Below are 56,348 nucleotides of genomic sequence, written 5' to 3'. Positions count from 1 at the left end.
GCTGCACGGCATGAATGGAGGCAGGCCGTAATCTGCCAGCTTCGAGCCTGAGATGGCGTGAGGTAGACAATCTGTGTCATCTGCGCGAGCGCGAGCGATTTGGAAGGCAGATAACTTAAGTGAACCAAGACCGCCGTCTCGGCGTTCTCGATTCATTCATCGCCCCTCGTAAGGTCATCGCATGCCAGTTTATCGTTCGTACAATCAGGAAGCACTCGATCATCAATACAACGTGCGTGCCGGTATCCCCGATCATCTGGATATCTTCGCTCGGTGGTCTAGAACGAGCGCTGAATTCCGAAAATACAATGATGTTCGAGAAAGTCTCGCCTATGGAACTGAAGATAAACAGTCATTGGATTTTTTTCCCGCGAAATCGGGTTCCGGAGCAGTGCTGGTCTTTATTCACGGCGGCTACTGGCAGTCCCTCGATAAGTCAGATTTCAGCACCGTCGCTGAAGCGTATCTCGCCGAAGGTATCAGTGTCGCAGTGGTCAACTATCGCCTTGCCCCATCGGTGCGAATGGGCGAAATCATCCATGATAATATGAGCGCCATCGCCTATCTGTATAAAAATTCGGAAGAACTTGGTATCGATGGGAATGCTATCTACCTCAGCGGTAGCTCCGCGGGCGGCCACCTTACGGCCATGCTGGCGGGCGGGGATTGGACGGGATTCGGTGTGCCACAAGACATCGTTGCGGGCGCCTGCGCAATCAGCGGCCTGTATGATCTTGAACCTATCCGCCTCTGCTATCTGAATAAAGTGGTACAACTTGATCAGGAAGAGGTCAGGGAGTACAGCCCAACGCTGCACCTGCCCTCCAAACTGATCCCGTTCATTCTCAGCGTCGGCGGCGATGAGACGGATGAGTTTCACCGGCTTCAAGCGGAATATCAGACACTTTTGAATGCCAAGGGCTTCGATGTTCAAGTTGTTCGTCAACGCGACGGCCACCACTTTGACGCGGTTGATCGACTGGGGAAACCCGGTGAGGACCTTTCGCGCGCCGTGATTGACATGATCAAACGCTAACTCCCGCAATGGGTGACCCGCATAAAGTTATAATCCTGACATCGAACTTTCACCTATTGTTACCTCGCGTATAGAGTGTCTGCGCACTACATTCGTTGTGGTTGTTTTAGCGCTGACTGGAGCTTGAAATGAAATCAAAACCAACGTTAGAACTCAAGGATGTAGAAGCTATCATGCGTGCCTCAGTTGCTGAGGCGACAAAGAATAGTTTTCCGGTAACGATAGCGATATGTGATGACGGTGGGCATCTGCTTGCGTTATTGCGCCTGGACGGCAGCTCGTCGATCAGCGTAGACATCGCTGTCGGCAAGGCACTCACCGCAGCGCTGGGGCGGCGCGAATCTCGACTCTACGAAGAGATGGTGAATGAGGGCAGAACGGCATTCACGACGGCACGGTCAGTCACTGCCCTGGAGGGAGGGGTTCCCGTCGTTGTCAGTGGGCACGTCGTTGGGGCAGTAGGGGTTTCAGGTGCGAAATCTCATGAGGATGCTCAAGTCGCAAAAGCGGGAGCGCTTGCTATCTCGTAACGGAGATCATTGCAAGGATCTGTAAGCGTGAATTGGAAATGTATTGAGATAAATTGCCGATATGATTTTTAGCCTCGCAACCCTGCTGATCTTGCAATGTGTCGGAGAGGGGGTGACTCGTGCCTTTAATTTACCGATTCCTGGACCCATCATGGGAATGATGCTGTTGCTGTTGATTTCGCTGTTTCGGCCTGCCCTGGCAGACCCGGTTGAACTAACAGCTACAGCGCTTCTACGTAATATGTCGATATTTTTTGTTCCTGCCGGGGTGGGCATCGTCGAGTCCTTCGATAAGTTACAGGGTGGGCTGGTAGCAATTTTCGCTGCTATTTCGCTTAGCACGGCTTTGGCTATCGGGGTGACCGCGCTAGTGGCACGTGCATTGCTCAGGTTTCAGAATAAAAGAAAACGCGTAAAGGGGGCGGCCGGCAATGGTTCTTTTTGAGCATTGGGAGGCATGGGGCTATCTCAAGAATACATCGGCACTCGGGTTAGCGCTTACGCTGGTCGCGTATCTTATCGCGCAGCAGATCCATACAAGGCTGAGGCGTAATCCGTTGGCCAACCCTGTATTGATTTCCGTGGCACTTTTGCTGTGTTTCTTGGAAGCTACACAGATAAGCTATACGGCGTATTTGCAAAGCGTTCAATCAATCAGTATTTTACTTGGAATGGTGACTGTTGCACTCGCGTTGCCAGTTTATCGACAATTGTCCAGGCTGGGCCACCTCACTGTGCCATTGCTAGGTGGATTAGTGGCTGGCTCTTTAACAGCACTCTTCTCGGTCACAATGATAGCAAAGCTGCTTGGCGCTTCGCCTTTGATGGTGCTGTCATTGGTGCCCAAATCCGCGACCGCCCCCATCGCTATGGAAGTATCGGCGAAAATCGGCGGCCTGCCCACGCTCACCGCGATCTTCACGATATCCGCCGGAATTCTTGGCGCTGTATGCTCGAGCACGGTATTTAGGCTGCTGAAGATAAAAGAACCCGAAATACAGGGCTTCTCGCTTGGAATAGCGTCCCATGGAATCGGTGCAGCGAGAGCGTTTCAGCTGAGCGAGGAAGCCGGCGCATTCGCGGGAATGGGTATGAGCCTGAACGGCATTTTTACCGCTTTTGTAGTCCCAATCCTGCTCCCGTATGCCTCCGCCTGGCTCCTATACTGAACCCAGCGCATAAGGTTCCGGGCACATAAACCGCTGCTTTCGCTGCGCTGCTTCGTCATCCGGTCGCAGGCGCAACAAGATATGAGTGACCGCGCGTAGGCGGTAACTGTACTGAGGAGGCACAATGTTCGGCAAAAGCGAAGATCGTGAGGACTACCAGCGAATCGATAGGCCCGTTGGTGGCATGGCGCGGGATTTGCCGGATCATTTTTTCATCGACACGCATTGCCATCGGCGGGGCCAGCTTATTTACGCTTATGCGGGTTCGATCAGGGTGACCACAAGTACGGGTTCCTGGGTCGTGCCTCCGCAACGGGCAGTCTGGGTGGCCGCTGGGGTATTGCACAGTATGCTCGCATTGGGCCCGACAGAGTTGCGCACCCTGTACTTCGAACCCGAGCGCTGCCCCCTCTCGTCTACCGAGTGTTGCGTCATATCCGTGACTCCGCTTCTGCGCGAGCTGATACTCGCAGTGGTCATGATGCCCGTGGAATACGACAAGCACGGACGCGACGGTAACGTCGTGGAGCTTCTGTATCTCGAGATTAAGCCTATGAGGTCGGTGCCCCTCCATCTGCCGATGCCGACCGAGCCTCGATTGGCGCGTATCTGTCGATGGATTCTGGCAAACCCAGCGGATGAAAGGTCAATATTGTGCTGGAGCCAAATTGTGGGTGCTAGTGAACGAACCATTGTCAGGCTATTCATCGCGAAGACTGGCATGACCTTCACGCGTTGGCGGCAGCAGGCTCGCCTGATGCTGGCAGTCGAATTACTCTCGCGTGATCGGCCAATAACTGAGATAGCGATCACGCTTGGCTATGACAGCCCTAGTGCTTTTAGCGCAATGTTCAGAAAGGCTTTAGGCAGCAGCCCCACCGATTATTTTCGTGATTCGAAACCGAGTTGATGTTCATCATGTGTGGCGTCTTCTCGATAGCGTACGACACCTACACAGCAGCTTGGCAGTAAATCCTTAGGCATAGTGACCTTGCTGGTAACGGTAAGTTAAACCTGAAATGTGGGGGCACTATGACGATTGCAAACCGGATCCGCGAAAGCGGTGTTATTGTTCCAACGCTGGACGTCGTGCCAGGGGCTTTTGCACCTTTTACTGTCCACAACAATATTGTCGTCGTATCTGGGCAATTGCCGGTACGAAACGGCAAATCGGTTTTTACCGGTAAGGTTCCAGACGATGTCTCGCTCGCCGATGCTCAGGCGGCAGCCCGGTTGTGCGTAGCGAATATTCTAGGATGGCTTAACGTAGCCACCCATGGAAACCTCGAGAAAGTATCCCAGGTGCTACGGCTGGGTGGGTTCGTTTCCACTTCACAAGGCTTCTCCGACGCGCCGGCTGTCATTAATGCTGCGTCGCACATGATAAATCAGATTTTCGCGGAAAAGGGTACTCATGCCCGGATCGCTATTGGGGTTGCCAGTCTTCCCTTCAATGCGCCCGTTGAAGTAGAGGCGACTTTCGTGCTGGAACCCGGAGATGAATAAGCCATCTGCAGGATTCGCGGATGTATTAGTGGGCCTGCAATATGGGGATGAGGGTAAAGCCAAAATTGTCGATTTGCTGGCACATGACTACGACATTATAGCCCGTTTTAATGGAGGCGCTAACGCCGGCCATACCGTGATCACACCTCATGGAGAAGCCAAGCTGAAGCAGATTCCATCGGCAGTGTTCCATGCAAACAAAGTGCTATACATCGGGTCTGGCTGTGTCGTTAATATGGTAAAACTGGCGGCCGAGATCAAAACCCTGGCTGACTTGGGTATTTCCTTGAAGCAAAGACTTTTTATCAGCCACCGTTGCTCTGTCGTACAGCCGCACCATATTGCGCTGGATCTGGAATATGGCTCGGTAATAGGTACCACTGGAAACGGAATCGGGCCTTGCTACGCTGATCACTCGATTCGAATGAAAGGCCACGACCGATCCGGGATACAACTGAAGGACTTGTGCAGCGACCCGAGCACTGCTTTCACGATTGTCCAGAAAAATTTGTCCAAGGAAATCCAGCCGCCGCTCTCTGCCTCCCAAATTTCTAGCGCATTGGCTGAAATCGAAGCGGCATGGGAGCTTGTAGCAGAATATGTCGTGGAAGATGACCTGTTTCTGACTAAAAGAGTCTCGTCCGGTGCGCGCGTTTTATTCGAGGGGGCACAATCTGTTCTATTGGACACTACGTTTGGTGAACAACCCTATGTGACCTCCAGTCGCACGGGTCCTTCCTATGCGTACACAGGGGGCGACCTATCGTGCAGGTTTCACAGAAAATCCATAGGCATAGTCAAAGCGATAATGTCACGGGTAGGCGCAGGATCATTCCCGTCCGAATTCGGCGGCTCGGCGTCCGCTGAGTATTGCAATACTGCCGCGTCGCGATGGATCGGCCGCGAAGAAGAATCCCGGCTGGACTACCTGGCGCTGCTGCGCAGCGCCTCGCCGCTGGATATCGGTAAAGGCATCAGAATTCAGGCCGGTGAGTACGGCACTGGCAGCGGGCGGCCGCGCAGAATTGGCGCACTTGATTTGGTCAACCTGAAGGAGACGGTAGCGTTCCATGGAATTGATGAAGTTTTTATCAATCGGTGCGACAGTCTCTCTTTATTCAAATTGACCCGCAATGGGAAGATACCCACCGTTGTCGAGTATGGGAAAAGCCATCCTGATGTAGAGGTAAAAACAATGGAGTTCGAAGGTTTTGACTTGGCCGAGCTTGATACTGCCCAGGGAAAGGCAATTCCGCCGCAGCTTGAACAACTGATCGACTTCATAGAGCGCTACGTTGACTGTGACGTCGTTGGAGTGGGCGTCGGGCCCAAGCGGAGCGATAACATTTCACGAACCGCAAAAGGTCGAAAATAATGCCTCCTCCTTACTTTCGGTCGGAAATGCGGCGTAAAGATCTGGCCTGGAACGACTGGCCCTCTATAGTGGCCTTCCTTAAGGATGAGCTCATCTGCAGGGTCGCCGTACATGATCTTCCATATCCTTACATAGTTGCGCAAAGCTACACCTTCAGGGATGACTCGTTTCTGATTCATTGTTCCCGCTTTGGTAGATTTGCACAAAAGTTGGCTGAGAATAACTGTATCACCATCGAGGTAGACAGGCCCGTCGCGCTGCTCAAGGCGCCCAAGGGCCAAAATACCAGTCTTGAATACTACAGTGTGATAGCGAGATGTGTAGCAGACTTACAGTTTGCGACCGGCGATGTGATTACTCACCAGAATCAAGCGTTGGAAAAATTCCGCCCGGAAAAAGGATACATTCCAATCGAGAATGGCGCGGCCGACCAGATTGTGGCCATCCGTTGCGAAATCAAGGAGTTGAGCGCAAAGAAGAGAATACTTGCGGATGGCCAATATTCTCCACCGGGGCAACCTCAAGCGCCATACGTCAGGTTCACGTTTCCCCAAGGTGCGTGTATCAGCGGTCTTTCCGAGGATGCCTTTAAGAAAGGACGATTCAACAACTAGTTTCACTGTTTTGCAGGCCAGAAGGCTGTAACTCCGCCCATCTCCGGGTGGGTACTGAGAGACCCATAACTATTCAGCATTCAGGAATTGAAGTGTTTCTGCCGCCCTAAAATAAAATATTTAGTTGTTTTGCTTATCTCTGCCGATTTTTACCAATATAAATTGGCGCTTCTGCCAATAATTTCGAATAATCGTTGGAGGGAAGCATGACTCGATTGTCCGTCGGCATAATACCGTTATCAGCAGACCGATTAGAGCGGTTACCTATTTGCGGATTTCATCGCTGGCTCTTTGCAATAATTGCACTGGCGTTTTTCTTCGATAATATCGACCTTGCCACCATGGGGTTTTTGCTAGGTTCTATAAAGACGGAGTTTGGACTGACGTCCGCCCAGGCGGGGCTGCTCGCCAGCGCCAGTTTTGTAGGGATGGCGGCGGGTGCATTGATGTCCGGTGCATTGGCGGATCGTTTCGGGAGGAAATGGGTCTTTCAAACAAGCATGATTATCTGGGGGGCGGCCAGCTATCTGTGTTCGATCGCTCCGGATGCGACGTGGTTAGCTATATTCCGTGCGCTCCTCGGTGTCGGGATGGGCATGGAGACACCGCTTGCGCAGACTCTTTTGTCCGAGTTTGTTCCGGCGAAAAGCAGAGGTAAGTACCTTGCCTTGATGGAAGGGAATTGGCCTATTGCTTTTATCTGTGCGGGGGTACTGTCGCACTGTGTATTGTGGAACTATGATTGGCGGACTGTTTTTTTTCTCGAAGCCATTCCGGCATTCTTCGTTCTTTGCATTCGGTGGGTCGTGCCAGAGTCTCCTCGCTGGCTGGACGCTCGGGGGCGTCATGCAGAGGCAGCAGCGATCATGGATCGTATAGAAAAAATTATCATGCGCAGGCTGAAAGTCAGTGTACTTCCCACCGTTGCGACTACAGCGAGCCCAGCAGCTCAAGCTGCAAAAGGTCATGGGGGCTTACGCGCGCTTATTTCACCCGCCTATCGCAAGCGGACGGTGATGATCGGTGGGTTGTGGTTCTTTGCTTTGCTGGGCTTTTATGGTTTGAATACCTGGCTCGGCGCATTGTTGCAACAGTATTTCCTTGGGCGGCATACCGGGTTTTCTCAGCGCAGCCTGGGCGATCGAGCGTTGGGGCAGGAAAGTTACATGCCTGGTGACATTAGTTGGGGCAACAGTAGGTGTTTACGTTTTCGGGCAGACCTTGAGTATGTCGCTAGGGGGAAATATCAGCTTAGCCGCAGGGGCAATGATGCAGTTCTTCGTTTTCGGAATATGGTGCATTCTGTATGCCTACACCCCTGAACTGTATCCCTCGAGAGCCAGGGCATCCGCATGTGGATTCGCCTCATTTTGCGGTCGTATCGGCGCGCTGCTGGGGCCGACCATAATTGGCATTATCATTCCAATGTCCAATAGCATGGGGCCGTTTATATTCGGCGCTGTCTGTTTCACCCTGGCGGCGTTCGTGGTGTTCCTGTATGGCGTCGAGACGAAGAGCTCGTCACTCGAGGAAATATCCACCTAAGGTGTTAGCGCATGGGGCGGCTTACAGGTTTAACCACAACAATCAGCAACCGCTCCATGCTGACCTTCCATTGCGCCACATCGAGCGTCGCAAACGGCCTGCCCTGGCGGTCGCTACGCGGTTCAAGGACAGGGCCGGACACACCGCCCACATCGATGAGTTGTATGAGTGCTTGGCACAAACGGTCGCCCGCAAGACCACATTCGCCTGACTGATTGCCATCAACCCGTGTGCTCGCGCAGCGTTGGGGTGTCGCTCGCGGTACGCTAGAGTTCGAGCGTTTGCAGCTCGGAGGCTACGTCATCCGCTAGGTCGGTTCCGGCAGCCGTGTCCAGCACAGTCATTGCTGCCCCTTACCTGAAGGCCCGCGCCGATGGTTGTGCGATCCCGCCAGGCCCATCAGGCGGAGCCGAAGAGCCGGCTGTGCGACGCCGCGCGGAGCAGATCACCACCGACATCCGCCATGGCCTCAATATGATTGCTCGCTGTGTACTGAGGCCCGGCGACCACGCGCGTGTCAAAGATCCAGCATACGCTGCGGTTCACCGCATCTTCAAAGCGTCAGGTGCGCGGCTAATGCATGCGCCTATTGATGATGAATGGCCCGATCTGGACAGCTTGTAGGGTGGCCGTGGGGGGCTCAACGACTGCTTCTGGCCGTAAACCGGCGGTATGGCGCGAACAACTCGCCCCGGCGTGTGGTTTAGTCAGCGCCGATAAAACCCCAACCACCTGGCAAATCTGCCAGTAACGCTTTCAATTGAACCCTACTGAAATAGGCCGTCAAAACGGAGGGTGCCTTATGTATAGGCTGGTTTGCGCTGACCGCTCTAACACGCCATTGGGTTCGATCTCGCCCAGTTTCTCAGCCTTGTCCGTTGCGCCTTATGGCTATTACGGTGAAGGTAATGCTGGCGGCCCAGCCTGCGTGTTCAACGGGCAACTGCTGGAGAGCTCAATCAATGGATACCTACCGGGTAACGGATATCGGCTTTACACACCGGCGCTGATGCGCTTTGCAAGGCCTGATCATTGGGCACCTTTCTCGCGGGGCGGTATCAATGCGTATGCCTATTGTGCTGCCGAGCCGATCAATGCCTCGGACCCATCAGGCCGCTTTTGGATCTTGACGCCTGGGCGGTTGTTTCGCTTCAAACTAGCACCCAAAATCAAGGGCAGTGTTGAAGCCAACGCGTTCGAGCAAGTCTACGCTTCTTTCGAAAACGTGAACTGGCGGCAACAGCTGGTCACCCGAAAGACCCGCTCGGCAAAGGCGCTGGACAATTACATTAAATTGGACGCGCAGAAACAGGAACTGCTCACTGAAGTAGGGGTGTTCGGCGCCAATCGCCAGCGTATGTTCGAACAGCAAAGCTTCGAATGGCGGCAGGTTGAAGCGCGTAGAGAGTCTGCCAGCGCATTGCGCAAAAAGAGGCTGAAGCAACGCGCTGCGCCTAGGGGCTTGCCGACCCTGGAGGACGCAAACGAACGGTGGCAACGCCGGCGGCTATTCATGCATTTACCTGGCGCGGATAGCTTCGATTAGTGCCAGCGTGGGTAGGCTGGCGGTTCAATCATTCGCCAATGGCGCAACTCACACAGGGCCGTTCGGCCCCGTGCTGTGCTGTTCGATCACACGACGTAACTGAGCGCCATGATCAAAATGATCCCTACCACTGACAGGATGGTTTCCATCATCGACCAGGTCTTGAACGTTTCGGCCACGGTCATGTTGAAGTACTGCTTCACCAGCCAGAAGCCTGCGTCGTTGACGTGAGAGAGAATAACCGAGCCAGCACCGGTGGCCAGCACCAGCAATTCTCGGTTCACGTCTGGTACCAAGGTGACCACCGGGGCGACGATGCCGGCGCCGGTGATGGTCGCCACAGTGGCTGACCCAGTGGCGACCCGAATCACCGCGGCCACCAGCCAGGCCAGCAGGATGGGCGAAATCTGCGCCTGCACCGCCAGATGGCCGATTACATCACCCACGCCACTGTCGACCAGCATTTGCTTGAAGCCGCCGCCAGCACCGACGATGATCACGATGGCGGCGGTGGGCGCCAGGCTTTGGTCGAGCAGCTTGGCCACCTGCTTGCGGTCGAAGCCGCGCGCGGCGCCGAAGGTGTACAGCGCCAACAGCAACGCCGCGAGCAGGGCGGTGATCGGGTGGCCGATCAAGTCCATCCAGGTACGCACTACATGGTCGGCGGGCAAGGCGACGTCCGCGGCGGTTTTGAGCAGCATCAAGAACACCGGCAGCAGCACGGTGACCAAGGTGACGCCGAAACTGGGCAGGTTGGTGCCGTCGGCTTCCTTGGCGATCTGGTCCATCAGCTCCTTGTTGGGGTTGCCGGGTACGTACTTGGCGATGATGTTACCGAAAATTGGCCCGGCGATGATGGCGGTGGGCAGCCCCACCAGCAAGCCATAGAAGATGGTTTTGCCGATGTCAGCGCCAAATACGCCAATGGCCAGCAGTGGCCCCGGGTGCGGCGGCACCAAACCGTGCACCACGGAAAGGCCGGCCAACAACGGAATGCCAATTTTCACCAGTGGTAAGCCGGTACGCCGGGCCACCACGAACACCAACGGGATCAGCAAAATGAAGCCAATCTCGAAAAACAGCGGGATGCCCACCAAAAAGGCGGAAACCATCATCGCCCAATGCACCTTCTGCACGCCGAACCAGCGCACCAAGGTTTGCGCGATTTGGTCGGCACCGCCGGAGTCGGCCATCAACTTGCCGAGCATGGTCCCCAGCGCCAGCACGATGCCGACGAAGCCCAGCACGCCGCCGAAGCCGTTCTGATAAGACTGCATTACCTTGGCCACCGGCATACCGGAGGTCAGCCCGAGAAAGCCTGAAGCCAAGGTCAGAGCCACAAAGGGGTGAAGCTTCAACTGGGTGATCAGCAGGATCAACCCGATGATGGTCACGGCTGCATCGAGCAGCAAAAAGGTGTTGTTCGATAGCCCTAACATGGATGCCAACATCACATGTGCCTCATTTTGTGGTTATAGGTAGCGGGGTAGTGCGGTTCGCAGCAGGTTGTTTCAGGTTTTGCGCACCGCATTCACGCAGCCAGTTATCGACCCGTTGCGCCAGCTCCGGCACGGGCGCGGTGGCATCCAGGGGCAGGGTGTTGGGCTCGCCAACGGGCGACTCGAGCGCAGCGAACTGGCTTTGCACCAAACTTGCCGGCATGTAATGGCCAGGGCGGTGGGAGACTCGGTAGGCCGACTCTTCCGGCGACAGTTCGAGGAACACGAAGCCTAGCTCGGGCACGGCGGCGCGCAGGGTATCGCGGTAACGGCGCTTGAGTGCCGAGCAGGTCAACACCGGGCGTTCGCCGCGGGCCACCACGGCCGCCAATTCATCGCCCAAGCGGGCCAGCCAGCCGGCGCGGTCATCGTCGGTCAGGGCAATGCCCGCACGCATTTTTTCGATGTTGGCAGGGGGGTGAAAGGCATCGCCTTCGATCAAGCGGCCGCCGCTTCGTTCGACAATGGCCGCGCCCACGGTGCTTTTACCGCAACCGGTGACACCCATGACGACCAGCGCGCAAAGGGGGGAAAGCATCGACTACCTCCAGCGGGGTAGCGCTGTCTCGGGGCCATGAAACGGCCTCTGTGCTGGCGCCACACCCTTGCTTTTGTTTATTTTGTCCAAGCGGTTCGCAGCCTTCGACCGCAGGGCAATGGGAAAATTCGTAAATGCCCCGCGTTGAGACAGCGCTACCTTAGCCAATTCAGAGCAATTGGCAAGTACAATTTAGCCCTCACTCCTGGTGCCAGTTCTGCCATGCCCCGAATAGGAACCCGTACTACCGGCCGCCCCACGCTCAATGAAGTGGCGGGGCTTGCTGGTGTATCGCCGATCACCGCATCACGTGCGTTGCGCGGGGTCGCCAGTGTCGACCCGGCGCTGGCCGAACGGGTACGCCACGCCGCCCTGCAGCTAGGCTACGTGGCCAACCCGGCGGCCAGGGCCTTGGCCTCGGCGCGCAGTTCGTCGATCGTGGTGCTGATCCCGTCGCTGTCGAACCAGTTGTTCATCGATACCCTGGAAGCCATCCATGGGGTGATGCGCCCACGGGGTATCGAAGTGTTGATCGGCAACTTCCACTACGACCCGGGCGAGGAGGAGAAGCTGATCCGCAATTACCTGGCCTACCAGCCCGAGGGCATATTGCTCACCGGGTTCGAGCGCAGCGAGGCCGCGCGGCGGATGCTCGCCGCCAGTGGTGTACCCTGCGTGCACATGATGGAACTGGCCGACGACCCAGCGTTCAGTTGCGTGGGGTTTTCCCAACAACGGGCCGGCGAGGTTGCCGCACGCCATTTGCTGGACCGCGGGCGCCGGCGCCTGGCCTATGTGGCGGCGCAACTCGACCCGCGGGTAATGTACCGCGCCGAGGGGTTTCGCCACGCGCTGCGCGCAGCCGGGGTGTACGACGCCAGCCTTGAAGTGTTGTGCCCACAGCCGTCGTCCATTGAGTTAGGCGGTGATTTGTTTCGGCGACTGATGGCCGCCCACCCCAGCGTGGATGGTGCATTTTTTTGCAACGATGACCTTGCCCACGGGGCAATCTACGAAGCCCAGCGCCAGGGCATCGCCGTGCCGGGGCGGGTGGCGATGGTCGGCTTCAATGACTTGCCGGCGTCGGCGCATGTGGTGCCGCGCTTGACCTCGATCCGCACCCCGCGCGCGGAAATCGGCCGCTGCGCGGCGCTCAAGTTACTCGATCGGCTCGATGGCAAGGCCGAGCGCGAACCGATGCTCGACCTCGGCTTTGAGTTGGTGGTACGGGAAAGCTGAAGCGCTACCCCCGCCAAGCCTGGGGGTTGACCAAGTCTTTCGGCCGCTCGGCCCGTAGTGCCGCCAGCAGGTTCTCCACTGCACAGGCGGCCATGGCTTCGCGGGTTTCCTGGGTGGCAGAGCCGATGTGCGGGGTGGGTACCACGTTATCCAAGCGCAGCAGGGGTGAGTCCGTGGCCACCGGTTCTTGGCTGAATACATCGAGGCCGGCCCCGCGCAGGCGGCCGTTCTGCAACGCATCGATCAATGCGGCTTCATCCACCACCGGGCCACGGGCGATGTTCACCAAAATGGCGCTGGGCTTCATCAGGCTTAACTCGTGGGCGCCAATCAAGCCTTTGGTTTCGGCGGTCAGCGGCACTGTCAAGCAGACAAAATCGGCGTCGCGAAGCAGGGCATGCAAGGCGCAGTGGCGTGCACCGAAGCGTTCATCCACCGAAGGTTTGGCCCGGTGGCTGTGGTACAGCACCGGCATGCCGAAACCGAAATGGCCGCGCTGGGCCAATGCTTGGCCGATGCGGCCCATGCCCACGATGCCGAGGGTTTTGCCATGCACGTCGGTGCCAAATTGCGCCGGGCCGATGCTGCCATGCCATTGGCCATGGCGCACCAGGCCCGCCAACTCCACCACCCGCCTTGCCGTGGCCATCAACAAGGCAAAGCCGGTGTCGGCGGTGGTTTCGGTCAGCACGTCTGGGGTGTTGGTCAGCAATACGCCATGGCGGTCGAACGCGGCCACGTCGTATTTATCTACGCCCACCGACACGCTGGCTACCACTTGCAACTGTGGCGCCAAGGCCAACAACGGCTCATCGATACGCAGGCTGGCGCCGAGCAAACCGTGAGCGTGGGGCAGGGCATCGCGCAGGCGGGCCAGGCCCTCGGCGCTGGTGGGGTCCGGTATCGAGGTTACGTCGGTTTCGGCCGCCAGCTTCGCCATCAAGGGGGCAGACAACGCCTTGTACAGCACTACGTTTTTTTTCATGGTGGTTATCCTTGGGCGTGGGCGGCGCGCGCGCGACGCTGGGGAACTTCAGCCGGCCGGCTGCGGCGCAGGCACACGATCAGCACGGCCGACACCAGCAAGGCGGCGCTCATCAGCAGGTACGAGGCCCCCGCGTTGCCCGTGGTGCCGTTGAGGTAGCCGACCAGGTAAGCGCCTGCGAACGAACCCAGCGCGCCCATGCTGTTGATCAGCGCCATGGCACCGCCCGCCACGTTGGCCGGGAGGATTTCCGGCACGATGGCGAAGAACGGGCCGTAGGGTGCATACATGCAGGCCCCGGCCAGCACCAGCAGGGCGTATGACCACCAAAAATGGCTGGTGCCCAGCGCGTAGGAGGCATAAAAAGCCAGCGCTGCCAGCAACAGCGGCGGCCATACGAAAGCCTTGCGCGCCTGCAGTTTGTCCGAGCCCCAGGAGCACGCCACCATGCCCACCACGGCGGCAAGGTACGGCAGCGATGACAGCCAACCGGCTTCGACCATGTTCATTTGCTGGCCGTGCTTGAGGATCGACGGCAACCAAATCACGAAGCCATAGACCCCGATGCTCCAGCAAAAGTACTGCACCGAGAGCAGTATCACCTTGGCAGAACGGAAGGCCTCGGCGTAGTTCTTCATTGGCTGGATGCCTTTTTGCTCATCGGCCAAGGCTTGGGCAAGGTCGTGCTTTTGTGCCGGCGACAACCAGCCGGCTTGCGCCGGGCGGTCGTCGGCCAAGCGCCACCATACAAATGCCCAAATAATGGCCGGCAGGCCCTCAAGGATAAACATCCAACGCCAACTGAAGTGATACACCAGGTACCCAGACACCACCGACATCCACAGCATGGTGGCCGGGTTGCCAAGGATCAGCACGGTATTGGCGCGGGAGCGCTCGGCCTTGGTGAACCAATGGCACAAGTACACCAGCATCGCCGGCATCACCACGGCCTCGACCACCCCGAGGAAAAAACGAATGGCGATCAACCCATTGGCGCTGCTGATCACCCCGGTAAGGCTGGCCAGCACGCCCCAGGCGATCAGGCTTGCGAAAATCAGCTTCTTCACGCTCTGGCGCTCGGCATACACCGCGCCGGGCACTTGGAAAAAGAAATAGCCGAGAAAGAACAGAGCACCAAGTAGCGAACTGATACCCGGTGTGATGTGCAGGTCTTCGGCCATGCCCGAGGCGGCGGCAAAACCGTAGTTGGCGCGGTCCAGGTAGGCCAGGCTGTAGGTGATGAACACCACTGGCATCAGAAACCACCAGCGTTTGGTGGCAAGTTTGGCTGTATCCATGGCGTTGACCTCGCAACATTGTGTTTTTGTAGTGCTTGGTTGACGGCGCGCTGCTCAGGCAGTTCGCGCCCATTGGGCAGTTTCCAACGCTGCGCGGTCGGGTAGGCCCTCGCTGTCGCCGGGGCTTTGCACCGCTAAGCTGCCGACCCAATTGCCACGGCGCACGGCCTGTTCAAACCCCTGGCCTTCGAGCAAGGCGCTGATCACGCCTACCGCGAAGCCGTCGCCGGCACCTACCGTATCGACCACCTCCGCCACTGCAAAACCCGGCACCGTGCCCTCGGCCTGGGCAGTGCGAAAATACGCGCCCTGCGCGCCAAGCTTGATGGCCACCGCCTCTACACCTTTGTCCAGGTAAAAGGCGGCGATGTCGGCCGGTTCGTGCTGGCCAGTCAGCAGGCGGCCTTCGGCCAAGCCTGGGAGCACCCAATGGGCCTTGGCGGCTAACGCATTGACGCTGTCGATCATCACCTGTTCGCTGGGCCATAGGCTGGGGCGCAGGTTGGGGTCGAACGACACGCTGCGCCCGCGCTGGCGCATGCTTGCCATCACCTCGGTGGCCAAGCCATGGGCGCTGGCCGAGAGTGCTGGAGGTATGCCGGTGGCGTGCAGGTGGCGCGCCTGCAACAGTGGGGCTGCCAGGTCTGCCACGCTTAAATGGCTGGCCGCGGAACCACGGCGAAAGTATTCCACGGCCGGGTCACGGCCGTCGCTTTCGCGCGACTTAAGCTGGAAACCCGTGGGGTGTGCGTGGTCTACCGTGACGTGGCTGCAGTCCAGCCCCTCGCGGCGCAGGGTGTCGATCACGAAGCGGCCGAACGAATCGTTGCCGACCCGGCTCAGCCAAGCCACCTTGAAGCCCAGCCGTGATAGGCCGATCGCGACATTGCTGTCGGCCCCGGCGATGCGTTTGTGAAAGGTACCGACATCGGCCAGGTCTCCGCTTTCGTTCGCGACGAACATGGCCATGGTTTCACCGAACGACAACACATCGAACGTATTCATGCGCGGGCCCCCTGTACAGCGGCAGCGTGGCTGCCGAGCCTGGCCAGGCGCGCCACTTCCTGGCGCGTTACCGCCAACAGGTCTTCGCCCTGTAGCGGGTACTCGATGGCCAGCACGCGGGCCTGGGGCATGGATTGCAGCAGGCGCGGCCATTGGTCGATCTCATGCAGCCCAGGCGGCACGGCAACCCACTTGCCGGCACTGGAAACCCGCACACCTTTGCAGTGCACGTACAGCACATGCTGGCCCAGTTGCGCGGCGGCGCCGAGCACCGATTGCGCTTGCCACTGCCAGTTGCCGATGTCGAAGGTCATGGCCACCGGCACTTGGCGCACCCGTGCGGCAGTGAAGAATTGAACCAAGGGTTCGATCCGCCCGCCGTGGGCGGTTTGGTCGTTCTCTACCAGCAATTGCAAAGGCTTGCCGGCCAACAGCGCGGCCAAGGCCTTGAGGTCGGCGTTCGGGGTAAAGTGCCCAAGCGACACTTTAAGCCAGCGCGCGCCGCAGGCTTGAGCACGTTCGAGGGTATGCGCCAGCGCCGCGGCCGGTGCATTGCTGCCCACTTGCCACAGTTCAAGCGGCGAGGAGTACACACACAGCAACCCTTGGGTGGCGATGGCCGCGCCCAAAGCAGGCAAATCGGGTGTGGCTGTGAAGAGTTCTTCACGCAGTTCCAGGTACTGCGCGCCGGCGCTGGCCACCAACGCGACGAATGCCTGTTGGCCTTGCTGGCGAACCGCGTCTGCGCCGAAGCTGGACACGCTCACGGAAACGGAATGAAGCGACATTGTTGTTATTCCTTTGAAACCGGTTTCATTGAATGTTAGTACGTTCGTGGGGGCGGGCAGTTCCCCAAGTGTGGCTATGTTCTGTCGGGTGTCGAGCCGCGGATGATCAACTGAGCTTCGAGGCTGAGGTCACGCGGTGGGCATCGCTCACCTTGCAGGCGCTGCAGCAGGCATTGGAAGGCCTGTTCGCCAATCGCCTGGGTCGGTTGTGCCAGGGCGGTGATGCCAGTGCCGACCAACGGGTACCATTGCAGGTCATCTAGGGCCACCAAACCTATGTCGTCGAACAGCCTGACGCCCAATTCACGCAAGGCCAAAGTCGCCGCCAGGGCGGCCAGGCCATTGGCGCAGAATACCGCCCCCGGGCCCATGGCTGCGGCGTGCCAGGCACCCAGGCGGTGGCCGAGGTCGGCACCGGTTTCCATCAGTTGGCCACGTATGTTTGCATGCCCCGCCAGCCACTGCTCGAAGGCCTGAGCGCGTTCACGGCGCGAGCTGGTGCCCAAAATCGGTTCGCTCACCAGTACAAGGTCGCGGTAGCCACGTTCGGCCAGGTGGTCGAGGGCCTGGCCCACGGCATGCGCGTTGGCCAGGCCGACCAGGTCGCTGCCCAGCCCCTCGACCTTGCGGTCTACCAGCACGATCGGCAGTTCGTGCTGCAACTGCCGAAGTTGCTCCACATGCTGGCCCAGGGTGTTCACGATCAACCCCTCGACGTTGTATGAGCGCAGCGCTGCCAGCTGCCGACGCTCTTGCTCTGGGTCGCGGTCGGTGTTGCTCACCACCAGGCTATAGCCATGCTGCCGGCAGGCGGTTTCCACCCCATGCATCACTGCGATCGAGTAAGGGTTACGGATGTCTGCCACCAACATGCCCAGCAGCCGCGTGCGCCCGCGCTTGAGCGCGCGGGCCATTTGGTTGGGCCGGTAGCCCAGGGCGCCGATAGCGTTTTCGATACGTTCGGCGATGGCTTCGGTCAGTAACCCGCGGCCTTCGCCGATAAAGCGCGACACGCTGGCTTTGGACACGCCGGCATGGCGGGCTACGTCCTCCATGGTCACGCGATGGGTGCGGTATACGGGGGTGCTCATGCTGTGCCTGTACCTATTGTGGGCGTTGTATGCCAGGCGGCGACTGAAAACGGTTTCAGCAAACCTCAAAGCCCCATAGCGCGTCAAGCGGATTGTCGGCACGCCATTTCGTCGGATATTGGCCTTTTAACATCAATGAAACACCGAACAGTGCGGTCACAGCATTTTCGCAGCGGACTTAAAAATAAATAAGAGGGGAGCAGCGTATGACTGAAGTGTTCGACGTCAGAAACTATGGCGCCAAGGGGGACGGTGTAACGGACGACACTTTGGCGATCCAGAAGGCGATCAACGCCGCCAGTGCCGCCGGCGGTGGGCAGGTGATCATACCTGAGGGCACGTTCGTCGTTTCCGACAGCGATGGTAACGGCAGTGCGCTGATATTGAAAAACGGCGTTGAACTCAGCGGCAGCGGCGACGCCGGCAGTACCCTGGCCTTAGCCAATGGTGCCACGGGCACCCTGGCGATGTTGGCCGTGACCTCCGCGGCTAGTCACGACGTGGGGGTAAGCAACCTGAACCTGGATGCCAACCGCAGTGGCGGTAGCGCCACTGTCACCGGAGTGCGGCTGCAGGGCAGCGACGTGACCATCGATGGCGTCAACGTACGTAACGCCAGCGGCATCGGGTTTGACGCCAGCAGCGGCGCAGAAGCCTTGGTGATTCGCAACAGCGTGGCACAAAACAATGGTCTGGATGGCTTCAAGCTGGCGGACTTGGTGAACAGTACCGTTCAGGATAACCGGGCACTGGACAACGGCCGTAATGGCATTAACGTGACAGTCGGTAGCGACGCCCTGACCTTGGCCGACAACGACGCCTCCGGCAACGCTGCCAATGGCCTTTACCTGCACAGTGACAGCAGCGCCGGCAATGGCTTCGTCAACGTGATTGGCGGTGACGTTACCGATAACGGCTTGGCCGGCATACGCCTGCGTGGCATTGAGTACGGCGGCGTGAACCGCGTGACCGCGCACGGCAACCAGGACTCGGCCGTTGAGCTGCAAGGCAGCAGCCATGTGAACGTCGCATCCAATACCCTCTATGACAACGCCCAGGGCGGCGCCGCGGCCGAAGTCACGATTCGCGCCTATGATGACCAAGCGGCTGTGCAGAACCTGGTCTATGACAACGTGATCAGCGGCGGTGCGCAGTCCACCTATGGCATCGCCGAAGTGGGCAGCCTGGTGTCCGGCACTTTGGTCTTCGGCAACGTGATCAACTACACCAGCAGCGGCGACCTGCAGGTGAGCAGCCCAGGCAGCCAGGTCAGCAATAACCCAGACGGCCTGATCGTGCAGGGCACCGCGGCCGGCGACAGCATCCAGGGTGAGCGTTGGAATGAACTGCTTATGGGTGGCGCCGGTAATGATACCCTGCACGGCAACGGCGGCGACGACGTGCTGGTGGGCGGTGCGGGCATCGACACCCTCACCGGTGGCACCGGCAGTGATGTGTTCCGGTTCGACCGCATCAGTGACAGTGCCGTGAGCGCCAGCGGTGCGCGCAGCGACCTGATCACCGACTTCGACGTTGCCCACGACACCCTCGACATCGCCAGCCTGGGTTATAGCCAGTTGGGCGACGGCCACGATGGCAGCCTGCTGCTACGCTATGACGCTGGCAGCGACCTCACCTACCTCGAAAGCCTGGATGCGGCCGCCAACGGCAACCGCTTTCAAGTGCGCCTGGCGGGTGACCTCACCAGCACCTTCACCGATGCCAACTTGCAGCCGCTGATCAGCGGTACGTCCCACAACAACAGCCTGGTCGGCACCGACGCCGACGAAACCATCAAGGCCGGTGCCGGCCGTGACACGGTGGATGCCGGTGCCGGCGGCGACCGCCTGATCGGTGGCGCGGGTGGCGATACCCTCACCGGCGGGGCTGGGGCAGACACCTTCGTTTATACGACACGCACTGACAGCGTGCGCAACGACAACAGCGATAGCTACGCCGGGCGCGACCTGATTACCGATTTCAACGGCAATGCCCACGATAAGATCGACGTTTCGGCGTTGGGCTTTACCGGCCTTGGCAACGGCTACGATGGCACGTTGAAAGTGGTACTCAACCAGGCCGGCGACATGACGGCCTTGAAGTCGCTGGAGCCCGACGCCAACGGCAACCGATTCGAGATCTTGCTGGCCGGTGACCACACCAATGAACTCACGGCCACCAGCGTGCTGTTCGCGCCCGCTACCGATGCCCAGCAGGTCACGTCATCGCAGCCGATCACCAGCGTCAATGCGGTCGGCACCGACGCGGCGAATACGCTTTATGGCGATTGGGGTAACGACGTGCTCGACGGCGCCGGCGGTAACGACCAGCTCGGGGGCAATGCCGGCGACGACGTGCTGATCGGCGGTGCGGGTGCCGACACGCTCACGGGCGGTTCAGGCAGTGACCGCTTCGTGTTCCAGGCAGCCACTGACAGCTACGCCGGCAGTAGCGACCTGATCCAGGATTTCACCGTGGGTGTCGACCGCATCGACGTGTCGGCATTGGGCTTCACCGGTCTGGGCGACGGCGATGCCCACAGCTTGAGCCTGGCCTACAACGCCAACACTGACCGCACGTATATTCGGGGCGCTGAGACCGGCGACGACAACCAGCGTTTCCAGCTTACGCTGGCCGGTGATTACAGCCAAACGTTGGCCGGCGGTGATTTCGTATTCGCCGCCGCCGACACTACCGTAGCGGTGATAGGGCAGGGCGTTGCGCACAGCGAACACAGTTGAGGGGCTTTGTTTCAAAACCAATACGGCAGGTTGAACGTTCGGTTACACGAAGCGGCACCACAATTGCAGACCATTGCGATGCTCGCGGGCAGATGACGGGAGCTTGACGCGCAGCACGTCGGCGGGGCGGAACAGCTTCGCCAGTGTAGGCGTCTATTGAACATTGGATAACCGATTTGGAGAGCGCTTGTGATACCCAACGCTGAACTGCGCCGCATCATCGAATCGAGCTTTCGGCCCCTGGCCTGTAGTTGCCAGATGCACCCGGGTGGGAGCATGACGGTAGAAGTATGGGACCCCGCCACCGGGCAAGTAGACTTGCTCGCCGTCGGCTTGCCGATTGGTGAGCTGGTCAATATACGGGCAGTCAACAATTTAGTGGCGGAACTGCGTGGGGAGCTAAAGGCCAACCAGGAATGGTTCGAGCGCAGCCACCGCCAGGACGGCAAGCCGAGTGCGCTGCGTAATCAGGCCTGATCGCGCAGCAGTTCGAGCACGGCTTTGTTAAGGTCCTTTTTGGCCAGTTCCGCGGTGCTGAACCAGCGGCAGTCGGCGATCTCGTTGCAGGCCCGCGGCACTTGGCTGACGTCGATCACCGTTTCGAACACGTGGTGGCGCGTGCGCTGTAGGTCCCGCAGCGCTACATAGCCCAAGTTGTGGGCAGCCAGGCCGGTTTCTTCGCTGAGTTCGCGCACTGCCGCTTGCGCGGGGGTTTCGTTGGCTTCAACTTTGCCACCGGGCAGGTTCCATTTGGACTTGGGCTTACGCACGAAGAGGATTTTCTCATCCTGCCGGCAAATGATCGTCGCCCGGTGCTTGATGTTTTTTCCCATGTTCCACTGCCTGCCTTCTCACCTGCGTGTGCGGGTAAGGCTACGTTGTCATAAAATCGTAATAAATGACAAGCAGGAACGATGCCAGTTCGCCATCCATGCTCAGGGTTCATCGCGAAGCAGCGGCGCAATAGCGCCCTCAGCCTGTAGCGCATTGAACGCTGCTGTCACTTTGACTACCACCTCGTTGGGCGTGTTCCGGCTTAAGGCGATATAGAGCGCGGCGGCGATTTCGTCGAGCGACAGCACCGCTTGCACCTGGTCGCACGCCACCTGTTCCACGTCACAGCGGCGCTGGACCTCGCTGGGGCTCATGGCGGCGATCTGCACCTGGCCACCGAGCAGGCGGCGAAATGTTTCGCTGTTATCGGCGGTTTCCACCAGGCGGGTAAACCCATTGGCCAGTAGATAATGCTCGCGTATGTCATCGCGCACCACGGCGATGCTGTAGTCGCGAGCATCGGCCAGGGCCTTGAACGGCAGGGCGGCGTTGCTGCGTAACCGATAGAGGGTCGGTACGGTGCGTGCGAATTCACCCACCCAATGAAACGAACGCTCCCGCGCGGGCGTGCGGACGATCGGGAAGATCACCACGTTCGGTTGGCCCAACGCCAAGTCGTAGGCGCGGGCCCATGGGTATATCGCCAATTGGTAGTCGGTGATGCCCGCCCGCGCCAGCACCGCCTTGACCACCCGAACCGCCGGGCCTTGGATCTGCCCGTCGCGAACGTAAGCGTAAGAGGACTCTTCGGTCACCCCCAGCAACGGGGCAGCCAATAAGGTGGCGCTGGCACAGAGGCCGAGCACCAGGCCCAAGCAGCGAAACAGTAAGCGCATGGCGACCTCAACCGGGCCATTGGCCAACGCGGTCCCGGCCGGCGCCTTTAGCGCGATACAGGGCGTGGTCGGCGCGTTGTAGCAATTGATCGAAACTGGCCAGTTCAACGTCGAACTGCGCGATGCCGATGGACATCGTTACCCAGGGCGAGATGGGTGAGCCGGTATGGGGCAAGCGCCGTTGCGCCAGGCTTTCGCGCAGGCGTTCGGCGGCTTGCCGTGCCTGTTCGGCGTTGGTACCCGGCAGTAGCACCGCGAACTCTTCGCCACCGAGCCGCGCGACCACCTCACCGGTCCCAGAAAAATGCTGCGCCAGCAAGTGGGCGACCTGGCGCAGGCAGTCGTCGCCATGGGCATGGCCGTAAGTGTCGTTGTAACGCTTGAAAAAATCCACGTCGCACATCAATACCGCCAGCGGCAGGCCGCCACGCATGGCCCGGCGAAATTCCTGCTCCTTGATCTCGTCGAACTGGCGGCGGTTGGCCAGGCCGGTCAGTGGGTCATGGCGGGCTAGCCGCTCCAGCCGCTGGTTCGCCTCGCGCAGTTCGGCGGTGCGCTGGGCTACCTGCTCGGCCAGCCGATGGCGTTCCAGGTACTCGGCCATGTTCGCTTGCAGCGCGTTGATGCGCCCTCGAGCAAATCCAGCTCGTCGTTACGTCGTTTCGGCCTGGCCAAGCGCAACCGTTGGCCAAGGTTATCCGGGCCAAGTTCGCCCAGGTGCCGGGCGATATGCTTTACGTGCACCGTGACCAAGCGGTTGAACATCGCCATGATCAACCCGGCCAATGCCAGCGACTGCACCAACTGGGTCAGCAAAATGCTCACCATCTCTCGCCACAAGCGCCGGCGCAGCAGGGCGGGGTCACCTTCCAATGTCAGCGAGCCTACCACTTCACGCGCACCGGGGTAGGGCGCTACCGCCAGTTCGCGCACCAGTACCGGCGCCGGGCCCACCGCCGAAAACCCTTCGCGGCGGCGCTCGATCACTTCATCGGCGCGGCCCGGCCGGGGGATGTTCAGCAGCAACCGGCCCACCGGGGCGGCCTGGGCAGCACTATCGAGTTGGGTATCGAGGTTGTCGTGGTCCAGCTCCCAGATGGCCTTAGCCAGTGGGCCTTGGAATACCTGGTCGATCAGCGCCAATTCCGAATCCATCGTGGCCAGGCCGTTGGCCCAGGCATGCCAACTGCGCAGGGCCACCGTAGCGAGGCTGAACAGCAAGCAAAACGACAGGGTGGCCAACACCAAGCGCCGGCCCAATGGCTGGGCAAGTGCAGGGGGCAGGGTGTTCACATTCATAACCACTTGCGGGCGATAGCATCGTAAGTGCCGTCCTCACGCACCTGCCTGAGCGCTTTACGAAAGCGCTCGACCCACTCGGCAGAGGTTTGTGGGCTGAATGCCATGTACAGGCCGTCTTTACCGCCCAATTCAGGCAGCGCCAGTGCCGGGGTGATCTCCTTGGCCGGGTCATCGCCCAACTCACGCACGATGTAGTTGGCATTGAGTTCGTTGGAAATCCACAGGTCGACATGGCCGCGCTTGAGTTTCTGGTAGTCCAGCTCGTAGCGGGTGCTCGACTGCAGCGCCTGGCCCAGGGCGAAACCGTGGGCGACCAGGTACTGTTCGCCGGCGTCTTGGTTAACCGTCGCCACCTGATAGCGTTTAGCATCATTGAGGTCGTTTAGCTCGATCGGCCGGCTGCTGGCGCTGTACAGGTACCAGCGCGACGGGGCGATACTGCCCACCCATTGGAAGAGTTTTTCGCGCTGCGGCGTGCGCGCGATGGAATAGATCAGTACGTCGCTCTGGTGCTGGGCCACGTCATAGGCACGGGCCCAGGGCATTACCTGGATCGGCACCTGTAGCCCGAGGCGTGCCAGCACTGCTTGGACCACTTCAGTGCTCATGCCGGTTACTTGGCCGTTCGCCGTCATGTTGTATGGCGGCAGTTCCTCGGTCACCACCTGCAACGGCGCGGCGGCCAGCGTGCTGTGCCATACGGCCAGGGCGAGCAGTGGCACCATGAGGAGCGTGCGCATGAACAACTGTGGCATCGTCGTGACTCCCAGGCGTACCGTCACAAGCCGACCACGCCGGCCTGCAAAGGCTGTATCGGCCTATCCCATGGCGGCTTGAGCGCAGCATGGCAAATCGCCGAAGCTTTTTGAAGCAAATGTGCAGCTAATGTGGAGTTTCCTGGCGGTGGCTTGCCAGCGTGGGCCACTCACGGGCCAAATAAGCCAGCCATTTGCCGAGCGCACCATGAGCATCAGCCTTTCCCGCAAAGTTTTCTTGGCCGTACAGGCACTGTGCACTGTCGTGGTGCTGGCCATGGGCGTCGCGGCGTACCTATCATTCAACCTAGGGTTTCTCGGTTACCTCAACGAGCAAGCGGTGGAGCGGATGATGCAAAGCTTGCCGCGCATCGAACAGGCGTATGCCGAACAGGGTAGCTGGGCATTCCTCACGCAAGAGCCGGGCAGCACGTGGTTCCATTTGATGCGCCCCGAAGCGGCCGGCGGTGAACGGTTCGAGCCTCGGCGCCCGCCGGTGTCGGACCTGACCGGGGCGTTCTTGCGCGTGACGCTGCTCGATGCCGACAAACGTTACCTGGCAGGTTATGCCGGGTACGGCGCCAACCCAGTGTTGCGGCCGGTCCAGGTACATGGCCAGGTGGTGGGCTGGCTGGCGATGACGCCTTTTGAAACGGTCAGCGCGGTCGGCGACCAGCGTTTTCACAGCAACCAAGTGCGCTCTGGGCTGCTGGTGGGGTTGCTGTGTGTGTTGTTGTCGGCGGTGATCGCCGGCTGGTTCACCCGCGCGCTGCTACGCCCGGTACAGCGGGTGGCCAGGGCAACCCGGCAACTGGCCGAAGGTGACTTGCAGGTACAGGTGCCCATCACCGGCAACGACGAAGTGGCGCAACTGGCGCGGGATTTCAACCATATGGCGCAGGCGTTGGCGCGTAACGAACAGCAACGCCGCGACTTCATGGCCGACATCTCCCACGAACTGCGTACCCCCCTGGCGGTGCTGCGCGCCGAGCTGGAAGCCATCGAAGACGGCATTCGCCAGGTCAATGCCGGCTCGCTGGCTTCGTTGCAGGGCGAGGTGGGGGCGCTGACCAAGCTGGTCGATGACCTTTACGAGTTGTCGTTGGCAGAGGTGGGCGGCCCCAGTTATCGCCACGACCCACTGGACCTCGGCGAGTTGGCCACGGATGCCGCCAGTGCCTGGCAGGGGCGTTTGGCCGAGCACGGCCTGGCGCTGGCGATCGAGGTGCAGCCGTTGCCCATCGTCGGTGATGAGCGACGCTTGGCCCAGGTGCTGTATAACCTGCTGGAAAACAGCCTGCGTTATACCGACCCCGGTGGCGCGGTGCGTTGGCGCGCCTACCGTGAGGGGCGCTGGGCGTGCCTGGCGTGCGAAGACGCCGCGCCCGGGGTGCCGGTAGCCGAGCAGGAACGCTTGTTCGAGCGCTTTTACCGCTTGGAGGCCTCGCGTAATCGCGGCAGCGGGGGCGCCGGGCTGGGCTTGGCCATTTGCCGGGCGATCGTCGAAGTGCATGGCGGGCACTTGCGCGCGTGGCCCTCGCCGTTGGGTGGGTTGGGCCTGACCCTGCAATTGCCGTTGGAGCAGCAAGCATGAGTGGCCAGCGCATCCTGGTGGTAGAAGACGAGCCGAAACTGGCGTCGCTGTTGGTCGACTACCTGCAGGCTGCCGGTTATGAGGTGGAGCATGTGGCCAATGGCTTGGCCGTGGTGCCGCTGTTTCGAGCGCGCGAGCATGGGTTGATACTGCTCGACCTGATGCTGCCGGGCCAGGACGGCTTGCAGGTGTGCCGCGCCCTGCGTGCGTTCAGCCGGGTGCCGGTGATCATGGTCACTGCCCGGGTGGACGAGGTCGACCGTTTGCTGGGTTTGGAAATCGGTGCCGATGACTACATCTGCAAGCCGTTCAGCCCGCGTGAAGTGGTGGCCCGGGTCAAGGCCGTGTTGCGCAGGTTCGAGCCCGTAGCGCAGCCGCCGGCCGGGCTGCAACTCGCCCCCGCCAGCTACCGTGCTACTTACAACGGCAAGCTGCTGGAGTTGACACCAGTGGAATTCCGTCTGTTGGCGGCCCTGGCCGCGCTACCCGGGCAAGTGATGTCGCGAGATCAGTTGATGAACCATCTCTATGACGACCACCGCGTAGTGACCGACCGTACGGTGGATAGCCACGTGAAAAACCTGCGGCGCAAGCTCGACTGCGCCGCACCCGGCCGCGACCTGGTACGGTCGATCTATGGGGTGGGGTATTGCCTTGAACCCTAGCCGGTTGTTTCAGAAGTTTGCTGCACAATGTTGGCGATACCTTTTGCCGCCGCGCCGCGTCGCCGTTCCTCTGCCGATAACCCAACGCACGCGCCAATGCTTGTACTCACTGTTGAGCCACCGGGCCCTGTGGGAATATCTCGGGCGAAGGTGAGGCGTGGCGAAAAGCGGCGAAGACGCAGGCCGGGGGGCCTAGGCACCTTTAACGCAGTACAAACATCCCCACCTGCGGCTGTTCGCTTAACCACTGGCCGCTGACCTTCCAGCCTGCTTGCGCGGCCAGGGCCATAACCCGCTCCACGCTGAACTTGTGCGAGTTCTCGCTGTGCAGGCTCTCGCCAGCGGCGAAGTGGAATGCCTGGCCGCCTATGCGCACGGTTTGCGCGGTACGCGCGACCAGGTGCATTTCTACTCGCTCGTGCCGGGCATTCCAACGGGCCTGATGGTCGAAGGCGGGCAAGTCGAAATTCGCGCCCAACTCACGGTTGATGCGCGCCAGCAGGTTCTTGTTGAACGCAGCCGTTACGCCAGCCGCGTCGTTGTACGCAGCCAGCAACGGCGCCAGCGGCTTAAGCATATCGACCCCAAGAATGAAACAAGCCTGGCGGCCGAGCAACTGGCGCGCCCCGCGCAAAAAGGCCACCGCCTCGGTGTGGCTGAAGTTGCCCAGCGTGGAACCGGGAAAGAACCCTACCCTTGGCCGTTCGCCCAACGCCGCCGGCAACTGCAAGGCATGGGTGAAGTCTTCTACCACCGGCACCAGTTGCAGGCGCGGGTAACGCCTGCGCAGGGCTTGGCAGGCGCCGTCCACCGCGCTTTGGCTGATATCGATGGGCACGTAAGCGCCGATCTGCGGGGCGGCATCCAGCAGCCGTTGGGTTTTGTCGCTGGCACCGCTACCAAACTCGACGAGGGCGGCATCGGTGGGGATGACCGCCGCCAGCTCCGGCATAATGCGCCCCAGCAGCGCCATCTCGGCGCGGGTGGGGTAGTACTCGGGTAGGCGGCAGATGTCTTCGAACAGCCGGGAGCCGGCGGCGTCGTAGAAGTATTTAGGCGCCAACGCCTTGGGGCTGGCGGCCAGGCCCGCAAGTACGTCACGGTGAAACTGCGCATGGGGTGCCAACGCGGTGCTGGTGCCGACCGGGTGCAGGTTGGCCGGGCGCGCGTCCCGGGCCAAGCGCAGGCCACTGCGGGCCCAGCGCGCCGAGGGCGGGAAAAAATTGCGGTACGTTAACCGGGCATGCTCTGCCGGGGTGAACTGGCAACCGCCACGCAGCACGAATTGGTTGCACATGAACTTGCCATTGTACTCACCCACCGCGCTGGGCGCGGCCTTGAACCCGGGGTAGGCGCTGTAGGCGCTTTGCGTCCATTGCCAGGCGACGTCATCGCGCTGTTCCAACAACCCTGCCGCCGCGGCAACTTCCCATTCGGCTTCGGTGGGCAGGCGTGCATCGGCCCATTGGGCAAAAGCATTGGCTTCGTAATAGCTTAGGTGGCTGACGGGTTCGTCTGGGTGCAACGGTTGCAGGCCGCGCAGGGTCATCTGCGCCCAGCCGGCAGGCGAGTGTGCAGGCTGCTCCGGTAGCCGTTGCCAGTACAGCGGTGCTTGCCAACCTTGCCCTTGTACCGTTGCCCAGCCCTCCGACAGCCACAGCCCGGGGCTGGTATAACCGCCGGCGGCCATGAATTCCAGCCATTGGCCGTTGGTTACCAGCCGGTCGCTGATTTCGAACGGCGCCACATAGGCTTTGTGCCGTGGGCCTTCGTTGTCGAAGGCAAAACCTTCTGCGTTATGGCCCAACTCTACCAGCCCGCCGGCTTGGTGGCGCCAGCGCCCACGGCGGCCCGCCGGGTCCGTGGGCCACGTGGCATCGAAGGCGGGCTTGAGCGGGCTGAGGCTGAACAGGTGCAGCACGTCCATCAAGATCAGCTCTTGGTGCTGTTGCTCGTGCTGCAGGCCTAACTCCAGCAGGGCCAGGGTGTGCTCCGGCAGTGCGGTGTCGAGCAGGCGCGCCATATGGGTATCGACGTATTGCCGGTAGGCCATCACTTGGTCTAGCCCCGGGCGGGTCATGAGCCCGCGCTGCGGCCTGGGTTGGCGCGGCCCTACGGCTTCGTAATAGGAGTTGAACAGGTAGCCAAAGATCGGATCGAACGGCGTATAACCGGGCAGCAAGGGTGCCAGCAGAAAGGTTTCGTAGAACCAACTGGTATGCCCCAGGTGCCATTTGGTGGGGCTGGCATCGGCCATCGATTGGGCGCACATGTCTTCGGCCGTTAAATGGGCAGCGAGCCGTTCGCTGTGTTGGCGAATGCGCTGGTAGCGTACGCCAAGTTCATGGCGCGGCGAGGGGGAGCCCTTCAGGGCTTTGGGCGAAGGGTTGATCATCGGCAAGCTCCAGCGATGCCGCCAGCGGTGGCGGCCAGGTGGACAGTAAAGGGGGAGGCGCTAATGGGGGGGCTCAGCGGTTCGCACACGCTTTGCCCGGTTAAGGTCGGTGCCGGGCAAGGCGCTTCGGCGAGCCGTGGCACGGCTATGCCGGCCAAGGCCAACGCCGCTTGGCAGCCACAGGTACTGGCGAAAAGGTGCAGCCCGCGTTTGATACACCAGGCCAGGTTCATGGTCAGGCCCGCAGTGCGAACAGCGTGCGCGCATCCGGCGCGCCTTGATAGAAGCATGCCAGCACTTGCTCGAAAGGGGCTTGTGGCGGCGCGCAACGGGCAAAAAGCGTCATCGATGAGTGCAGTTTCAAGGCATCTATATTGCCCAAGATAGTGACTGCGGGCCGCCCAGCGTGCGCCAGCAATGCCTCGCTACAGGCAATGAGGCGGGGGCCTAGCAGCGGGTGCGCCAGGTACGCCTGGGCATGGGCCGCGCCGCTGATCGCGTAGCGCCGGGCCATGTCACTGCGGCCAAGGCCGTCTATCTGGGGAAAGATGAACCACATCCAGTGGCTGCGTTTTTGCCCCGCCTGCAGCTCTGCCAACGCATGCTCATACACACCCTGTTGGGCGTCGATAAAGTGCTGCAGTGGGTATGGGTCCGCCATGGCAGTTGCCCTGCGCTTTGGTTATGAGCTTATAAGCATCCGTCAGCAGGCCGGGCGCCAAGTTCAAATCGGTTTGAACTGCACGGCCGAGCGGTCGGTCCACGCCGAACCAAGCATGGTGCGAGGAGGTAGCTGATGAGCAAGGTGCACGTAGGCATTTCGGGCTGGCGCTACGCGCCGTGGCGCGGAGTGTTCTATCCCAAAGGGCTAGCGCAGAAACACGAACTGCGGTATGCCGCGCGAGCGGTGTCGGCCATCGAGATCAACGGCTCGTTTTATGCTCTGCAAACCCCCGAGCGTTACGCACAATGGTACGCCGACACCCCTGGCGGGTTCACCTTTACGGTCAAGGCGCCGCGGTACATCACCCACACCCGGCGGCTGAAGGATATCGAAACGCCGTTGGCGAACTTCTTCGCCTCGGGCGTGTTTGCCCTCAAAGAGAAGCTCGGCGCGTTTTTGTGGCAATTCCCGCCTAACTTTCAGTTCGACCCCGAGCGCTTCGAGGCGTTTTTGGCGCGCCTGCCGCGCCGAGGCGATCAGGCTTTGGCAATCGCGCGCCAGTGCGAGGCGCGCATGCACGCCGTAGGCTGGGATGCGATCGCGCCCAGGCAGGTGCTGCGCCACGCGGTAGAAGTCCGCCACGAGAGCTTCGCCTGCGCCGAGTTCGCCGAGATGCTTCGCCGCCATGGCGTGGCATGGGTGGTGGCTGACACCGCCGGCAAGTGGCCCTACGCCGAAGACCTCACAGCCGATTTCGTGTACATGCGCTTGCACGGCGACGCCAAACTCTACGAAAGCGGTTACTCGCAGGCGGCACTGGACCGTTGGCAACAGCGCATCGAGTGCTGGGCGGCCGGCCGGCAGGTGCCCGGTGCGCGGCAGCTAAGCCCGCGGCAGCCGAGGCCACGCAAGGCGCGCACGGTGTTCTGCTTTTTCGATAACGATGTGAAAGTGCACGCACCCGCCGACGCCCGCGCTTTGGCCGCCGCGCTGGGAATCGGCAAACCACTGCCAGACCCCAAGGCGTTGTAGCGGTGGTTATGTACCGGCGCGCTCGGTACGGCGCCGATAGTGGTCGAGCAAGGGTTGCACGCTCAACCCATGGACCACGATGCTCAGGCCCACCACCGTTAATGTCAGTGGCACCACTACCTGCGTCGCTGCACTGGGCAAATGGTGGTTAAGGGCAAAGCACAGGTAGTACAACGAACCGATGCCGCGGATGCCGAACCAGCCCAGTAACGCCCGCTGGTGGCTACTGAGCAGGCGCCGGCTGCCCCCCAGCAGCCACACCATCAGCGGGCGGATCACACAGAACAGCGCCGCACCCAGTATCACCGCCGGCCAGGCCCAATAGCGCCAGAGCAGGGCGCCGAGCAAGGTGATCAGGGCCACTTCCATGGCACGCTCCACCAAGCTGCCGAAGGCCAGCATGTCACCCATCATCACCCCCGCGGCCAACTGGGGTTTTTCAAGTGTGTCGACGTCCGCCACGGTCGCTTCCTCGACAGGTTTTTCATGATGGCCGAGTACCGGTTGGGTCAAATGCTCGGAGGGTACTTCGGAGTCCGACAGCCGCGCTTCGGCTTGGCGAACCCCAAGGCCCGCGGCGAACACCGCGAGAAACGCGTAGGCATCGAGGGCGTAAGCCACCACGTAGGCCACCGCGATCAACGCCAGGGCCAAGAAGTCGTTGGGCGATAGCGTGCTGTCGTCATGGCGCACCCGCAGGTTGATCATCCAATAGCCGATCAACCAGCCCAAGCCATAGCCTGTGCCCAGGCCCACCGGCACTGCCCAAAGTACATCGCGCAACAGCCAGCCAGTCAGCCATTGGCTGTCCCAGCCGCCGTGTTCGATCAGCAGCAGGCTCAGTAGCACAAAGGGGAACGCCGTGCCGTCGTTGAGCCCGGCCTCACCCGACAAGCCAAAGCGCAGGCGGTCGGCGTCTTGGGCACTGCTGACTTGTACCATGTTGGCCAGCACCGGATCGGTGGGCGCGAGCATGGCCCCCACCAGCAGTGCCAGCCCCCAATCCAGGCCGAGAAGGTAATGCGCCACCGCCGCTACGCCGAATATGCTGGCGATCATCACCGGCCCCGCCAGGCAATAGGCCGCTCGCCAGGCGCTGCGTTGAAACCCCAGGCGCAGTTTGATGCCCGTGCCGAACAACGAAAACAACACAGCTACCTCTGCCAGGCGCTCCAACCAGGGGCTGGCGCTGACGATCTCAAGGTTGACCAAGCCCAACCCGGCTGGCCCGATGGCAAAACCAAATGCCAGGCACACCGCTGAGGTGGTGACCGGCAGCCAGCGTAAATAGGCCGAGGCCAACGCAAGCATCAATAGCAGCACGCCCATTACACTCAGGCATAGAATAAAACTCATGGGGACGCTTCTTCGGCTAAACAGTGCTGGTTGGACTACACCGGTATGTGCAAAGTTGAACCGAAGATACTGTTTACCGCGCTAAAGTTCGTGATGCCGTGGTTTGACCTCCATTTTTTACGCAAACCATTGTAAGCTCTGTGCCCTTAATCATTTTTCTAGCGGGTGCGCGCTGGCGGTGCGCTCGCCTGCGTTTATCACTACAGGCAGGGCCGAACTTGGATAAGCTAAAGCGCCTAGAAAGCGGGATCGCGGGCCTCGATGCCTTGTTCAAGGGTGGGCTGGTCGCGGGGGCCTCGTACATCGTCCAAGGCCGCCCGGGGTCGGGCAAAACGATCCTGGCCAACCAACTGGGCTTTTTTCACGCACGCCAAGGCGGGCGGGTGCTGGTGGTCACGCTGCTGTCCGAATCCCATGAGCGGCTGTTCCAATATTTGTCTACGTTGAGCTTTTTCGACGCTTCTCGCATTGGCGGCGATATCCAGTTCGTCAGCGCCTTCGACACCCTCGAAAATGAAGGGCTCGATGAGGTGGTCAAGCTGCTGCGCCGTGAGATCAGCCGGCAGAAGGCAACCGTGCTGATCGTCGACGGCTTGCTCAATGCGCGCTCCAAAGCCGATTCGCAGCTCGACACCAAGAAATTCATCTCCGAATTGCAGGGCCATGCGGCTTTTGCTGGTTGCACGGTGTTGTTTCTTACCAGCGCCCGGCTCGATGACGGCAGCCCCGAGCACACCATGGTCGATGGCGTTATCGAAATGGGCGAAGAGCTGTTCGGTACGCGCTCGGTTCGCCGCATCCAGCTGCGCAAAACCCGCGGTAGCGGCGCGCTATCGGGGTTGCACGAATGCGAGATCACCGACGACGGGCTGGTGGTGTACCCAAGGCTAGAAAGCCTGTACGTGCACCCAATGCTTGAAGAGGATTTCGAGCCCCGGCGCGTCACCAGCGGTATCGCCCAGCTCGATAAGCTGATCGGCGGTGGCTTGTCGCAGTCGTCTTCTACGCTGGTCATGGGCCCGTCGGGTGTGGGCAAAACCTCCCTGGGCATCCATTTTCTATCCGCCGCCACCCCTGAGGCACCAGCGCTGCACTTTGGCTTTCACGAAAGCGCCCAGCGCCTGGTGGTGAAGGCGCGGGCCTTGGGCGTCGACCTGCAGAAACTAGAGGCCAGCGGGGCCCTGCACATGCAATGGCAACCCATTACCCAGGGGCTGATGGACGGCCTGGGCGAGCGTCTGCTTGCCCTGGTTAGCCAGCATGGCATCAAGCGTGTGCTGATCGACAGCCTGGGCGGGATGACCCGGACCAACGGCAACCCGGCGCGGCTGGGCGATTATTTCACCGCCCTGATCAGCGAGCTGCGCGCCCGCGGCGTCACCGTGATGGCAACCTATGAATTACGGGGTTTGTTCAGCCCAGAAATCAATGCGCCGCTGCCAGACCTTTCAAGCATCGTCGACAATGTGATCGTGATGCGTTTCGTTGAACATGTCTCTGAACTTAAGCGCTGCATGACCATTCTGAAAATCAGAGACAGTAACTACGATGCATCGCTCAGGGAATTGGTCATCGGCGAGCACGGTGTGGAACTGATAAAAGCCTTCACCCAGGCAGAGGCCGTTCTCACGGGCAGTGCCTCGGTGCCCGAGAGCCGCTAATGCCAGCCAGATTGATTCGACAATGTCTACCATCCTGATCGTCGACGACGAGTACCTTATCGCCGATATCCTGGGCTACGCCTTGGAGGATGAAGGGTACATGGTGGTCAAGGCCAGCAATGGCAAAAAAGGGCTCGAAGTGCTCGACCGCGAGCGCCCCGCGCTGGTCATCACCGACTTCATGATGCCGGTGATGGACGGCCTGGAGTTCGCCAAGGCCATTCGCGCCCGCCCAGCCGGCTCACACATGCCGATTCTGCTCATGAGCGGGGCCCAAGGCCCGATCGGGCGCAGCAACCCCGAGCTGTTCGCCGCGGTGTTCGACAAGCCTTTCGACATCGATGCAGTGATTGCCAAGGTACGCGAATTCGTCGACCCTACCGCGTACTAGCCGGGATAAGGAGCGCCCATGCCTGCCGAGGGCAATTTGCTCGAAGCCGCCGTTGTCTTTTTATTCGCCGCCGTAATCGCCGTGCCGTTGGCCAGGCGCCTGCAAATGGGGGCGGTAATCGGCTACCTGCTTGCCGGCGTGGTAATTGGCCCGGAAGCCCTGGGGTGGGTCAGCAACACCGAAAGCATCGCGCACATCTCCGAATTGGGCGTGGTCCTGTTGTTGTTCATCATCGGGCTGGAACTGTCGCCGCGGCGGCTGTGGGTGATGCGCAAATCCGTATTCGGTGTGGGGTTGGCCCAGGTGCTGCTCACCGCGCTGGTCATTGGCTCGGTCGCACTGCTCGGTTTCGGCCAACCGCTGAACAGCGCCGTATTGCTAGGCTTGGGCTTGGCATTGTCGTCCACGGCCTTTGGCCTGCAAAGCCTCTCTGAACGTAAAGAGTTGACCGCCCCCCATGGCCGCCTGGCATTCGCCATTTTGCTGTTCCAGGATATTGCCGCGATCCCGTTGATCGCCGTCGTGCCTCTGCTGGCCGGTGCCAGCCAGCCGTTGCCGCACGAGCAGGCGCTGGAACATGGCCTGCGCATCCTCGGCAGTATCGCGGTGGTGGTGGTGGGCGGGCGTTACTTGTTGCGGCCGGTGTTTCGCATCGTCGCCCGCACCGGCATACGCGAAGTGTCCACCGCCACGGCGTTGCTGGTAGTGATCGGTACGGCTTGGCTGATGGACCTGGCCGGTGTCTCCATGGCGTTGGGGGCGTTTTTGGCCGGGCTACTATTGGCCGACTCGGAATACCGCCATGAGCTCGAGGCGCAGATAGAACCGTTCAAGGGGCTGCTGCTGGGGCTGTTCTTCATGAGTGTGGGCATGGGCGCCGATCTCGGCCTGTTACTGGCGAGCCCCCTGTTGGTGCTGGGCCTGACGCTGCTGCTGCTGTTTACCAAGCTGCCGTTGTTGTGGTTCATCGGGCGCTTGGCCGCGGGTTTGTCGCGGCGCAGCGCGCTACGCCTGGGCTTGGTACTAGCCGCCGGTGGTGAGTTTGCTTTCGTGGTCTTCCAATTAGGCGCGGACCAGGGCTTGTTCGACCCCCATTTGCATGGCCTGCTGGTGCTGACGATTACACTCTCGATGGCGTTCACGCCTCCGATGTTGCTGCTGGGCCAGCGTTGGCTGGCAAAGCCGGACAGCCCGGCGCGTGCCGTGCCAGACGAGTACCGCGCCATTGATACCGATACCCCGCGCGTGGTGATTGCCGGTATGGGCCGCATGGGCCAGATCGTCGCGCGGATCCTGCGTGCGCAGAAAATCCCCTTTGTAGCTTTGGACACCTCGGTGGAGACCATCGAGCTTTCGCGCAGCTTTGGCGGCCTGCCGGTGTTCTACGGCGACCCGCTGCGCGAAGAAATCCTGCGTGCGGCCAAGGTGGAGCAGGCCGAATATTTTGTGATTGCCACCAATGACCCCGACACCAACCTCAAAACCGCGGCCCTGGTGGCGCGGTTGTACCCGCACATTCGCATCATCGCCCGGGCGCGCAACCGCCAGCACGTGCACAAGCTAGTCGACCTGGGCGCCAAGCCGGTGCGTGAAACCTACCATTCAAGCCTGGAAATGGCTCGGTTGGCATTGCTTGGCTTGGGCCTGAGCGAGGCCCAAGCGCAGGCGCGGATCCAGCGCTTTCGCCAGCATGATGAGCAGGTATTGCGCGCCCAGCACCTGGTCTATGACGACGCAGCCAAAGTGCTGCAAAGTGCCGAACAAGCTCGCGCAGAACTGGCACGGTTGTTCGCTGCCGACGAGCAAGACGAAGCGCGTGATGCGCCCGGATAACCATTCGGCAGCGGCGCTGTTAGAACGCGGCCACCACATACAGGCCCAACCCCCCCAACGCACACGCGGTGCCCCCTAACGCGAGAATCTCCAGCACAGGTGAGGGCGCACGGTTTTGGCTGATGCCTTCGACGTTGATTCGATAATGCCGCCACTGCCCCAGCCAGATGCCTCCGCCAGCGAGTAACGCCAGCGCCACCAGCGACGCGGCGAAGGGCCCATGCTGCGGTACCCAGCGCAGGAACAGCATGCTCGCGCCCACCAGCGAGAACAAGGTACGGCGCCAGGCGAGCAGCGTGCGCTCCGGCTGCAGGCCGGCATCTTGATGCCCACGTAGGCCAGCCACGCTTACAGGCTGCGCAAGGCGACGAATACCACCAGCACCGCGGTCACCAACGCGCCGCCAAACGACAGCACCGGCACCAGCAGCGGCAGTGGCAACGGCGCCTGGCGGCGCATGGCCCGCTCGACGTTGAGCCAACGCACGCAAGCGCTGGCGCTGAGCAACATGCCCAGCAAGAGCAGGGCAATGGCCAGTACCTTGCGGATTTCAGGCATGAACACGTCGGCGGTGAACGCTTCTACGGCAATGCCACCGGCCATCAAGGCCAACGAGGTGCGGATCCAGGCCAAAAAGGTGCGCTCATTGGCCAGGGTGAAGCGTGGGTCGGGTTCGCTGCCGCCCGGCAATAGGCGCTGGCTGAGTTTACTGCGAGGTTCCATGTGGAGTGCTCGGCTGGGGAGGGGGGTCAAGCGGTAGTGGGCTGGGTCACGTCGATCCATTCGGCGCCGGTGAGGGCCGCCAGGCGCTGCGGTGCCAGGCGCACTGCAGAGTGGGTGCCGCCGGCCGCGGGCAGCACTTCATCGAAGGCTTTGAGCGACTCGTCACAATACACCGGCAACGGCGTAGCCAAGCCGAACGGGCAAACCCCGCCCACTGGATGGCCGGTAAGCGCCATCACCGTATCGGCGTCGAGCATCTTGGCCTTGGCACCGAAGGCTTGCTTCAGCTTGCGGTTGTCCAGGCGGGCGTCGCCCCGCGCCACCACCAGTACGGTACGCTCGCCCACACGCAAAGAAAGGGTTTTGGCGATCTGCCCGGGGGCCACACCATGAACCTCGGCTGCCTGCTGCACGGTGGCGGTGCTTTGGCCGGTTTCGATCACGGTGATGTCAGGGGCATGTTGCTCGAACCAAGCGCGAACCGACGCGACGGACATAAGTGGCTTTCCTCAGGTGGCGTGAAACAGTGCATTTAAGTAACAGAGCCCCGCGGGGGGGGCAAGCATCGGGTCGCGGCCAGGCCCGTAGGGGGCGCAAGAGGCACGTTAGTTAAAAGCCAGGGGCAGGCTGCCTGAAGCGCGCGGCCTGGTGCCCGCCGTAGAGGTTATTGTTTCAACAGCAGCGCAAAATGATCGATCGCAAGCTTATACCCGTGCGTGCCAAGCCCGGCGATTACGCCGACGGCAATCAACGACACATAGGAGTGATGGCGGAAGGCTTCGCGCTTGTGCACGTTAGAGATGTGCACTTCGAGCACCGGCACTTCGGCGGCGGCGAACGCGTCATGAATGGCCACCGAGGTATGGGTCCAAGCGCCTGGGTTGATCACGATGCCGTCGATGGTGCCGCGCGCGGCGTGAATCCAGTCGATCATCTGGCCTTCGTGGTTGGTCTGCTTGCACTCGGCGTCGAAACCGTGGGCCTTGGCGGTGGCGACGCACATCGCTTCAACATCGGCCAGGGTCTCGCTGCCATAGATGCCGGGTTCGCGTAAGCCGAGCATATTCAAGTTGGGGCCGTTCAAGATAAGCAAGCGCTGAGCCATGTGCAAAATCCTTGGGGAGCGGGTTAACTACGGTGCCGTACGAAGGTGTGGCCTTGGCGGCGCCGCTGCGCAGCATACCCCAGCAGCCTGCTGGGCGGAAACGCCTGGGGCCCCTCAGCGCGTGCTTTGCCCGGCGCGTTGGCTCAAGGTGTGGCCACCGGCACCAGGTATTGAGCGAAATGCACATTATCCACTGCATCGACGCGTTTTTTCAGCCGTTCGTTGAACGCGCGGCCCACGCCGTACTGGCCGCCGGAGGTGGTACGGAACTGGGCGGTCAGGGTGATGCCGTTCAGGTCCATCTTGTCGACCCCGAACAATTGCAGTGGGCCTTGCAGGCTGGTGCGCAGCAGAATGTCGTTCTTGATCTCGTCGGCTGTTTCGCGAATCAGCCGCATGGCCGTGTCCACATCGCTGTCATAGGTGATTTGCACCGAAAAAAACGCGTAGGCGAACTGCCGCGATTGGTTGGTTACGGCCTTGATCTGGCCGAACGGCACCGAATGCACGAAACCTTTGCCGTCACGTAGGCGCAGGGTGCGAATGGTCAGGCTTTCGACGGTGCCGGCGTGCCCGGAATCCAGTACCACCCAGTCGCCGATGGCGATGGTGTCTTCGATCAGGATGAACAACCCGGTGATGACGTCTTGCACCAATTGCTGCGAGCCGAAGCCTATGGCCAAACCCACCACGCCGGCACCGGCGATCAACGGCCCCACGTTGATGCCCAAGTTGGCCATGGTGGTGATCACGCAGATCACCGCCAGTATGAGCTTGGTCGCATTGCGCAGCATCGGCAGGATGGTTTTGACTCGAGTACTGGGCTGGCGGCTGGCGCGCTTGCCCACGGCCGGCTTAAGTGCCTCTTGGATGGCGGTGTCGATCACCACCCACAGCAGCCAAGTGACCAACAGGATCAGCCCGATCGAGCTGATCGAGTCGCTGATCGCGCGGCCCACCGTGTTGCGCGCCGCGAATGCCAGCACCGACACGCCCCAAATACGCCCCAGTAGCTCGATGAATGCCACCGCAATGGCCACCCGCACCAGCGCATGCGCCAGGCTGCGCACCAGCTCCAGGTAGGGCCGGGCGTGGCTGGCGCTGGTTGCCGAGGGCTTGAGCAGGTGACTTTCCAAAGTGCTGAGAAACACCGTGCTCACGAGCAATATCGTGGTCATCAAGGCCCGTTGCAGCCCTTGTTGGCTTTCTTGCCCCGCACCGATCAGGTGCACCATCGATACCAGAATCATCAACAGGATCGGCAAGTACCACAGTGCCGAGAAAATCCGCAGGGTTTCTTGCACCGCGGGGTGCTGGTGGCGTTGCAGGTACCCTCGGTTGCGGATCAAATGCGCCACGGGCCTGCGCATGCGCAGTACCACGGCGGCGAACAGCAGGGTGGCCAGCAAGCCGCTGAGTACGGCGATACTGGCGGTCAGGTTACTGCCCAACTGCTGGGCAATTTTGGGGCTGTTCAGGGCATCGCCGAGCGCGGCGAGAAAACCGATCAAAAACAGCGGCCGCGGCGTATGCCGGCGCAATACCGCCACCGCCGCGCGTTTGTGGCCGGCGTCGAACAAGGTGATCACGCACAACACCACTGAGGTGGAAAACACGCCACTGCTGGTAGCGTAAGCCAAGCACAAGGCCAGGGCGTGGGCCATCGACGGCGCCACGTGGTGCGCCACGGCCAGCGTCGCGGGTAGCGCGACGAGGGCCGGCACGGTAAAGCGCAACAGGTAGCCGAGCACGCCATGCAGGCGCTTGCGCTGCTTGAACACTGCTTGGTGGCCAGCCTTGGCCCATAGCCAGCGGGCGATAAAATACAACGCAAAAAACGTCGCGGCCCACACCGCCGTGAGCAGCGCGAAATCCCGTGTCAAGCCGAGGCCGTTCTCGGTCACTTGCTGTTCGATCAACTGGCCCGCCTCGCTCGCCGCCCGGTCGGTGCGCAGGCGCCAACTGTCGAGCAGGTGTTGGTCGAGGTTCAGCGAGTCTTGCAGGTCATCGAGGCTTGAGCCCAAGGTGCCGAGCAAGCCGCCCTGGACAAAGGCCGGCTCGGCGGGTTTGGCGTCGGCCGGGGCGGTGGCGGCGTTGAGGTTGAGGCTAACCAGGGCGAGCAGCAGTAATAGGCACAGGCGTGGCACGAGCGGGCTCCGACGTTGGGTGCCTAACCCTAGATCCCCAGGGGCGCGGCAAGTTCGCCAGCGTGCCCGGGTTTCAGCCACGCCACTGCACCTGCTGGGGTTCGCGGCGCATCAGTACTTCGCCGCCACGTATCGACACCAGTGCCCTGGCCTGGCGGCGCAACGCCTCATAATCGTCCGGGGCTTCCAACACCACCAGGTTCGCCGGGCGGCCTTCGGCGATGCCGTAACGCTCGCCCAGGTTCAGCGTGCGGGCACTGTGGTCGGTGACCAGGTCCAGGCAGCGGCGCAGGTCGTCGTAGCCCATCATGTGGCAGATGTGCAGCCCCGCATCCAGTACGCGCAGAATGTTGCCATTGCCCAGTGGATACCACGGGTCCTGGATCGAGTCTTGGCCAAAGCACACGTTGAGCCCGGCGCGGTCCAGCTCGGCCACGCGGGTGACGCCGCGGCGTTTGGGGAAGGTGTCGAAGCGGCCTTGCAGATGAATGCTCTCGGTGGGGCACGAGATGAAATTAAGCCCTGCCGCCTTGAGCAGGCGCATCAGCTTGGAGCAGTAGGCGTTATCGTAGGAGCCCATGGCCGTGGTATGGCTGGCGGTTACCTGGGCGCCCATGCCGCGCACACGGGCCTGCTCGGCCAGCACTTCGAGAAAGCGCGAGTGCGGATCGTCGGTTTCGTCGCAATGCACGTCTACCAGCAGGCCACGCTGTTCGGCCAAGTCCATCAGGTAGTGGATCGAGCTGACCCCCTGTTCGCGGGTGTTTTCGAAATGTGGGATACCGCCGACCACGTCGGCGCCCATGTCTAGCGCACGCACCATGAGCTCGCGGCCACCAGCGAAAGACTCTATGCCCTCCTGCGGAAAGGCGACGATCTGCAGCTCTATCAGGTGGCGGGCTTCGTCGCGCACCTCGAGCAGGGCCTTGAGCGCGCCGAGGGTCGGGTCGGTGACGTCGACATGGGTGCGCACCTGTTGGATACCATGTTCGGCGAGCATGCGGATGCCGGCATGGGCACGCTGCTTGGTGTCGTCGTGGGTGATGGTCGCTTTACGCTGGCCCCACCGTTCGATGCCCTCGAACAACGTACCGCTTTTATTCCATTCGGGCTGGCCCGCGGTGGCGACGGCGTCGAGGTGAATATGCGGCTCCACCAACGGTGGGATCAGTAAGTTGCCGGCGGCGTCTATGTCGCCAGCCGGCACGCTAAGCGTGCCGGGCTGTGCCAGTACGCGACCGATGCGTGTGCCTTCGCAGAGCACACTGTGCAGGCCAGGTACCCCTCGCAAACGCGCATTGATGATGTTCATCCGAAAACCTCCATGGCCATCCGCCGACGGTGCCATTGTGCCCACTGCCGGCCAGGCGTGAAAGCCCGCATGTTGAGGGTGGCGTGGGCGGCTGGAGGCCGGCCGCTGCGCTAGGCCTTGACCGGCCGCCCGTGCCAGGCACAATAGCGGTTTTGTGAAATGTAACGGGGCTGGGCATGGCGCGCATTTATTTGGCCGGTTTCGATGTGTTTCGCCGCGACGCCCTTGCCCACGGGCGCTATTTGCGCCAGTTGTGCCAAGCCTGTGGGCTAGACGCGCAGTACCCGCTGGATAACCGCTTGCCGCCCGGGCTGGCCGGGCAGGGCGCGGCCCACTGGGTGTGCGAGCAAAACCTTGCCATGCTTAAAGCCAGCGATGCGGTATTGGCCAACCTCGGGCCTTTTCGCGGGCAGGAACCGGATTCCGGTACGGTATTCGAAACCGGCGTGGCGGTGGCATTGGGCAAGCCGGTGTGGGCGTACTTCGAGCCTGCCGGCACCTTGCGCGAGCAGGTCGCACACGATGCCCAGGGTTTTGATCGCCAGGGTAACTACGTGGAGGATTTCAATTTGCCACGCAACCTGATGCTCGCTTGCACTTGGGCAGGCTATAGCGATAGCGCCGAAGAGGCGGTGGTGCACTTGGCCGCCTGGCTCAAGGCAATGGGTTGCCGCCGGTGACGCCGAACACTTCGCCGGTGATATAGCTCGATTCCTGTGAGGCCAGCAGTACGTACAGCGGCGCACATTCGGCCGGTTGGCCGGGGCGTTTCATGGGGGATTGCTCGCCAAAGTGGGGAAGTTTTTCCTGCGGTTGGCCGCCACTGGGCTGCAGCACCGTCCAGACAGGCCCCGGGGCCACGGCATTGACGCGAATACCGCGCTCGATCACCTGTTTAGCCAGGGCTTTGGTGAACGCCACGATGGCCGCCTTGGTGCTGGCGTAATCGAGCAGGGTCACCGACGGCTGGTAGGATTGGATCGACGCGGTGTTGATGATGGTGGCACCGGCCGGCATCAGCGGCACGGCGGCCTTGCATAGCCAGAACAAGGCATACACATTGGTTTTGAACGTCGCGTCGAATTGCTCAGTACTAAGCTCGCCGATGCTTTTTTGCGCGACCTGCTTGCCGGCCACATTGACCAGAATGTCGAGCCCGCCCAGTGCCTCGTGGGCTTGATTGACCAGTTGCGTGCAGAACGCTTCGTCTTTGATGTCGCCGGGCAGGGTCACCGCCTTGCGGCCTTCGGCCTCGATCAAGCCGACCACCTCGCGCGCATCGCGTTCTTCGACGGGCAAATAGTTGAGCACCACGTCGGCCCCTTCGCGGGCGAACGCAATGGCCACCGCCCGGCCGATGCCGGAGTCCGCGCCAGTGATCAACGCCTTGCGCCCCCTAAGCCGGCCAAAACCTTGGTAGCTGTGCTCGCCATGGTCTGGCTTGGGCTGCATCTGGGCATCCAGCCCAGGGGCCGCCTGGGGCTGTTCGCTGAAGGGCGGGGCGGGGTATTGGGTGAGTGGGTTTTGCATGCTGTATTGGTTACGGACCTTACTCATGAAACCTCCTCAGGCATAACGGACATAACGTCCTTGCCTAGTTGGAAGCGCGGCCCAAAGCCAAGGTTTAAACCGATGAGGTGCTCTACGACGAGTGGTGTAGTGAGGGGAATCCACGGCCGGGGCCCTTCGCCGACCGCCTGTGGCAGCCATGGCCGGCTCAATGTGCGGCGGTACAGATAAAACCGCCGGGTCATTGATCTGAGGCATTTGCGCTGTGCCACCCAGGGGTATATACCCAAAGAACAACAACGACAAGGTGGTGTGCCAAGCGACTTCGGACACCTGTGCGGCCCTGCTCGCCGCCTTTGCGTTGTGCCCCGAATCCATTGGCTTGCACAGTTGGAGACGCGCCATGAAAACCATAGGCCTTAGCCCATTGGAGCTACGCAACATCATCGAGCATGCTTTTTTGCCGTTGCAGTGCGTATGCGCGCAGGCGCCCGACGGTACCCTGACACTGCGCATCGAAAACCCGGCCAATGGCCGGGTCGAGCTTGAAGAAATCGGCATTTCCACCGATCGCTTCGCCAGCAGCCGCGAGATCAACAACCTGGTCGCGCAGTTGCGCGAGCGGCTTGCGGCGGCCCGGCCACCACAGGCCAAGCGCTTGAACCACGCCTGAGCCCATAGCCGCCTCAAGCTGAGGCGTGCTGGCTGTGGTCGACACCGACGGTGGTGATTTCCGTGGCATCGGTCACCAGCGCCACGGCACTGGTGACTGCCGTTTGCGCCACGGCGGTGCTTTGCGCCGGGGTGGTGGTGGCGAACACGAACTGGCTCGCAGTCAAGTCATCCACATGGTTACCGGAAAGCGCCAACTCAAAGCGCTGGCCGGTGGCATCGGCGTCCAGGTCTTTGAGGTACGTGCGGTCGGTACTGGCGTTGTACACCACCTGCAAGGTGCCGGCGGTGCCGTCGCCCAGGCCGGTGAAGCCGAGCTGGGCCACGTCGATCTTGTCTTGGCTCGCATCGAAATCCAGGATCAGGTCGCTGTAGCTGGTGGTGCTGGTGCGGTAGCTGTCGGTTAGGGCATCGAACCGGAAGGTATCGGCACCATCGCCGCCGGTCAGTTTGTCTGCGCCGGCGCCGCCGACCAGGATATCGTCGCCACTGGTGCCCACCAATACGTCGTTGCCACTGGTGCCGGTCACGGTATTGGTGGCGGAACTGGCGAAGATGAAATTCGAGGCGGTTAGGTCCGTCAGGTGGTTACCGTCCAGGGACAGCTCGAAGCGGTTGCCATTGGCGTCTTCGTCGCGGCTTTTGATATACGTCTTGGTGCCGGAAGCATTGAGCACCAACTCCACGGTGGTGCCATGGCCATCGCCCAGGCCGGTGATGCCCAGCGCCGAGAGGTCGATTTTGTCCGAGCTTACCGCGAAGTCGGTGATTTCATCGCCGTTGTCGGTGCCGCCGGTGTTGTAATTGCGATAGCTGTCTTCCAGGGCAGTGTACACATAGGTGTCAAGCCCGGCGCCGCCGGTCAGGGTATCGGCCCCCAAACCGCCATAGATAATGTCGTCGCCGGCACCGGCAACGATGGTGTCTTCGCCCGCGCCGCCGTAGATCGTTTCATCACTGGAGGTGCCGGTGATGCTGTCGTTGCCGTCGGTGCCAACGATAACGTGTTCGAAGATGAAATTATCCGCCGTCAGCGTGCTGGCCAGGTTGCCCTTCAAGGCCAATTCGAAGCGGTTGCCGCTGGCGTCTGCCTCCAGGCTTTTGATGTAGGTTTTATCGGTGGTGGCGTTGTAGGCTATTTGCAACGTGCCGTCGGTGCCGTCGCCCAGGCCGGTGAAACCGAGCCCGGCCAGGTCTAGGGTGTCGCTGGTGACATCGAAGTCGGTGATGGTGTCGGCATAGCTGGTGGTGCTGGTACGGTAGCTGTCGGTGAGCGCCTCGAAACGGAACACATCAGCCCCGGCGCCACCGGTCAGCGTATCGGCGCCACTACCACCTACCAGGATGTCATTGCCCGCACCGCCGCTAAGCGTATCCCGGCCCGCTTCGCCGGTAATCAGGTCGGCGGCTGAAGTGCCGGCCAGGGTGTCATTGCCGTCGGTGCCATCGATAACGTTGAGCGGAATGGTGTCGCTGACATAGCTGCCGTCACCGTAAATCAGCGTGGAACCCTTGGTGGTATTGCTGATCGTGTTACCGAGAATGGCGTTGCGATCGGTGCCGTCTTCGTTACGTTCGGCCACGCCGTAAGTGGACTGAGCGCCGCCGACGATGGTGTTGCCCTCGATAACGTTATCTGACCCCGCATAGAAGTTGCCCGACACGCCGTTGGTGTCGTCGTAGGATTGGATAATGATTTCCGGCACGGCGCTGGTCTGGGCGTCGTTGGTCAGGGTGTTGTTCTCCACCGTGACGTCGCTGCTGCCGTACAGGCGAATGCCAGCGGTGCCGTTGTCGTGGATGTCCACGCCGTCGACGGTCACGTTATCAGACATCTTGATCAGCACGCCTTCGGCGCCGTTACCGTATACCTCGCCACCGGTGATGGTGATGTTGGTGGGTGAGGCGATGTCTTCGCTACCGCGTTGCACCACGATCCCGCCGCCACCGTTGTCGTAGGCTACGTTGTCTTCAAGGGTGAAGTCATGGGTGCTGGTGACGATGTTGAACCCGTGGCGGTCGTTGTCGTAGGCCACGTTGTTGCGAAACACGCTATCGGAGAGGTAATCGGCGACGAACCCGTCGAGGCCGTTGCCGTGGGACACGCAGTTCTCGATCACCATGTTCTCGGTTTGCTCGTGCGGGTCGAAACCATAGCCAGAGCAGTCCAGGATCTCGACGCTGTCGAGGGTTACATTGGAATCGTGCCCTTCCTCACCCGGGATATAGCCGTTGAACCAACCGTCGATCTTGCCAGAGGTGTTGTCGCGGTTACCGTCCAGCGTCATGTCCGATAGGCCGAAATTGGACGTTTCTTCGCCATACGCCGAGCGTACGATGCCGGTAATGGATTGGTCCCAGCCGTCGGCGACCTTCAGGGTGGTTTCACCCATGCCGTCGCCGTACATATAAACGTTGCTCTTGAGCACAATGCAGCCGTCGGATGGCTCGTCGCCACCTGACACGATATACGTGCCACTGGGTACGTAAACCTGCCCGCCACCTGCCGCCGCCGCTGCGTCCACCGCCGCCTGGATGGCCGCGGTATCATCGGTTACACCATCACCCACCGCGCCATAGTCTTTTACGTTGAAGATCATCGCTTGCTCCGTCGTCCATTCGGGCCGGGCGCGGTCCCCAAAGGGGCCGCTGGCGGCATGCGTCAAGAAATAGGCACCAGCACGCAGAAAGGCGGCAGTGGCGGCCCAACCGTCTGACACAGCAAGTAGATTTTAGTTTTCGCCGTTGGTCCGGATTGGCCCAACGGCGCTTGACTCACTGCCGGGCGAACAAACTGCGCATCAGCGCGCCGATGCCCTCGGTCCAGGGTGGCGCTTGGTCGCTGTGGGTGACAGTGTTGTGCAAGCCTCCCAGGCGCTCACTGGTGATGCTCACCTGGTCGCCCAGCTTGTGGGTGAAGCCAGCGCCGGGTTGGTCTCGGTCTTCGGTAGGCGCGAAGAGGGTGCCCAGAAACAGTACGAAGCCGTCGGGGTATTGGTGGTTGCCGTTGATCGCTTGCGCGACGAGGTTGGCCGGGTCGCGGCTGATCTGGTCCATCGAGCTTTCGCCGCGGAGTACGAAACCGTCTTCGTGGCCTTGCACCTTTAGCCGCACCACGCTTTGGCGGATGGCGTCGAGGTCGAAATGTTCATCGAACAAGCGTAGGAACGGGCCCAGCGCGCAGGAGGCGTTGTTGTCCTTGGCCTTGCCCAGCAGCAGGGCGCTGCGGCCCTCGAAATCGCGTAGGTTCACGTCGTTGCCCAATGTAGCGCCGTGGATGCGCCCATGGCTGTTTACCACCAACACGATTTCAGGCTCGGGGTTATTCCAACTGGAACCGGGGTGGATGCCGATCTGCGCGCCGCTGCCTATGGCTGACAGCACCGGCGCCTTGGTGAAAATTTCAGCGTCGGGGCCAATGCCCACCTCAAGGTATTGCGACCACATGCCTTGCTCGATCAGCACCTGCTTGAGCGCCTTGGCTTGCGCGGAGCCCGGTACCAGGTGGGCCAGGCTGCCGCCGATGGCCTGGCCTACTTGGCGGCGGATGGCCTCGGCACGGCCGGCGTCGCCGGCGGCTTTTTCTTCGATCACCCGTTCGAGCATGCTGGCAGCGAAGGTGACGCCGGCCGCCTTGATCACTTGCAGGTCGATCGGTGCGAGCAGGCGCTGGGGCTCGGCCAGCAGGGCTTCGACGCTGCACAGCCGGGGACCTTGGGCTTGGCGCAGGGCCTGTGCGGGGGCCTCGGTTTCCAGCAATTGGCTGGTGGTTGGGTACTGGCCGGTGATGTCGAATACGCCGTCGGCGCGCACGGCAACCACACTGGGCCCCGCGGCGCCGCGCGCGCGGCCGAGCAGCGCCGCGTCGTGCCAGTCCGCTGGCAAACTGTTGGCAGCAGTTAATTGCATAAAGCCTCCTGGTTAGTCTGCCTGTACGGTGGTTTGCTGTTGTTCGCCCAAGCCTTGAACCCCTAGCCGCAGGGTTTGGCCCGGGCGCAGGAACACAGGGTCGGGTTTGATACCCATGCCGACGCCGGGTGGCGTGCCGGTGGAAATAACGTCGCCCGGCTGTAGGCTCATGCAGCGGCTTACATAGGCGATCAGTTGCGGGATGCGAAACACCAGGGTGCGGGTGTTGCCGTTCTGGTAGCGGTGGCCGTCCACTTCCAGCCACAGGTCCAGTTCATGGGGGTCGGCGACTTCGTCGGGGGTGACCAGCCAGGGGCCTATCGGGCCGAAGGTGTCGAAGCCTTTGCCTTTGTCCCAGGTGCCGCCGCGCTCCAGTTGCCACTCGCGCTCGGAGACGTCGTTCACCACGCAGTAACCGGCCACATGCTCCAGCGCCACGGCCTCGTCGATATAACGGCCGCCCCGGCCGATGATTACGCCCAATTCCACTTCCCAATCGGTTTTCACCGATTGCCGGGGGATTTGCACGGGGTCGTTCGGGCCGCAAATGGCGCTGGTCCATTTATTGAAGATCACCGGCTCCGCGGGCACCGCCATACCCGCTTCGGCGGCGTGGTCGGCATAGTTCAGGCCAATGCAGATGAATTTGCCCACGCGCCCTACACAGGGGCCGATCCTGGGGCTGCCCTCGACCTTTGGCAGGCTGGCGGCGTCCAGCGCGGCAATACGCGCCAAGCCTTGCGGGGTCAGGTGCGCGCCGGCCAGGTCATCAACGTGCGCCGACAGGTCGCGGAGTTGCCCGTGGGCATCGAGCAGGCCAGGTTTTTCCTGGCCCGGGTTTCCGTAACGCAGCAGTTTCATCAAGCGGTTCCTTATACGTCAGTGGGAATGGCGGGGCGCGGGCTGCTCGGCGGTGACCCGCAGGTACAGCGTAGCCGGCTCCAGGCAGCCTCCGGTAGACAGTTGCCCCACCAACTGGCGGTACAGCTCTTGCCACGGCGTTTGCGACGCCGGGTAGCTAGGCTTCACTCGGGCCTTGCGCGCGGCGAGTTCGGTCTCATCCACCAGCAGGTCGACACGCCGGGCGTTGAGGTCTACGCGCAACCGGTCGTTGGTTTGCAGCACCGCCAGGCCACCGCCCACTGCCGCCTCAGGCGACATATTCAAAATCGACGGGCTGGCCGAGGTGCCGCTTTGGCGACCGTCACCCAGGCAGGGCAGCGAATCTATCCCGCGCTTGATCAGTTCGGCGGGCGGGGCCATGTTCACCACCTCGGCGCTGCCAGGGTAGCCCACGGTACCGCAGCCGCGGATCACCAAAATGCAGCGTTCGTCGATGTCCAGGGTCGGGTCGTTGATTCGCGCATGGTAGTCTTCCGGGCCTTCAAATACGATGGCGCGGGCCTCGAAGGTGTTTTCCGCACCCGGCTCGGCCAAGTACGTGCGGCGGAAGGCTTCGCCCACCACCGACATCTTCATGATGGCGCTGTCGAAGAAATTGCCCGATAGCACGATAAAGCCGGCGCGGTGCATCAACGGCGCGTCGAAGGGGCGTATCACCTCGGCATCTTGCGAGGCGTGGGCGGCGACGATGTCGCCGATACTGCGGCCGCTGACAGTGTTGCACTGGCCGTGCAGGCGCCCGGCCTTTTGCAGCTCATGCAGCACCGCGGGCACGCCGCCGGCGCGGTGGAAGCTTTCGCCCAGGTATTTACCGGCGGGCATGCAATCGACCAGCAGTGGCACGTCTTCGCCGATGCGTTGCCAATCGTCCAGCGACAGCTCGATGCCCATGTGCCGGGCAATGGCAATCAGGTGCGGCGGGCAGTTGCTCGACGCGCCCAGTGCGGAAGCCACGGCGATGGCGTTTTCGAACGAGGCCCGGGTCATCACCTTGGACGGGCGCAGGTCTTCAAGCACCAACTCCACGGCGCGCTTGCCGGTGGCATAGGCCATTTGCCCACGTTCGCGGTAGGGCGCCGGAATGCTGGCACAGCCAGGCAGCGACATGCCCAGCGCTTCGGCCAAGGCGTTCATCGACAATGCCGTGCCCATGGTATTGCAGTGCCCCACCGAGGGCGAAGACGCGGTGGTCAGTTCCATAAAGCCTTCGTAGTCGATCTCCCCGGCTGCCAGCAGGTTGCGGGCATGCCACAACACGGTGCCGGAACCTACCCGCTGGCCCTTGTGCCAGCCGTCAAGCATCGGCCCACCGGACAATACGATGGCCGGTAGGTCGGTGGTGGCAGCGGCCATCAGGCATGCCGGGGTGGTTTTGTCACAGCCGGTGGTCAGCACCACGCCGTCGAGTGGGTAGCCGTGGAGAATTTCCACCAGGCCCAGGTAGGCCAGGTTGCGGTCAAGCGCCGCCGTGGGGCGGCGCGACTGCTCGGCGATCGGGTGCACGGGGAATTCCATCGGGATACCCCCGCCATCGCGAACGCCAGCCTTGACCCGCTGCGCCAGTTCCAAATGGTGGCGGTTGCAGGGGGTCAGGTCGCTGCCGGTCTGGGCGATCCCGATGATCGGCCGCCCAGACTGCAACTCGGCCCGGGTCAGGCCATAGTTCATGTAACGCTCGGTGTAGAGCGCCGTCATGTCGGCATGTTCAGGGTCGTTGAACCACTGTTGGCTGCGCAGGCGGCGTGGGGTCGGTTCGGTCATGGTCCGGGTTCTCTTGTCGGTGTCGTTCAGGGGGCGGTGGGCTTGGCGAGGGGGTTGTAGCGGTGGCTATGGTCAGCGCCTCGGCCAATGGCGTCATGCAGGTCGGTCATCTCACGGCCGCGGGTCTCCACCGACAACCAGGTCCCGGCCAGTGTCAGCAGTGCCAGGATCAGCGTGTACAGCGCCATCACCCAGTAACCGCCGCCCGTGCGGCTGAGCAGGTAAACCCCCAGCAACGGCGCCAGCCCGCCGGAGAGCAAGGCACCCACTTCCCGCGACAGGGCCACGCCCGAATAGCGGTAGCGGTTGCCGAACAGCTCGGTGAAATGCGCGCACTGGGCGCCCAGCATGGCGTTGGCGCCGATGGCGAAACCGCCGAAGATGGCGACCATCGCTAGCAATTCATTACCGGTACTGAGCATCCACCATGCCGGGAACGCCCACAGCGCGGCGAACAGCGCACCGCCACGGTACACCCGCAGCCGGCCGAAGCGGTCGGAGAGGGCGCCGAACAGGGGCGTACTGATCACACTGGCCAGGCTCGCCCACAGCACGGCATTGGTGCCCACCCCGCCTAGGCCGCTGGCGCCGGTACGTGGTGCGACGAAGCCGGTGAGAAACGCGATCGACACTGTGGCATAGAGGGTAGAGGAGCCTTGCTCGGCCAAGCGCATCAGGATGGTTGCAACCAATGGCCGGCGGGCCTCGCTGAGTACAGCACGCATCGGCGTGCGCACCACCTCATGGTGTGCGGCCAGGTTTTCGAATACCGGGCTTTCCCTGAGCTTGAGCCGAATCCAGATGGCCATGGCGATCAACACCACGCTGGCGAGGAATGGCAGGCGCCAGCCCCAGTCCAGTATTTGCTGCGGGCTCAGGTACGTCTGTAGCAAACGGAAGGTGATCGTGGCTAACGCTAACCCGGCGAAAATGCCGAAGAATGGCAAGGCCGCGTAAAGGCCACGTTGGCGTGCCGGTGCCAGCTCGGCCATCAGCGTGGTCGCACCGGATTGCTCGGCGCCGGCACCGAAGCCTTGCAACAGGCGCAGCAGCACCAACAGCACGGCGCCCACCGGCCCGGTGGGCAGTAGGCCAATGGCGGTGGTGGCCAGGCCCATCAAGCCAACGGTCAGCAGCAGTACCAACTTGCGCCCTTTGCGGTCACCCAATGAACCGAAGAACAACCCGCCGAACGGCCGCGCGAGAAACCCCGCGCCGTAGGTGGCGAAACTCGCCAGCAGGGCGCCGGTGGGCCCCAGGCTGGGAAAGAACAATTGGCCGAACACCAAGGCGCTGGCCAGCCCGTAGAGCGCGAAGTCGTAATATTCCAAGGCGCCGCCAACGGCGCCAGTGAAGATGGCATGGCGCAGTTGCTGTGGGGTGGGTGCAATGGAGCTCATGGCGGTCTCCTTTCTAGTCATTGTTGTTGTTATCACTGGCCGAACTGTTACCGATAACATAGTGGTTTGTAAAGCGACTGTGCAGGGTTTTAGATAAACCGTATCGGGATAATGGTGTGACCGATAACATTCAATAACGGTGGGTTATCGAGCCATGCAAAGGTGTCATTGGCCGCTACCGGGAAAGCGGTTCTACAGTAAGCACAGCTAGCCCAGCCCGTTAGAGGCAACCATGAGAACAATAAAAGCCTGCAAAACCATCGCGGTCGCCTTTCTGTTTTTGATCGGCGTAGTCAACTACCTGGACCGAACGGCGCTTTCGGTCGCCAATACGTCCATCCAGCAAGACCTCTCCATTACCCCTTCGCAGATGGGTTTTTTGCTGTCGGCGTTTTCCTTGGCCTATGCCTTTGCCCAATTGCCGCTGGGCATACTGATCGACCGCTTGGGCAGCAAGCTGGCGCTCGGCGGCTCGTTGGTCCTATGGTCGCTGGCGCAAATGGCGTTTGGGCTGTTCAGCCAGTTTTCCCACATGGTAGGGCTGCGGGTACTGCTTGGTATCGGCGAGGCACCGGTGTTCCCGTCCGCGGCCAAGGCGCTGGCCGAGTGGTTCGATGAACACGAGCGAGGCACCGCCACCGGGCTGGTGTGGTCCTCTACCTGCATCGGCCCGTGCCTGGCGCCGCCGCTGTTGACGCTGTTCATGGTGCAGGCGGGCTGGCGTGGCATGTTCATTGTCACCGGTGTGCTCGGCATCGCCTTGGCAATATGTTGGTTTGCCTTTTACCAAACTAAACGCGACTACATGGCGGCCACCGGCCGCCCTGAGCCGCAGCGCGCCGGCGCCCCGGCCAGCGGCGGCCAGCAGCTGCTGCGCGATTGGGCCCGGCTGTTTCGCCAGCGCAACACCTGGGGGGCGTTGTTGGGGTTCATGGGGGTGATCTACATGATCTGGCTGTACCTCACCTGGTTGCCCGGTTACTTCGAAAAGCAACATGGTTTGGCATTATTCAAAACCGCTTGGGTGGTGTCGCTGGCGTTTTTGTGCGGCGCGGTGGGTACCATCGTGGCCGGGCGCGCCTGCGACTGGCTGGTCAAGCGCGGGGTAGGGCTGGTGGCCAGCCGCAAGCGGGTGGTGATTACCGGCCTGTTGGCGGCGGCGGCGTTCAGCCTGGTGGTGGGCTACAGCAAAGACGTGACGCTGTGCGTGGTGCTGTTATGCCTGGCGATGTTCTTTATCAGTATCTCCAGCGCCACGGCCTGGATGATCGTGAATGTGCTAGTGGTGCCGGAACGGGTCGCCTCGTTCGGTTCCATCCAGAACTTCGGCGGCTACCTGGCAGGCTCCGTCGCACCGATCGTGACCGGCTTTACTGTGCAATACACCGGCAACTTCGACTCGGCATTCATCACCAGTGCGGCCGTTGCGGTGTTTTCGGCGTTGGCCTATTGGGGGCTGCTGCGTGGGCCTCAGCCGCAGGCCAGCAGTAAGCTGCAGGCGGCGCCTGAAAAGCCGCTTCAGGCTACAGCGTCCAAGTGAGGTGGGCGTATACCACCGTTGCGGGGCTCGGCTAGCGGCGGGTAGCCAGCAGGCCTACGCCGGCCGCCCCCTAACAAGGCACCACTGGCGCGGTTGAACAGCCGCCGCGCCCGCCGGCTCGCCAGCCTGCGGCGGGCGTGCAGGCCGAGTAGGGCGCATCGGCCGATGGCAACCCATTCCAGCAGCAAGAACAGCGCGCCAAGCGCCGCGAACTGCATGGCCGCTGGCGTGCCAGGCTGTACGAATTGCGGCAGGAATGCGGTAAAGATCAGGATCGCTTTGGGGTTGCCCGCGGCGGTTAGCATCTAGCCCTGGCAGGCGCGCTACCCCCCAGCCATGTTGGGCAGCGTTGTTAAGCACCAGCAGGTTATTCGGCCCCGGCGCGAGGTTCAGCGCGAAACAGGCCGGAACAGCAATAAGGTCGTCCAAGACACGACACGCTCCTTCGGGATAGGGGGGCAGTTACACGCCGTTCGTTAGCGGTAGTGCGCCCAATTTGCCGGTCGAAGCGTGTGGCTTGCAACTGCTTTTATACGATAACGCCCTGGCTACGCAGGTAATCGTCATAGGTGCCGCTGAAGTCGACCACGCCGTCGGGCGACAGCTCGATAATGCGGGTGGCCAGCGACGACACGAACTCACGGTCGTGGCTCACGAACAACAGCGTGCCCGGGTAGTGTTCCAGCGCCAGGTTCAGCGCTTCGATCGATTCCATGTCCATGTGGTTGGTGGGCTCGTCCATCACCAGCACATTCGGCCGTTGCAGGGCGAGCTTGCCGAACAACATGCGGCCTTGCTCTCCGCCGGACAGCACCTTCACCGATTTTTGGATATCGTCACTGGAAAACAGCATCCGGCCCAGCGCTGCGCGAATGTTCTGTTCACCCTGAGTCCATTGGCCCATCCAGTCGAACAGGGTGTCATCGCTTTCGAACTCATGGGCGTGGTCTTGGGCGTAATAACCCGGCTCCGCAGCTTCGGCCCATTTCACTTGGCCCTGGTCAGGTGCCAGCTCGTTCATCAGGGTGCGCAGCAATGTCGTTTTGCCAATACCGTTGGGGCCGATGATTGCCACCCGCTCGCCAGCCTCGACCTGCAGGTTCAGGCCTCTGAATAGTGGCTTGGCGCCAAAGCCCTGGGTCACGTTGTCCAGTGTCAGTGCTTGGCGGTGCAGTTTTTTCGCCTGGTCGAAGCGGATGTAGGGGCTCACACGGCTCGAAGGTTTGACCTCGTCGAGTTGGATTTTGTCGATCTGGCGCGCCCTCGAGGTCGCTTGTTTGGCCTTGGAGGCGTTGGCCGAGAACCGGCTGACGAACTGTTGCAACTCGGCGATCTGCGCCTTCTTCTTGGCGTTATCAGACAGCAAGCGCTCGCGCACTTGGGTGGCGGCGGTCATGTATTCGTCGTAATTGCCCGGGAACAGCCGCAATTCGCCGTAATCCAGGTCGGCCATGTGCGTGCATACGCTGTTGAGAAAGTGCCGGTCGTGGGAAATGATCACCATGGTGCTGTTGCGCACGGTGAGCACGCTTTCGAGCCAACGGATGGTGTTGATATCCAGGTGGTTGGTGGGCTCGTCAAGCAACAACACTTCCGGGTCGGAAAACAGCGCCTGGGCCAGCAACACGCGCAACTTCCAGCCGGGGGCCACTTCGCTCATCGGGCCAAAATGCTGTTCCAGCGGTATCCCTAGGCCCAGCAACAGCTCACCGGCGCGGGACTCGGCGGTATAACCGTCCATTTCGGCGAATTCCGATTCCAGCTCCGCCACTTTCATGCCGTCGGCTTCGCTCATTTCCGGGAGCGAATAGATACGATCGCGTTCGGCCTTGACCTTCCACAGTTCTTCGTGGCCCATGATCACCGTGTCGATCACACTGAAGTGCTCGTAGGCGAATTGGTCCTGGCGCAGCTTACCTAGGCGTACATTAGGTTCGAGCATCACTTGGCCGCCGGAAGGCTCCAGGTCGCCGCCGAGGATTTTCATGAACGTCGACTTGCCGCAGCCGTTGGCGCCGATCAGGCCGTAGCGGTTGCCGTTGTTGAATTTGACTGAAACGTTCTCGAACAGCGGCTTGGGGCCGAACTGCATGGTGATGTTGGCGGTGGAGATCAAGGGCCTTACCTATCAGTAACTTATAGCGGAGGTTTATCGCCTGGGACCAATCTGGGACCAATCACGAGCTTTTCTAGCTCCTGCCAGTCGTTCGATGAGTTGATCCATCGTGCATACGTCGACAGAAGCATCTGCACGCTATGCCCAAGCTGTTGAGCGATGAATCCGACGTTCATGCCAGACATTAAACACATTGTCGCATAGGTGTGTCGGCAGTTATACGGCGGTCTGTAACGTATCCCCAGCGCTTTCAGCGTGGGACGCCACTGATTGTGAAGGTCAGAGGTCTGCTGGACAAACTCGGCACCCTTGGACGGCGGAAAAATGTAGGGAAACTCTGTTACCCGGCCTTTCCCCTTTATCCGCCGGTCCCTGTATGCCTTGGCAAACTCCAGGGCGTGCAGCGCCCTTCCGTTAAGCAGAACAAAGCGATCATCGCCTGTCTTGGTCCTTTCGACCACCTCGCCAAGGGCGACTGTCCGGCAAACATGTGCCGTTCGTTTGGCGAAGTCAACCGCATCCCAGCGCAGGGCGAGCGCTTCGGAGAGACGCATGCCCGTCCAAAATACGAACTCGAAGTATGCGGCGTAGATTGATGACGGCCAAAAATCGCCCTCGTATAGCTTGGCAATAATTTGGTTTGCCTCATCTTGGGTGAATGGGTCCACCTCCCTGCGGTTTCTCTTGGGTAGCTCTAAGGCTTCCGCAGGGTTCTTTGCAATCAGGCCGTCCAGCATTGCAGACCGGAGAATCGTTGAGATTCTGACAAGTGCGTTCCGCTTCACCCCAGGCGAACTCCACTTGGTGCTGGAAATGATCTTCCGCAGGAGGGTGGTGGTTATGAGGTCGATACGAACCAGCGCTAAGTGCGGCACCCAATACAGATTCAGGCAGCCTTTGTAGTTCAGGCGGGTGCCGGGCGTGATCTCCCGGCTGTCCAGCCACAACTGGGCGTACTCTGTAAAGGTAGGAGTTCCGCCGACCACCGCAGTTGAGCTTGGGAACAGCTCGGCGTACTTGTCGTCGTCGAGCAGGCCGAGTCGAATGAGCCCCTCTACCTTATCGCGAAGCTGGGATGCAGCTTTGATGCCTGCCGGTGTCGGGGGATAGGGGAGCGTTTCACCCCTTCGCGATCCTTGCCAGGTAAATCGGAGGCGGAGCGATCCGTGGTGAAGGTCGATGCCCGCGGGGAAATCCATTGGCTTTCTAGCCATTCGTTATACCTTCTCTTGCTGTAAATAATGCGTCGGCCGTGCTTGATCCAGACGCCTTCCGGAATTTGACCTCGTGCGCGTCGACCCTGTAGCCCTCGCACGGTCGTACCCAGGAGCTCGGCCATTACTGCCTCGCTCACCTTATCGAAGTCCTCTTGTATGGCTGCGCTCATGTCGTTCTCCAGGCCGCCCGGGGCGGCGGTCGGGGTTAGGT

50 protein-coding genes and 2 pseudogenes are annotated in these 56,348 nt (G+C 61.3%); 22 read left to right on the top strand and 30 right to left on the bottom strand.

What is annotated here, in order from left to right:
- Positions 1-181 precede the first annotated feature (181 nt).
- The 10 genes and pseudogenes from HAQ05_RS18615 to HAQ05_RS18570 all read left to right on the top strand — a co-directional run bounded on the left by HAQ05_RS18615 (position 182) and on the right by HAQ05_RS18570 (position 9,321).
- Positions 182-1,036, top strand: coding sequence for an alpha/beta hydrolase (locus HAQ05_RS18615; RefSeq protein WP_190423240.1), 855 nt, complete (start codon positions 182-184; stop codon positions 1,034-1,036).
- 128 nt (positions 1,037-1,164) lie between these two features.
- Complete coding sequence (locus HAQ05_RS18610; RefSeq protein ID WP_190423238.1) at positions 1,165-1,566, top strand: GlcG/HbpS family heme-binding protein; 402 nt, start codon at positions 1,165-1,167, stop codon at positions 1,564-1,566.
- A gap of 61 nt (positions 1,567-1,627) precedes the next feature.
- Positions 1,628-2,011 carry a CidA/LrgA family protein gene (locus tag HAQ05_RS18605; protein WP_190423236.1) on the top strand — a complete coding sequence of 128 codons (384 nt, stop codon included), beginning with the start codon at positions 1,628-1,630 and terminating at the stop codon, positions 2,009-2,011.
- Entirely contained in the window at positions 1,998-2,735 is a 738-nt protein-coding gene (locus tag HAQ05_RS18600) for an LrgB family protein (protein ID WP_190423234.1), read from the top strand. The genes HAQ05_RS18605 and HAQ05_RS18600 overlap by 14 nt, the downstream gene beginning before the upstream one ends.
- A gap of 124 nt (positions 2,736-2,859) precedes the next feature.
- Positions 2,860-3,645, top strand: coding sequence for an AraC family transcriptional regulator (locus HAQ05_RS18595; RefSeq protein ID WP_190423232.1), 786 nt, complete (start codon positions 2,860-2,862; stop codon positions 3,643-3,645).
- Between the two features lie 122 nt (positions 3,646-3,767).
- Complete coding sequence (locus HAQ05_RS18590) at positions 3,768-4,241, top strand: RidA family protein (protein ID WP_190423230.1); 474 nt, start codon at positions 3,768-3,770, stop codon at positions 4,239-4,241.
- On the top strand, positions 4,234-5,616 hold the full coding sequence (locus HAQ05_RS18585) for an adenylosuccinate synthetase (protein ID WP_190423228.1): 1,383 nt from the start codon (positions 4,234-4,236) through the stop codon (positions 5,614-5,616). Before HAQ05_RS18590 ends, HAQ05_RS18585 begins: the two co-directional genes overlap by 8 nt.
- Positions 5,616-6,230, top strand: a complete 615-nt coding sequence (locus HAQ05_RS18580; protein WP_202988098.1) for a pyridoxamine 5'-phosphate oxidase family protein — start codon at positions 5,616-5,618, stop codon at positions 6,228-6,230. The genes HAQ05_RS18585 and HAQ05_RS18580 overlap by 1 nt, the downstream gene beginning before the upstream one ends.
- Positions 6,231-6,436: 206 nt before the next feature.
- Positions 6,437-7,775, top strand: a pseudogene (locus HAQ05_RS18575) (MFS transporter).
- 802 nt (positions 7,776-8,577) lie between these two features.
- The gene (locus tag HAQ05_RS18570) at positions 8,578-9,321 is read left to right on the top strand and encodes an RHS repeat-associated core domain-containing protein (RefSeq protein WP_190423327.1); all 744 of its coding nucleotides are present in this window, start codon (positions 8,578-8,580) and stop codon (positions 9,319-9,321) included.
- An 86-nt stretch (positions 9,322-9,407) separates the two neighbouring features.
- On the opposite strand, the gene HAQ05_RS18565 is transcribed toward HAQ05_RS18570, so the two are convergent.
- Positions 9,408-10,760, bottom strand: a complete 1,353-nt coding sequence (locus HAQ05_RS18565) for a GntP family permease (RefSeq protein ID WP_190423326.1) — start codon at positions 10,758-10,760, stop codon at positions 9,408-9,410.
- 22 nt (positions 10,761-10,782) lie between these two features.
- The gene (locus HAQ05_RS18560; RefSeq protein ID WP_190423225.1) at positions 10,783-11,358 is read right to left on the bottom strand and encodes a gluconokinase; all 576 of its coding nucleotides are present in this window, start codon (positions 11,356-11,358) and stop codon (positions 10,783-10,785) included.
- A 222-nt stretch (positions 11,359-11,580) separates the two neighbouring features.
- Here HAQ05_RS18560 and gntR point away from each other — a divergent pair, with 222 nt between their 5' ends.
- The gene (gene gntR, locus HAQ05_RS18555) at positions 11,581-12,597 is read left to right on the top strand and encodes an HTH-type transcriptional regulator GntR (RefSeq protein WP_190423223.1); all 1,017 of its coding nucleotides are present in this window, start codon (positions 11,581-11,583) and stop codon (positions 12,595-12,597) included.
- A 4-nt stretch (positions 12,598-12,601) separates the two neighbouring features.
- Here the strand turns inward: gntR and HAQ05_RS18550 are convergent, their stop codons facing one another.
- From HAQ05_RS18550 to HAQ05_RS18530, 5 genes are all read right to left on the bottom strand, one after another.
- Positions 12,602-13,582: an NAD(P)-dependent oxidoreductase gene (locus tag HAQ05_RS18550; RefSeq protein ID WP_190423221.1), complete on the bottom strand. Its 981-nt coding sequence runs from the start codon at positions 13,580-13,582 to the stop codon at positions 12,602-12,604.
- Positions 13,583-13,587: 5 nt separating this feature from the next.
- Positions 13,588-14,880 (bottom strand): MFS transporter, encoded by a 1,293-nt coding sequence (locus HAQ05_RS18545; protein WP_190423219.1) that lies wholly within the window; start codon positions 14,878-14,880, stop codon positions 13,588-13,590.
- A 54-nt stretch (positions 14,881-14,934) separates the two neighbouring features.
- A complete protein-coding gene (locus HAQ05_RS18540) occupies positions 14,935-15,885 on the bottom strand; it encodes a sugar kinase (protein ID WP_190423217.1) in 951 nt (316 codons plus the stop codon).
- Positions 15,882-16,673 (bottom strand): sugar phosphate isomerase/epimerase family protein, encoded by a 792-nt coding sequence (locus HAQ05_RS18535; RefSeq protein ID WP_190423215.1) that lies wholly within the window; start codon positions 16,671-16,673, stop codon positions 15,882-15,884. Before HAQ05_RS18535 ends, HAQ05_RS18540 begins: the two co-directional genes overlap by 4 nt.
- Positions 16,674-16,747: 74 nt before the next feature.
- On the bottom strand, positions 16,748-17,764 hold the full coding sequence (locus HAQ05_RS18530; protein WP_190423213.1) for a LacI family DNA-binding transcriptional regulator: 1,017 nt from the start codon (positions 17,762-17,764) through the stop codon (positions 16,748-16,750).
- Positions 17,765-17,970: 206 nt separating this feature from the next.
- Here HAQ05_RS18530 and HAQ05_RS18525 point away from each other — a divergent pair, with 206 nt between their 5' ends.
- The gene (locus HAQ05_RS18525; protein WP_190423211.1) at positions 17,971-20,505 is read left to right on the top strand and encodes a M10 family metallopeptidase C-terminal domain-containing protein; all 2,535 of its coding nucleotides are present in this window, start codon (positions 17,971-17,973) and stop codon (positions 20,503-20,505) included.
- A gap of 189 nt (positions 20,506-20,694) precedes the next feature.
- The gene (locus HAQ05_RS18520) at positions 20,695-20,982 is read left to right on the top strand and encodes a DUF1652 domain-containing protein (RefSeq protein ID WP_190423209.1); all 288 of its coding nucleotides are present in this window, start codon (positions 20,695-20,697) and stop codon (positions 20,980-20,982) included.
- On the opposite strand, the gene HAQ05_RS18515 is transcribed toward HAQ05_RS18520, so the two are convergent.
- From HAQ05_RS18515 to HAQ05_RS18500, 5 genes are all read right to left on the bottom strand, one after another.
- On the bottom strand, positions 20,973-21,338 hold the full coding sequence (locus HAQ05_RS18515) for an NUDIX hydrolase (protein WP_190423207.1): 366 nt from the start codon (positions 21,336-21,338) through the stop codon (positions 20,973-20,975). The genes HAQ05_RS18520 and HAQ05_RS18515 overlap by 10 nt on opposite strands.
- A 102-nt stretch (positions 21,339-21,440) precedes the next feature.
- The gene (locus tag HAQ05_RS18510; RefSeq protein ID WP_190423205.1) at positions 21,441-22,175 is read right to left on the bottom strand and encodes a substrate-binding periplasmic protein; all 735 of its coding nucleotides are present in this window, start codon (positions 22,173-22,175) and stop codon (positions 21,441-21,443) included.
- A 7-nt stretch (positions 22,176-22,182) separates the two neighbouring features.
- On the bottom strand, positions 22,183-22,779 hold the full coding sequence (locus HAQ05_RS28755) for a GGDEF domain-containing protein (protein ID WP_238936549.1): 597 nt from the start codon (positions 22,777-22,779) through the stop codon (positions 22,183-22,185).
- A complete protein-coding gene (locus HAQ05_RS28750; RefSeq protein WP_238936548.1) occupies positions 22,737-23,474 on the bottom strand; it encodes a hypothetical protein in 738 nt (245 codons plus the stop codon). Before HAQ05_RS28750 ends, HAQ05_RS28755 begins: the two co-directional genes overlap by 43 nt.
- Positions 23,471-24,232 (bottom strand): substrate-binding periplasmic protein, encoded by a 762-nt coding sequence (locus tag HAQ05_RS18500; protein ID WP_190423203.1) that lies wholly within the window; start codon positions 24,230-24,232, stop codon positions 23,471-23,473. Before HAQ05_RS18500 ends, HAQ05_RS28750 begins: the two co-directional genes overlap by 4 nt.
- Positions 24,233-24,440: 208 nt before the next feature.
- Here HAQ05_RS18500 and HAQ05_RS18495 point away from each other — a divergent pair, with 208 nt between their 5' ends.
- Both HAQ05_RS18495 and HAQ05_RS18490 read left to right on the top strand, forming a co-directional pair.
- A complete protein-coding gene (locus HAQ05_RS18495; RefSeq protein ID WP_190423201.1) occupies positions 24,441-25,826 on the top strand; it encodes an ATP-binding protein in 1,386 nt (461 codons plus the stop codon).
- A complete protein-coding gene (locus HAQ05_RS18490) occupies positions 25,823-26,491 on the top strand; it encodes a response regulator (protein WP_190423199.1) in 669 nt (222 codons plus the stop codon). Before HAQ05_RS18495 ends, HAQ05_RS18490 begins: the two co-directional genes overlap by 4 nt.
- Before the next feature lie 202 nt (positions 26,492-26,693).
- Here HAQ05_RS18490 and egtB read toward each other — a convergent pair whose 3' ends face one another.
- Positions 26,694-28,886 (bottom strand): ergothioneine biosynthesis protein EgtB, encoded by a 2,193-nt coding sequence (gene egtB, locus HAQ05_RS18485; RefSeq protein ID WP_190423197.1) that lies wholly within the window; start codon positions 28,884-28,886, stop codon positions 26,694-26,696.
- 235 nt (positions 28,887-29,121) lie between these two features.
- Entirely contained in the window at positions 29,122-29,547 is a 426-nt protein-coding gene (locus HAQ05_RS18480; RefSeq protein WP_190423195.1) for a DUF1810 domain-containing protein, read from the bottom strand.
- Positions 29,548-29,682: 135 nt separating this feature from the next.
- On the opposite strand from HAQ05_RS18480, the gene HAQ05_RS18475 reads away from it, so the two are divergent.
- Complete coding sequence (locus HAQ05_RS18475; RefSeq protein ID WP_190423193.1) at positions 29,683-30,582, top strand: DUF72 domain-containing protein; 900 nt, start codon at positions 29,683-29,685, stop codon at positions 30,580-30,582.
- Positions 30,583-30,588: 6 nt separating this feature from the next.
- Here HAQ05_RS18475 and HAQ05_RS18470 read toward each other — a convergent pair whose 3' ends face one another.
- Entirely contained in the window at positions 30,589-31,938 is a 1,350-nt protein-coding gene (locus HAQ05_RS18470; protein WP_190423191.1) for a cation:proton antiporter, read from the bottom strand.
- A gap of 218 nt (positions 31,939-32,156) precedes the next feature.
- Between HAQ05_RS18470 and HAQ05_RS18465 the strand changes: the two genes are divergently transcribed.
- The 3 genes from HAQ05_RS18465 to HAQ05_RS18455 are packed head-to-tail and all read left to right on the top strand — an operon-like array spanning position 32,157 to position 35,823.
- Positions 32,157-33,599 (top strand): ATPase domain-containing protein, encoded by a 1,443-nt coding sequence (locus HAQ05_RS18465; protein WP_190423189.1) that lies wholly within the window; start codon positions 32,157-32,159, stop codon positions 33,597-33,599.
- Between the two features lie 22 nt (positions 33,600-33,621).
- Positions 33,622-33,990: a response regulator gene (locus HAQ05_RS18460; RefSeq protein ID WP_190423187.1), complete on the top strand. Its 369-nt coding sequence runs from the start codon at positions 33,622-33,624 to the stop codon at positions 33,988-33,990.
- Positions 33,991-34,008: 18 nt separating this feature from the next.
- Complete coding sequence (locus HAQ05_RS18455; RefSeq protein ID WP_190423185.1) at positions 34,009-35,823, top strand: monovalent cation:proton antiporter-2 (CPA2) family protein; 1,815 nt, start codon at positions 34,009-34,011, stop codon at positions 35,821-35,823.
- 19 nt (positions 35,824-35,842) lie between these two features.
- Here HAQ05_RS18455 and HAQ05_RS18450 read toward each other — a convergent pair whose 3' ends face one another.
- From HAQ05_RS18450 to codA, 6 genes are all read right to left on the bottom strand, one after another.
- Entirely contained in the window at positions 35,843-36,169 is a 327-nt protein-coding gene (locus HAQ05_RS18450) for a DUF202 domain-containing protein (protein WP_202988097.1), read from the bottom strand.
- Positions 36,170-36,171: 2 nt separating this feature from the next.
- On the bottom strand, positions 36,172-36,546 hold the full coding sequence (locus HAQ05_RS18445) for a YidH family protein (RefSeq protein WP_190423183.1): 375 nt from the start codon (positions 36,544-36,546) through the stop codon (positions 36,172-36,174).
- Positions 36,547-36,572: 26 nt separating this feature from the next.
- The gene (locus HAQ05_RS18440; protein ID WP_190423181.1) at positions 36,573-37,043 is read right to left on the bottom strand and encodes a YbaK/EbsC family protein; all 471 of its coding nucleotides are present in this window, start codon (positions 37,041-37,043) and stop codon (positions 36,573-36,575) included.
- A 167-nt stretch (positions 37,044-37,210) separates the two neighbouring features.
- Entirely contained in the window at positions 37,211-37,651 is a 441-nt protein-coding gene (gene aroQ / locus HAQ05_RS18435) for a type II 3-dehydroquinate dehydratase (RefSeq protein ID WP_190423179.1), read from the bottom strand.
- Positions 37,652-37,794: 143 nt separating this feature from the next.
- Positions 37,795-39,798 carry a mechanosensitive ion channel domain-containing protein gene (locus tag HAQ05_RS18430; RefSeq protein ID WP_190423177.1) on the bottom strand — a complete coding sequence of 668 codons (2,004 nt, stop codon included), beginning with the start codon at positions 39,796-39,798 and terminating at the stop codon, positions 37,795-37,797.
- Between the two features lie 73 nt (positions 39,799-39,871).
- Positions 39,872-41,110, bottom strand: a complete 1,239-nt coding sequence (gene codA / locus HAQ05_RS18425) for a cytosine deaminase (RefSeq protein WP_190423175.1) — start codon at positions 41,108-41,110, stop codon at positions 39,872-39,874.
- A gap of 176 nt (positions 41,111-41,286) precedes the next feature.
- Between codA and HAQ05_RS18420 the strand changes: the two genes are divergently transcribed.
- Positions 41,287-41,790: a nucleoside 2-deoxyribosyltransferase gene (locus tag HAQ05_RS18420; RefSeq protein ID WP_190423173.1), complete on the top strand. Its 504-nt coding sequence runs from the start codon at positions 41,287-41,289 to the stop codon at positions 41,788-41,790.
- Here the strand turns inward: HAQ05_RS18420 and HAQ05_RS18415 are convergent.
- Positions 41,765-42,667 carry an SDR family oxidoreductase gene (locus HAQ05_RS18415; protein ID WP_190423171.1) on the bottom strand — a complete coding sequence of 301 codons (903 nt, stop codon included), beginning with the start codon at positions 42,665-42,667 and terminating at the stop codon, positions 41,765-41,767. The genes HAQ05_RS18420 and HAQ05_RS18415 overlap by 26 nt on opposite strands.
- Before the next feature lie 355 nt (positions 42,668-43,022).
- On the opposite strand from HAQ05_RS18415, the gene HAQ05_RS18410 reads away from it, so the two are divergent.
- Positions 43,023-43,292: a DUF1652 domain-containing protein gene (locus tag HAQ05_RS18410; protein WP_190423169.1), complete on the top strand. Its 270-nt coding sequence runs from the start codon at positions 43,023-43,025 to the stop codon at positions 43,290-43,292.
- Positions 43,293-43,305: 13 nt separating this feature from the next.
- Here HAQ05_RS18410 and HAQ05_RS18405 read toward each other — a convergent pair whose 3' ends face one another.
- The 5 genes from HAQ05_RS18405 to HAQ05_RS18385 all read right to left on the bottom strand — a co-directional run bounded on the left by HAQ05_RS18405 (position 43,306) and on the right by HAQ05_RS18385 (position 51,264).
- Positions 43,306-45,891 (bottom strand): glycosyl hydrolase family 28-related protein, encoded by a 2,586-nt coding sequence (locus tag HAQ05_RS18405; RefSeq protein WP_190423167.1) that lies wholly within the window; start codon positions 45,889-45,891, stop codon positions 43,306-43,308.
- A 175-nt stretch (positions 45,892-46,066) separates the two neighbouring features.
- On the bottom strand, positions 46,067-47,200 hold the full coding sequence (locus HAQ05_RS18400; RefSeq protein ID WP_190423165.1) for a fumarylacetoacetate hydrolase family protein: 1,134 nt from the start codon (positions 47,198-47,200) through the stop codon (positions 46,067-46,069).
- 12 nt (positions 47,201-47,212) lie between these two features.
- Positions 47,213-48,061, bottom strand: coding sequence for an ureidoglycolate lyase (locus HAQ05_RS18395; RefSeq protein ID WP_190423163.1), 849 nt, complete (start codon positions 48,059-48,061; stop codon positions 47,213-47,215).
- 18 nt (positions 48,062-48,079) lie between these two features.
- A complete protein-coding gene (locus HAQ05_RS18390) occupies positions 48,080-49,864 on the bottom strand; it encodes an IlvD/Edd family dehydratase (protein WP_190423161.1) in 1,785 nt (594 codons plus the stop codon).
- Positions 49,865-49,890: 26 nt separating this feature from the next.
- A complete protein-coding gene (locus tag HAQ05_RS18385) occupies positions 49,891-51,264 on the bottom strand; it encodes an MFS transporter (protein ID WP_202988096.1) in 1,374 nt (457 codons plus the stop codon).
- 232 nt (positions 51,265-51,496) lie between these two features.
- Here HAQ05_RS18385 and HAQ05_RS18380 point away from each other — a divergent pair, with 232 nt between their 5' ends.
- A complete protein-coding gene (locus HAQ05_RS18380; RefSeq protein WP_190423157.1) occupies positions 51,497-52,804 on the top strand; it encodes an MFS transporter in 1,308 nt (435 codons plus the stop codon).
- Between the two features lie 31 nt (positions 52,805-52,835).
- Here HAQ05_RS18380 and HAQ05_RS28745 read toward each other — a convergent pair.
- The 3 genes and pseudogenes from HAQ05_RS28745 to HAQ05_RS18370 form a co-directional block, all read right to left on the bottom strand.
- A pseudogene (locus tag HAQ05_RS28745) lies at positions 52,836-53,233 on the bottom strand (LysE family transporter).
- A gap of 100 nt (positions 53,234-53,333) precedes the next feature.
- A complete protein-coding gene (locus HAQ05_RS18375) occupies positions 53,334-54,920 on the bottom strand; it encodes an ABC-F family ATPase (protein ID WP_190423155.1) in 1,587 nt (528 codons plus the stop codon).
- A gap of 20 nt (positions 54,921-54,940) precedes the next feature.
- Positions 54,941-56,134, bottom strand: a complete 1,194-nt coding sequence (locus HAQ05_RS18370) for a site-specific integrase (protein ID WP_190423153.1) — start codon at positions 56,132-56,134, stop codon at positions 54,941-54,943.
- Positions 56,135-56,348 lie beyond the last annotated feature (214 nt).

Origin of the sequence: Pseudomonas typographi (assembly GCF_014694385.1) — a bacterium.
Taxonomy (GTDB): Bacteria; Pseudomonadota; Gammaproteobacteria; order Pseudomonadales; family Pseudomonadaceae; genus Aquipseudomonas; species Aquipseudomonas typographi.
The sequence above is the reverse complement of the archived record's forward strand: the minus strand, read 5'-3'. Positions and strand labels throughout refer to the sequence as shown.

What these genes read in the sequence shown, in the direction of transcription:
- HAQ05_RS18400 (WP_190423165.1), bottom strand. Translation starts at nt 47,200, where the DNA reads ATGCAATTAACTGCTGCCAACAGTTTGCCAGCGGACTGGCACGACGCG.
- HAQ05_RS18420 (WP_190423173.1), top strand. Translation starts at nt 41,287, where the DNA reads ATGGCGCGCATTTATTTGGCCGGTTTCGATGTGTTTCGCCGCGACGCC.
- HAQ05_RS18470 (WP_190423191.1), bottom strand. Translation starts at nt 31,938, where the DNA reads ATGAGTTTTATTCTATGCCTGAGTGTAATGGGCGTGCTGCTATTGATG.
- HAQ05_RS18580 (WP_202988098.1), top strand. Translation starts at nt 5,616, where the DNA reads ATGCCTCCTCCTTACTTTCGGTCGGAAATGCGGCGTAAAGATCTGGCC.
- HAQ05_RS18480 (WP_190423195.1), bottom strand. Translation starts at nt 29,547, where the DNA reads ATGGCGGACCCATACCCACTGCAGCACTTTATCGACGCCCAACAGGGT.
- HAQ05_RS18530 (WP_190423213.1), bottom strand. Translation starts at nt 17,764, where the DNA reads ATGAGCACCCCCGTATACCGCACCCATCGCGTGACCATGGAGGACGTA.
- HAQ05_RS18440 (WP_190423181.1), bottom strand. Translation starts at nt 37,043, where the DNA reads ATGTCCGTCGCGTCGGTTCGCGCTTGGTTCGAGCAACATGCCCCTGAC.
- HAQ05_RS18545 (WP_190423219.1), bottom strand. Translation starts at nt 14,880, where the DNA reads ATGGATACAGCCAAACTTGCCACCAAACGCTGGTGGTTTCTGATGCCA.
- HAQ05_RS18370 (WP_190423153.1), bottom strand. Translation starts at nt 56,134, where the DNA reads ATGGCTAGAAAGCCAATGGATTTCCCCGCGGGCATCGACCTTCACCAC.
- HAQ05_RS18455 (WP_190423185.1), top strand. Translation starts at nt 34,009, where the DNA reads ATGCCTGCCGAGGGCAATTTGCTCGAAGCCGCCGTTGTCTTTTTATTC.
- HAQ05_RS18405 (WP_190423167.1), bottom strand. Translation starts at nt 45,891, where the DNA reads ATGATCTTCAACGTAAAAGACTATGGCGCGGTGGGTGATGGTGTAACC.
- HAQ05_RS18515 (WP_190423207.1), bottom strand. Translation starts at nt 21,338, where the DNA reads ATGGGAAAAAACATCAAGCACCGGGCGACGATCATTTGCCGGCAGGAT.
- HAQ05_RS18565 (WP_190423326.1), bottom strand. Translation starts at nt 10,760, where the DNA reads ATGTTAGGGCTATCGAACAACACCTTTTTGCTGCTCGATGCAGCCGTG.
- HAQ05_RS18570 (WP_190423327.1), top strand. Translation starts at nt 8,578, where the DNA reads ATGTATAGGCTGGTTTGCGCTGACCGCTCTAACACGCCATTGGGTTCG.
- codA (WP_190423175.1), bottom strand. Translation starts at nt 41,110, where the DNA reads ATGAACATCATCAATGCGCGTTTGCGAGGGGTACCTGGCCTGCACAGT.
- HAQ05_RS18540 (WP_190423217.1), bottom strand. Translation starts at nt 15,885, where the DNA reads ATGAATACGTTCGATGTGTTGTCGTTCGGTGAAACCATGGCCATGTTC.
- HAQ05_RS18550 (WP_190423221.1), bottom strand. Translation starts at nt 13,582, where the DNA reads ATGAAAAAAAACGTAGTGCTGTACAAGGCGTTGTCTGCCCCCTTGATG.
- gntR (WP_190423223.1), top strand. Translation starts at nt 11,581, where the DNA reads ATGCCCCGAATAGGAACCCGTACTACCGGCCGCCCCACGCTCAATGAA.
- HAQ05_RS18500 (WP_190423203.1), bottom strand. Translation starts at nt 24,232, where the DNA reads ATGCCACAGTTGTTCATGCGCACGCTCCTCATGGTGCCACTGCTCGCC.
- HAQ05_RS18380 (WP_190423157.1), top strand. Translation starts at nt 51,497, where the DNA reads ATGAGAACAATAAAAGCCTGCAAAACCATCGCGGTCGCCTTTCTGTTT.
- HAQ05_RS18460 (WP_190423187.1), top strand. Translation starts at nt 33,622, where the DNA reads ATGTCTACCATCCTGATCGTCGACGACGAGTACCTTATCGCCGATATC.
- HAQ05_RS18600 (WP_190423234.1), top strand. Translation starts at nt 1,998, where the DNA reads ATGGTTCTTTTTGAGCATTGGGAGGCATGGGGCTATCTCAAGAATACA.
- HAQ05_RS28750 (WP_238936548.1), bottom strand. Translation starts at nt 23,474, where the DNA reads ATGAATGTGAACACCCTGCCCCCTGCACTTGCCCAGCCATTGGGCCGG.
- HAQ05_RS18510 (WP_190423205.1), bottom strand. Translation starts at nt 22,175, where the DNA reads ATGCGCTTACTGTTTCGCTGCTTGGGCCTGGTGCTCGGCCTCTGTGCC.
- HAQ05_RS18595 (WP_190423232.1), top strand. Translation starts at nt 2,860, where the DNA reads ATGTTCGGCAAAAGCGAAGATCGTGAGGACTACCAGCGAATCGATAGG.
- HAQ05_RS18560 (WP_190423225.1), bottom strand. Translation starts at nt 11,358, where the DNA reads ATGCTTTCCCCCCTTTGCGCGCTGGTCGTCATGGGTGTCACCGGTTGC.
- egtB (WP_190423197.1), bottom strand. Translation starts at nt 28,886, where the DNA reads ATGATCAACCCTTCGCCCAAAGCCCTGAAGGGCTCCCCCTCGCCGCGC.
- HAQ05_RS18390 (WP_190423161.1), bottom strand. Translation starts at nt 49,864, where the DNA reads ATGACCGAACCGACCCCACGCCGCCTGCGCAGCCAACAGTGGTTCAAC.
- HAQ05_RS18475 (WP_190423193.1), top strand. Translation starts at nt 29,683, where the DNA reads ATGAGCAAGGTGCACGTAGGCATTTCGGGCTGGCGCTACGCGCCGTGG.
- HAQ05_RS18590 (WP_190423230.1), top strand. Translation starts at nt 3,768, where the DNA reads ATGACGATTGCAAACCGGATCCGCGAAAGCGGTGTTATTGTTCCAACG.
- aroQ (WP_190423179.1), bottom strand. Translation starts at nt 37,651, where the DNA reads ATGGCTCAGCGCTTGCTTATCTTGAACGGCCCCAACTTGAATATGCTC.
- HAQ05_RS18445 (WP_190423183.1), bottom strand. Translation starts at nt 36,546, where the DNA reads ATGGAACCTCGCAGTAAACTCAGCCAGCGCCTATTGCCGGGCGGCAGC.
- HAQ05_RS18495 (WP_190423201.1), top strand. Translation starts at nt 24,441, where the DNA reads ATGAGCATCAGCCTTTCCCGCAAAGTTTTCTTGGCCGTACAGGCACTG.
- HAQ05_RS18605 (WP_190423236.1), top strand. Translation starts at nt 1,628, where the DNA reads ATGATTTTTAGCCTCGCAACCCTGCTGATCTTGCAATGTGTCGGAGAG.
- HAQ05_RS18525 (WP_190423211.1), top strand. Translation starts at nt 17,971, where the DNA reads ATGACTGAAGTGTTCGACGTCAGAAACTATGGCGCCAAGGGGGACGGT.
- HAQ05_RS18385 (WP_202988096.1), bottom strand. Translation starts at nt 51,264, where the DNA reads ATGAGCTCCATTGCACCCACCCCACAGCAACTGCGCCATGCCATCTTC.
- HAQ05_RS18490 (WP_190423199.1), top strand. Translation starts at nt 25,823, where the DNA reads ATGAGTGGCCAGCGCATCCTGGTGGTAGAAGACGAGCCGAAACTGGCG.
- HAQ05_RS18615 (WP_190423240.1), top strand. Translation starts at nt 182, where the DNA reads ATGCCAGTTTATCGTTCGTACAATCAGGAAGCACTCGATCATCAATAC.
- HAQ05_RS18585 (WP_190423228.1), top strand. Translation starts at nt 4,234, where the DNA reads ATGAATAAGCCATCTGCAGGATTCGCGGATGTATTAGTGGGCCTGCAA.
- HAQ05_RS28755 (WP_238936549.1), bottom strand. Translation starts at nt 22,779, where the DNA reads ATGGCCGAGTACCTGGAACGCCATCGGCTGGCCGAGCAGGTAGCCCAG.
- HAQ05_RS18410 (WP_190423169.1), top strand. Translation starts at nt 43,023, where the DNA reads ATGAAAACCATAGGCCTTAGCCCATTGGAGCTACGCAACATCATCGAG.
- HAQ05_RS18415 (WP_190423171.1), bottom strand. Translation starts at nt 42,667, where the DNA reads ATGAGTAAGGTCCGTAACCAATACAGCATGCAAAACCCACTCACCCAA.
- HAQ05_RS18395 (WP_190423163.1), bottom strand. Translation starts at nt 48,061, where the DNA reads ATGAAACTGCTGCGTTACGGAAACCCGGGCCAGGAAAAACCTGGCCTG.
- HAQ05_RS18535 (WP_190423215.1), bottom strand. Translation starts at nt 16,673, where the DNA reads ATGTCGCTTCATTCCGTTTCCGTGAGCGTGTCCAGCTTCGGCGCAGAC.
- HAQ05_RS18610 (WP_190423238.1), top strand. Translation starts at nt 1,165, where the DNA reads ATGAAATCAAAACCAACGTTAGAACTCAAGGATGTAGAAGCTATCATG.